We start from the raw sequence: 51,069 nt of genomic DNA, 5'->3' as shown, positions 1-51,069 counted from the left end.
GTTTTCAAGGAATCCTTAACAACTTCAACCACTTGCGCTTCAGATCTCTCATCAGCGGGAGGCGAATTCTACAGCGTTACACGCTGCTGTCAACACCTCTTTTTCAACTTCCTTTTGGCTTCGATGAACTGAAGCACCTGCTATCGAAAACTGCGTAACTCATTGTTTACCAAGGAGTTTTCCGTTTCGACTGCGCCGGAAGTGGGGCGAATTATAGGCCTCCAGAATCTGCCGTCAAGCACTGATTCCGGTTTTCCAAAGATATGTGCAAAAACACTGCTTATATATAGACGCGCCCGCAGTGAATGCGCAGTATATTGCCCAACACACATAGAAACACCCTTGATTCCTATTTTTCGGACGATGCCACGTAATGAATGATCAGCCTCGCAGCCTGGCTTCTACCCTGTTCTCGGTTGGGCTGCTGCTCATCGCCATGGCCTCGATCCAGTCCGGTGCCTCCCTGGCCAAAAGCATGTTCTCCGTTGTCGGCCCTCAGGGAACGACGACACTACGCCTGATTTTCGCCAGCGTGATCATGATGCTGATCCTGCGTCCATGGCGGGCAAAACTCACCGCAAGGTCCCTGCGCACCGTCATCGTCTACGGCATGGCGCTGGGCGGCATGAACTTCCTCTTCTATATGTCACTGCAAACCGTTCCGCTGGGCATCGCGGTGGCCCTCGAGTTCACCGGCCCATTGGCCGTGGCGATCTATGCCTCGCGCCGCGCTATCGATTTTTTGTGGATCGCCCTGGCTGCCGTCGGCCTGCTGTTATTGATACCGACTGGAGAAGCCAGCGCAGGAATCGATCTGGTAGGTGCCGGTTATGCCTTGGGCGCCGGGGTCTGCTGGGCTCTGTACATTCTGTTCGGGCAAAAGGCCGGGGCCGACAATGGCGTGCAAACCGCCGCACTGGGAGTCATGATCGCCGCGCTCTTCGTAGCCCCGATCGGTATCGTCCATGCCGGCTCCGCTCTGCTGACCCCTTCCCTGATCCCAATTGCCCTGGGCGTCGCCGTCCTGTCCACCGCCCTCCCCTACACCCTGGAGATGGTCGCCCTGACCCGCATGCCTGCCAGAACCTTCGGCACGCTGATGAGCATCGAACCGGCGATCGGTGCGCTATCGGGCTTGCTGTTCCTGCATGAATACCTCTCGCTGTCGCAGTGGATGGCAATCATGTGCATCATTCTGGCTTCTGTCGGTGCAACCATGACCATGGGCGCTGCCGCCAGGCCCGCTGTAGCGGCAGATTGATAGCAGATATGACGCGGGTCTGGTATTTGCCGCTCAATTAGGCCATGTTTAGCCCCGCACTCCAGAGTCATGCCATGGACAATTTCAGATAGGGATATCGGTACGCTTCAAGCGAAAGCGAATGCAGTCAGACTCGGGCACAAGACCCGGGGACGCTATAAGGACAGTAATGAAACGAATTTTGATACTGATCGCCGTACTTGCAATTGCGGGCTGCGCAGCGACTTCCAACACACAGACCAAGCACGGCAAGAAAGGGTTACATATCAACTGTTCGGGGCTGTCTTCGTCCTGGGACAAGTGCTACGCCAGCGCCGCCAACTCCTGTGCGCCCAAGGGGTACAAGGTCATCGCCAAGTCGGGCGACTCCGTGGAAGAGCCCGGTGATTATCCGTTTGGTCTCAATCCTGCCGGCTATACCAGCCGCAGCATGATTGTCATCTGCAAATAGGCAGGGGCCGTCGAGTCAGGTTCTCGGGCTTGCGATCTGACGGCCGATTTCGTCGTAGCTGGACTTCAGCACTGTGCGCTGGATATCCGGGCTAGCCAGCATGCGCGCAACGACCAGCGCGCCAATGCATTGCGACAGGATTGCCCACGCCAGGCTGTCGCTTTGCAGGACACCCGCCCAACTTTCCTGAAGCCGACAAATCCAGTGCTCTGCCTGTTGCCGAACCGCCAGGTCGGAACGGGCGATTTCCGCTCCCAATGCCGGTAGCGCACAACCGGTTTCCGGACTCTCGACGTGAGACATGCTCAGGTACAGTTTCAGGCAGCGCTCAAGCTTGTCCCGGTCCTGTCCTACCCCCAGCCGCGCCAGGCTTTGTCCCAGCTCACGCTCGACAATGATGGCGAACAACTCGTCCTTGGACGAAAAGTGGCTATAGAAGGCCCCGCCACTCAAGCCAATCGCTTTCATCAGGCCGTCCACCCCCACCGTTGAAAATCCGGACTTCTTGGCCGACAACGCACTGCTTTCCAGCAGCTTCTGCCTGGTTTCCAGCTTGTGACTGGCCGAGTAACGCATTGTCCTTCTCCCGTAGTTGATCACCTTGACGCCTGTTCAATCGTAGCATAACGTTCGTTTAGTTAACGATCGTTTACCAAAAAGGGATCTACCCATGAATAACAAGAAGGTCGTACTGGTCGTCGGTGCAGGGGATGCCACGGGCGGCGCCATTGCCAAGCGTTTTGCCCAGGAAGGTTTTGTCGCCTGCGTCACCCGCCGAAGCGCGGACAAACTCCAGCCATTGGTGGATGCCATCAAGGCCGATGGTGGCGAGGCCCACGGTTTTGCCTGCGATGCACGCAAGGAGGAAGACGTGATCGCGCTGGTCGAGCAAATCGAAAGCCAGATCGGCCCCATCGAAGCCTTTGTCTTCAACATCGGCGCCAACGTGCCGTGCAGCATTCTCGAAGAAACCGCCCGCAAGTATTTCAAGATCTGGGAAATGGCCTGTTTTTCGGGTTTTCTCAACGGGCGTGAAGTGGCCAAACGCATGGCTAAGCGCCAGCGCGGCACGATCCTGTTCACCGGCGCCACCGCCGGCATGCGTGGCGCTGCCGGCTTCGCTGCATTTGCCGGTGCCAAGCACGGCATTCGCGCGCTGGCGCAAAGCATGGCTCGAGAGCTTGGCCCGATGAACATTCACGTTGCCCATGTCGTCGTCGACGGCGCGATCGATACCGACTTCATCCGCGAAAGCTTCCCCGAAAAATACGCCACCAAGGAACAGGATGGCATCCTCAATCCCGAGCATATCGCCGAAAACTACTGGTACCTGCACAGCCAGCCCCGCGACGCCTGGACCTTCGAGCTGGACCTTCGCCCCTGGAGCGAACGCTGGTAATTACCCTCAGACAACAATAAGACGAGCGCCTTGAACATGAGCAAAACCGTGGAGTTCTACTTCGACCTCGGCAGCCCCGCCACCTATCTGGCCTATACCCAGCTGCCAAAGATCTGCGCACAGACTGACACCCAGTTGATCTACATACCGCTCTTGCTGGGCGGAGTGTTCAAAGCCACCGGCAATGCCTCTCCGGCGACGGTCCCGGCCAAGGGCCGCTACATGTTTCAGGACCTGGACCGCTACGCCAAACGCTACGGCGTGCCCCTGAAATTCAATCCGCACTTCCCGATCAACACATTGATGCTGATGCGCGCCGTGACAGGCATGCAGTTACGCCACCCTGAACGCTTTGCCGCCTTCATCGACTGCCTGTTCAAGGCCCTTTGGGTCGACGGTCGCAGCCTGGACGAACCGGCGACCGTCGCCGCAGTGCTCAGCGAAAACGGTTTCGATCCACAAGAGGTACTGGCCCTGACTGCCGATGAAGAAGTCAAAGCCCTGCTCAAGGACAACACCGAAAAAGCCGTACAGCGAGGCGTATTCGGAGCCCCGAGCATGTTTGTCGATAACCGGCTGTATTTCGGCCAGGACCGACTGGACTTCGTACTCGAAGCCTTGAGTTAGATCTCGACCACCAACCGCCCCTTTGCCGCTCCCGACAAGAGCAGTTGATGGGCGGCCTCTGCGGACTCCAGCGTGAACGAGTGCGGGTCAAGCAATGGCGCGAGCTTGCCCGCTTCGATCAACCGCGCCGCATCGCGCAGAATCTCGCCGTGATGCTCGCGCCCCTGCCCCGTCAGCAACGGCAGCAAAGTGAAGACCCCGGAGTAAGTCGCCCCGCGAAAGGAAAGCGGTGCCAGACTGTGCTGCCCCCATCCAAGGCAACTGAGCACATGCCCGTGATACATCCGTACCGCCTTGAATGAGGCATCCAGGGTTTCGCCCCCCACTGTGTCATAGACAATGTCGAAGCCCTCACCGCCCGTATGCTCAGCCACATAGTCCTCAACCGAAGACTTGCGGTAATCGATGAACGTCGCGCCGAACCCTTCGATGATCGCTTGTTGCCCGGCCGAGCCCGTGGCAAAAACCTCGGCGCCAAAAGCGCTGGCGATTTGCACGGCGACATGGCCGACGCCACCGGCACCGCCATGAATCAATACCTTCTGCCCGGCTCGAACGCGAGCCCGGTCCACCAGGCCTTCCCACGCCGTAATCAGCACCAGCGGCAATCCGGCAGCCTCGCGCATGCTCAGGTTGTGCGGTTTGCGAGCCAACAGTCGCGCATCGACCGCCGCATATTCGGCCAATGAACCTTGAATACCGCCAATGCCGGTGGCCATGGCGTACACCTCATCCCCCGGCAGCCAGCCACTGACGCCCTCCCCCAGCGCCTCTACGGTCCCGGCCAGATCCATTCCCACTATCGCCGGCAATGGTTGAGCAGCATGGGCCGCCTGCCCGCAGCGGATTTTTCCATCCAGCGGATTCACGCCGCTGGCCTTGATCCTGACTAATATCTGCCCGGCCTGGGGCTCCGGACGTGCAATGGATACCAAACGCAATGGCGCATTGGCAGAGTCGACCATCAGAGCGCGCATATTCAGTGAGTCAGTCATTTCGCCATGTCCCGTCAGAAGTGGATGTGGGACCCATCCTGATTCGTTCAACTCCTGCCGATAAGACGCCATATCGCTATAGTGATCATGCCTGTTTGGCATCAATGAGGAATCCCGTGGACAAACTCAACGCAATGGCGATTTTCGTGAGGGTGGTCGAACGAGGCAGTTTCTCCGCCGTTGCCCGGGAGCTGCAGACCAGCCAGCCGACCATCAGCAAAGTGCTGCAGGCGCTGGAAAGCCAACTGGGCGGAAAGCTGATTGCCCGCAGTACCCGCAAGTTATCCCTGACAGACGAAGGTCAGCGCTATTACAACGAATGCCGGACGATCCTGGCCGCCGTGGATGCCGCAGAACATAGCTTCCAGTCCGGTCGGGAAAGGGTTGCCGGGGCGCTGAAAATCGGTTCGTCGGTCAGTTTCGGCCGCCTGCAGATCGCCCCGCGGTTGCCGGACTTTCTCAAACACTACCCCGACGTACAGATAGATTTGCAATTGAGTGATCAGAACCAGGACCTGGTCAGCGAAGGGATGGACGTCACCTTCCGCATCGGCACCCTGAACGACAGCGGCCTGATCGCTCGCCTTGTCGGCACCACCCATCGGGTGACCGTCGCCTCACCTGACTACCTCAGGCAAAACGGCCAGCCGCAAACGCCAGAGGAACTGGGCAGGCACAACTGCCTGATGTTCAACCTGCTGAGCAGTCAGAACCTGTGGGCTTACACAAAAGACGCGGAACGTCACGAGGTGCGGATCAAGGGCAATGCACAGAGCAACAATTCCGAGGCGATCCGCGAACTGGTGCTGGGGGGATTGGGAATTGCGCTGTCACCGGTGTGGTTGTTCAGCGAAGACCTGATTGCTGGCCGGGTGGTCGCGATTCTGCAGGACTACAACACGCTGTCGCTGCCGATCCATGCCGTATCCCCGGCGAATCGTCGCCAATCCGCCAGGGTCAAAGCCTTTGTCGACTTTATGGCTCAGGCGCTGGATAACGCGCCTGAGTTGCAGCCGGTCAAATAGCTGCGGTGCGGGTATTGAGCCACTCCAGTGCGGCGCCCTCGACCAATGGGCTCAGGCGTTCGCGCACTTCGGCGTGGTAGGCGTTGAACCACTGTTTTTCCTCTATGGTCAGCAGCGATGTTTCCAGGCAACGCGTGTCGATCGGGCACAGGGTCAGCGTTTCGAACTGCAAAAACTCGCCGAATTCGCTTTTGCCTGCCTCACGGTTCATCGCCAGGTTTTCGATGCGCACACCCCAACGCCCCGGACGGTAGGTGCCCGGCTCGATGGACGTGATCATGCCCGTTTGCATCGCGGTTTGCGGTGCAGGTGCGGCCTGATAGGCGATGACTTGCGGACCTTCGTGGACGTTGAGGAAGTAACCGACGCCATGACCGGTGCCGTGACCATAGTCGACACTTTCCGCCCAGATGGGCGCGCGGGCGATGGCGTCGAGCAGCGGCGACAGAATGCCTTTGGGGAACTGCGCGCGGGACAAGGCAATCACGCCCTTGAGCACGCGGGTGCAATCGCGTTTCTGCTCTTCGGTCGGCGTGCCCACTGCCACCATCCGCGTGATGTCGGTGGTGCCGCCCAGGTACTGGCCACCGGAGTCGATCAACAGCAGACCGTCCCCTTCGATGACCGCGTGTTCCTCTTCAGTGGCGTGGTAGTGCGGCATCGCGCCATTGGCGTTGTACGCGGCGATGGTATTGAAGCTCAGCGACACATAATCCGGGCGGCGCTCACGGGCCGCGGTGAGTTTTTCGTCGATGGTCAGTTCGGTGATGCGCTCGCGGCCCAGCGCCGAGTCCAGCCAGGCGAAGAATTCGCACAGCGCCGCACCGTCCTGTTCCATGGCCTGGCGGATGTGTTCGGCATCGGCCAGGCTTTTTTGCGATTTGGCCAGGGTCGTCGGGTTCAGGCCTTCGATCAGTTTCACCCCGCTGTCGAGGTTGTCCAGCAACCCCGCGGTGACCCGCGCCGGGTCGACTTGCAGGCTCGCGCCACTCGGCACGGCACGCAATGCGGCAGCGACTTCGCTGTAATCGCGCAAGGTCACGCCGTCCTGTTCGAGGACTGCACGCAACTCGGCGCTGACCTTGCTCAAGGCCACGAACAGCGTGGCCTGTTGCTGATTGATCAGGGCAAAGGAAACGAATACCGGGTTGAACGACACGTCGCCGCCGCGCAGGTTGAACAGCCAGGCGATGTCATCCAGTGTGGCGATGAAATGCCAGTCGGCACCGCGCGCCTTGAGGGTGTCACGCAGTTGGGCGAGTTTTTCGCCACGACTGACCGTCGCTTGCGGTGGCAGGTGTTGATAGATCGGTTCGTTCGGCAGACCTGGGCGGTCGCTCCAGACACCGCTCAACAGGTCGATGTCGGTGCGCAGACGGGCGCCACGCTCTTCAAGTTTGCTGCCCAGGGTCCGTGCCGAAGCCACGGCCATGACCGCGCCATCGACTGCCACAACGCCACCCTCGGGAGTTTGCTCAGCTAGCCATTCCAGTGGCCCGGGTTGACCGGGTTGCAGCTTGACCAGGTCAATGCCGCTGCCCTTGAGTTCCTTGGTCGCCTGCTCCCAATAACGGCTGTCGGCCCAGACGCCGGCAAAATCCGCAGTCACGATCAGGGTACCGACCGACCCATGGAAACCCGACAACCACTGGCGCCCCTGCCAGTAACCCGGCAGGTATTCGGACAGGTGCGGGTCGGCCGACGGCACCAGCAAGGCGTGAATGCCCTCCCGGCTCATCAGTTCGCGGGTTTGCGCCAGGCGCTGGGGCACCGATCCATTGATCGAAAACTGCGTATTCATCGTGTCTCCTGCTAACCACTTGGTCATTATTGTTGAGCGCCGATCAATGTCGGCGCTTCCTCGCCCTATTGCCAGAATGCCGGGGCACTGGCGCAGGCTGCCTTGATCAGTTGAACCGCCTGGTCGATATCCTGCTCGGTGGTGAAGCGCCCGAGGCTCAAGCGAATGGTGCGGCTGGCCGAACGGGCATCATGCCCCAGGGCCAGCAGCACATGGGATGGGGCGTTGCTCGCGGAATTGCAGGCCGAGGTCGCGGAAAACGCGATCGAGGCCAGTAACGCCGCCGGGTTGAACTCGCCTTCACTGAAGGTCAGGCTCAGGGTATGGGGGATGCGCCGGGTCGGGCTGCCGTTGAGACGCACACCGGGAATGCTCTGCAATTGCTCGAGCAAGCGCTCACGCAAATGCACGATGGTGGCTTTCTCTTCATCGAAGGACGCTGCCGCCAGTGCGAATGCCGAACCCATGGCCACGATCTGATGGGTCGCCAGGGTGCCGGAGCGCAAACCGCCCTCATGCCCGCCGCCATGGATCTGCGCCTGCAATCGCTGCTGTGCACGCGGCCCGACATACAACGCACCGATACCCTTGGGGCCGTACAGTTTGTGCGCGGAAAACGACATCAGGTCCACCGGCCACTGCGCGAGGTCGATCGCCACTTTGCCCGCACCCTGTGCGGCGTCGACATGGAACAATGCCCCGCGCTCACGCACCACCTGGCCAATGGCGGGTATGTCGTTGAGGGTACCCAGTTCGTTGTTGACCAGCATCAGCGACACCAGGAAGGTGTCCTCGCGCATGGCTTCGCTGACTGCCTGCGCAGTGATCAGGCCCTCGGCGTCCGGCACCAGATACGTCACGGCCACACCGGCATCCTGCAATTGCCTGGCGGTATCGAGAATGGCTTTGTGTTCGATCTGGCTGGTGATGATATGGCCGCCGCCGGTACCGCGGGCCTGGGCCACGCCCTTGAGCGCGAGGTTGTTGGATTCGGTGGCGCCTGAGGTCCAGACAATCTGCTCGGGCATCGCACCGACCAGTTCGGCGACCTGGCGTCGCGCCTGTTCCACCGATAGCCGGGCCTGCTGGCCGAAGATATGGGAGCTGGAGGCCGGGTTGCCGAAATTGCCGGTAAAGCCCAGACACTCGACCATCACTTTGATGACCCGCTCATCCACCGGCGTGGTGGCGGCGTAATCGAAATACAACGGACGTTTATTCATAAAAGACTCGCAGAGCGTGTTCCGGGATCAGGAAGCTCGTGACTGCAAACGGCAAAGCGCAGCCTTGTGAGCTGCGCGCTGTTTTCAGAACGTACCAATACCTGATCGGATGCCGTTAAAGAAGAACTACTTCATTTAAAAGTGCGTAGGAACGCTCCTGAAAAGTCAGCTTAACAGGCATCGGGCAACCGGTTGAAGCAATGCGTCAGCCAAAGCTTTCGAGCAACAGCGGATACAGCGAGACCACGAGCAGCGCGGCCATGCCCCAATTGAACAGGCGCAGCCAGCGGCGATCCTTCAGAACGCTGCGCAACAGCGTGCCGCAAGCGGCCCAGACACCGACGCTCGGCAGGTTGATGATGGCAAAAACCGCCGCGATCACGATCACATTGGTGAAGTAACCCTGCATCGGCGTGTAGGTGCTGATGGCGCCAATGGCCATGATCCAGGCCTTGGGATTGACCCACTGGAACGCGGCGGCGCCCAGATAACTGATCGGTTTCGCCTCGCTTTGCTGACTCTCCGACATGGGGCCGGAATGGGCGATTTTCCACGCCAGATACAGCAAATACGCCGCCCCCACATAACGCAGCACGGTGTAGAGCAAAGGGTACGTCTGGAATACCGCGCCAAGGCCAAAGCCGACCGCCACCACCAGTACAAAAAAACCACAGGTGATGCCGAGCATGTGCGGAATCGTGCGATTGAAGCCGAAGTTCACCCCGGATGCCAGCAACATGGTGTTGTTCGGACCGGGTGTGATCGAGGTGACGAGGGCGAACAGGGCGAAGCCCAGCAGCAGGTCGAGTGAGAGTGTCATGGTGGGCGCAGTCCGTGAGGGTCGGTCAGGTGTTGACCCTATCGCACACCCCGGGCGAAACCCATGGACAGTTACGCGAAACTTGCAGCAGTACAGTTTTGCCTCAGCTTGGACGACCGTGCAGCTGTACAGATCGCCCGACGCTCATTTCACCCTGATTATCGAAGCCGAACGACTTGCGCGGCTCGCCGAGCAGTTCGGCTTTTTTCGCGTGGTATTCCTCGAAGGACAACCCGCGACGGTTCAGCGCTTCCAGCGCCAGTTCCTTGCTTTCTTCAGCCGTGTAAGGGCGTAGTTCGGGGGAAACATGGCTGGCGCATCCGGAGAGCAGGGAGACGGCGAGCATCAGCATCGTAGCGATCATGGGTTTCATATCTGGCGTCCTGGCGACTGGGTTCGAGGCAATGAACACAGGCTACCCGCGCCTCCCGGGCAGCAGAAATCAACGCTTTCAATAGTGGCTATCAGGAAATGGCGATCATTGTCGAGGCGATGGGAACGCGTTGGCTGGAGCCGAGTTGATGGCACTTGTATTGCGCTGCTGCTCGTCGGCCGCTCGGTAAGCGCAAAGCGGCTGGCCTATATTTATCCAGTCGTACAACGGCACGGGCCGTTTCCATTCACACAATAAAAACAGGGAGATCCATCATGAGCGTCAAACCCATTCCAGAGGGGTATCACAGCATCACTCCCTATCTGGGCATCCACAAAGCTGCCGAAGCCATCGACTTCTACAAAAAAGCCTTCGGCGCCACTGAGGTCATGCGCCTGGCCATGCCCGACGGTGGCATCGGTCACGCCGAACTGCGCATCGGCGATTGCCCGATCATGTTGGGCACGCCCTGCGATCAGGGACCGTTGAGCAATCCGGACAATTCGCCGTCCGTGGGTCTGCATTTGTACGTGGAGGATGTCGACAAGTCCTACAAACAGGCCATCGATGCCGGTGCAACGGTTGTGTCGGAGGTCAAGGATCAGTTCTACGGTGACCGCTCGGGCACCTTGAAGGATCCCTACGGCCACCTGTGGTTCCTGGCCACGCGCAAGGAAGACCTGACCCAGGAGCAGATCGAGCAACGGGCCAGGGAGATGTTTGCCCAGGGGTGAAATCTTCAGCGTTGGAGCGGGCCTCTTCGCGAACAGGCTCGCTCCACAGTGGCGTACTGGCTGCCCGTTACACACGGTTCATGAATAAACACACCACGGTTTGTACCTTGCTCTCGGCCGCCGGGGATTTCAGGATGGCGGCAACCATTACAGGGAGCCACCCATGTTTGCCGGATTCCGCAAAGACCAGCGCCACGTCAACGCTGTAGACATCGCCTATCGGATCGGCGGTAACGGGCCTGCCCTGCTGTTGCTGCACGGTCATCCACAGACTCACGTCATCTGGCACAAGGTCGCCGAGCAACTGGCTGCACACTTCACCGTGGTGGCCGCCGACCTGCGCGGTTATGGCGATAGCGGCAAGCCGCCGGCCGATGAACAGCATGCCCACTATTCAAAACGGGAAATGGCCCGGGACGCCGTCGAGTTGATGCGATCCCTGGGCTTCGAGCGGTTTTCCGTGCTGGCCCACGACCGTGGCGCGCGGGTGGCTCATCGACTGGCACTCGATCATCCCGAGAGCGTGCAGCGCATGGTCTTGCTCGATATCGCCCCGACCCTGTCGATGTATACGCAAACCAACGAAGCCTTTGCGCGTGCCTATTGGCACTGGTTCTTCCTGATCCGTCCGGCACCGCTACCGGAAACCCTGATCGAGGCCGACCCGCAGGCCTATCTGCGCAGCGTCATGGGCAGCCGCAGCGCCGGGCTCAAGCCCTTCACTGACGAAGCCTTCGGCGAATACCTGCGCGGCCTGAAACAACCGGGCGCCGCACGCGGCATCTGCGAAGACTATCGCGCCAGCGCCAGCATCGACCTGGACCACGACCGCGCCGATATCGAGGCCGGTCATCATCTGAAGCTGCCCCTGTTGGTGTTGTGGGGCGCCGAAGGTACGGTCGGGCGCTGCTTCGAACCACTCAAGGAATGGCAACAAGTGGCGTGCGACGTGCGTGGCAAAGCGTTGCCGACCGGCCATTACATTGCCGAGGAGGCGCCAGAACTGCTGCTCGCCGAGGCGCTCGACTTTCTGCGCTGATACGTCCCCCCCGCGCCGGGTTCACCGCGCGCGGGTTGGTTCTCTCGTTGTTTCTCTCCCCTCCTCTGTGCCTCGCTCGCAATCACTGCGCGGCCCCTCCAGGCACTTTGCCAGCAAGCCAACTCCAGGTTTGCGGCAATGCGAAACATTTTCTTTCATTTCCCCGTTCGGGATTTCCTTTGCTCATCCGTCTTACATAGATGCAGTCCTGTCGCGTAGGCAAAAGCCACGACTGGACGTTCAGGGCGCTCCCCCCTGCGAAGCCCGCAGACGAGCTGCCTCTCATCCAGGCAAGACCTCCAATATGTCGAAGAAGTCCCGTTCAAAAATCTGGTTCCTGGTCCATAGCTGGCTGGCGCTGCCAATCTGGTTTTTCGTGCTGATCGTCTGCGTGACCGGCACCCTGGCGGTGATCAGCCAGGAAATCGTCTGGCTGGCCAACCCGCCCATGCGCGCCAGCCAGCCCGTGGACGATGCACCGCTGCTCAGTTATCAGCAGGTCATCGAGGCCATCAACAAGGCCGAGCCGCAGACCGTGGTGCAGAGCATCAGTCGGCCCGACGAGTCGCACTTCGCGCTGGATGTCGAAGTCAGCTATCCCGACGGGCGCTCGGTGGTGATTTACGTCAATCCGTACAGTGGCGTGATCCAGGGTGTCGCGCCGGAGTTCAACTTCCGCGCGTTCACCCGCGCCCTGCACGGTTGGTGGCTGGTGCCGTTCACCAATGGCTATAGCTGGGGCTGGTACCTGGTGTCGTTTCTTGGCTTGCCGCTGCTGGCTTCGCTCGTTACCGGACTGGTTGTCTACAAACGTTTCTGGAAAGGCTTTTTCCGCCCGACCCTGCGCATTCGCCACGGCGCGCGGATTTTCTGGGGCGACTTCCACCGCTTGAGCGGCATCTGGTCGATCTGGTTCATCGCGGTGATTTCTGTCACCGGCACCTGGTTCCTGATCCAGGCACTGCTGTTCGACAACCATATTTCCATTTCCACGGAAAAGATCATCCCGGCGATGTCCCGCGAAGCGGTACCGCTGTCGTCCGATGGTTCGCCTGCGCCGCGCATCGACCTTGACCGCGCGATTGCCATTGCCTCGCAGAAGATTTCCGGACTGGAGGCCAGTTTCGTCAGCCTGCCGGGCAATGCCTACAGCCATCTGGATGTCGGTGGACGCGGCTGGTATCCGCTGATGTTCCAGACCGCGACCATCAACCCGTATAACGGCGAAGTCGCCGCCACGCGCCTGATTTCGGACCGTTCGACCCTGGAGTTCGTCACCGAGTCCATGCGCCCGCTGCACACCGGGGATTTCGGTGGCCTGTGGATCAAGCTCATCTGGGCGTTCTTCGGCCTGTTGCTGAGCATGATGGTGCTCAGCGGTTTGTTGATCTGGACCAAGCGCACGGCCCTGGCCACGGCCAATGCCTTCAAGCGCAGCAACAAAAAACCCCGTATTACCCCTGCGCAACCGGCCACGAACAATGAACCATCGGAGGTCAACCTGTGAGCAAAGTCATTGCGGCCTCACAACCTTCGCGCCTGAGCGTGTTCTGGCACAAATGGCGCTTTCACCTGAATGTCCTGTTGCTCCTGATTCCACTCGGTTTCATGCCCAAGTACTTCGCCGACGAAGCGCTGATGCGTGGCGACAGTGGCCTGGGCGAACGCGAAGTCGGTGAAGTCCAGGTCGGCCCCTGGAGCCTGCGTCTGGCGGAGCTGCGCAACGCCGCGCCCACGCTCGATGGCCCGGCCGGCTACATGAAGGGTTTCAACGCGGCGCTGTGCGAGGCCTGCATCGGACAGGTCAAGGCCACTTACCTGCGCATCGGCAAACCCCGCAGCCTGCGCGCCGCCGGAGTGATTTTCTTCGGCACGCCGTACCGCATGGGCGCTTCGCTGCCCGTCCCGGAAAAGACCACGGCCAACGCCGAGCTGTGGATCACCATGGAAGGCTGGGACGGCTCCATGCATCAGGCATCCATTCCTTTGAGCCAGGCCTCCCCCTCCACCATCGCCTGGCTGAACAAACAAGGAGGCAAACCATGATCAACCCGCTTCGTCCACTCAATGCCGTGTTGCTGCTGCTCTGCGCCGGCTTCAGCGCCAGCGCGCTGGCCCACAACCCGATGTGCGAATGCAAGGCCATCGACGCCGAGCAGATCAAATGCACCGGCGGTTTTTCCGACGGCAGCGGCGCGCCGGGCGTGACCCTCGATGTGATCGGCTACGACGAAACCATTCTGGTGCCGGGCAAACTCGGCGCCGATTCGACCCTGACCTTCAAGAAACCGGGTGCCGAGTTCTACGTGCTGTTCGACGCAGGCCCTGGCCACGTGGTGGAAATCGACCAAGCGGACATCGAGGCACCATGAGCACGCCAACGACCCAAGTCGTACGCCCGGCCGGTGCCGGCCACGAAACCCTCTACGTCCTGCTTCTGTGCCTGCTGATCCTTGCGGTCGCAGGCTCGGTGGTGCTCTGGCGCGGTGAGTCCCATGAGGTCAGCAGCGTCAACAGCCACCAACTGGATGCGCGCCGCGACCTCAGTGCTTCCGAGCAAGGCATCTACGCCGATTTGCGGGTGACGCTGGACGAAATTCATTTGCTGCGCCAGGAACAGCAGACCCTGCCGACTCCCGAGGTCCTCGCCGACGAGGGTTTTGCCCCGTTTGCCCAGGACGCCAGCTCCGTCAGCCGTGGCGGCCATGCCTGGCAATTGCTCAACGCCAAGGCCTACTTCGGCCTGAGCCAGGTACCGACGGTCGCCGGCTCATTCCTGATGCGCCTGACTGCCACCGATGACGCTCCTGACATCTGGCTCAATCGCGCCAGCACGCTCACGGCTCCGGCCGATCTCAGCGATACCGCGCTCGAAAGCTCGGGCTGGCAACAGATCGTCGCGCAATACGATGCCGGCGTGACTCGCCAGCACCGGCACTGAATCCTCGCCCCCATCCGAGAGAAGACCGCTTTCCCATGCCCATTCCATCTCAACGTTCCACCTTGCGCTTGCTGCTGGTCGGCCTGCTGGCCTGCCTGCTGCCATCCCTCGCCAGTGCCGACGACGCAGCCAAACGCCTGCGCATCGGCATCACCCTGCATCCTTATTACAGCTACGTGGCGAACATCGTCGGCGACAAGGCCGAAGTGGTACCGCTGATTCCGGCCGGCTTCAACCCGCATGCCTACGAACCCCGCGCCGAAGACATCAAGCGCATCAGCGGGCTGGACGTGGTCGTGCTCAACGGCGTGGGCCATGACGATTTCGCCGACCGCATGATCGCCGCCAGCGAAACCCCGAACGTGCCGGTGATCGAAGCCAACGAAAACGTGCCGCTGCTGGCGGCCACCGGCGTGGCCGCACGTGGTGCCGGCAAAGTGGTGAACCCGCACACCTTCCTGTCGATCAGCGCATCGATCGCCCAGGTCAACAACATTGCCCGGGAGCTGGGCAAACTCGACCCGGCCAATGCCAAGGCCTACACCGAGAACGCCCGCGCCTACGGCAAGCGCCTGCGCAAGATGCGCGCCGACGCCCTGGCCAAACTGACCCAGGCGCCGAACGCCGAGCTGCGGGTGGCCACGGTGCACGCGGCGTACGACTACCTGCTGCGCGAATTCGGCCTGGAAGTGACTGCAGTGGTCGAGCCGGCCCATGGCATCGAGCCGAGCCCGAGCCAGCTGAAAAAAACCATCGATCAACTGCGTGAACTGGACGTGAAAGTGATCTTCTCGGAGATGGACTTTCCCTCCACCTACGTCGACACCATCCAGCGTGAGTCCGGGGTGAAGCTGTATCCGCTGTCGCACATCTCCTACGGCGAATACACCGCCGACAAGTACGAAAAGGAAATGACCGGCAACCTCAACACCGTGGTGCGGGCGATTCAGGAGTCTGGCGCATGACCTCGAAAGAAATCGAGCTACCTGTGGGAGCGAGCTTGCTCGCGAAGGCGCCAGCTCAGGCAACATCATCATTGAATGGCACAGCGCAATCGCGAGCAGGCTCGCTCCTGCAGGGTTCCGGGCCGACGCTGGATTTTGCCGACATCAGCCTGACCCTCGGGCGCACGACAATCCTCGACAACGTGACCTTTCAGGTCCGCCCCGGCAGCGTGCACGCACTGGTCGGCCCCAATGGCGGCGGCAAGAGTTCACTGATCAAGACCCTGCTCGGGCAGATGCCGCATCAGGGCCGCTTGAGCCTGCAATGGCCGGGCGAGCCCGGCACCATTGGCTACGTGCCACAGGCACTGGAATTCGACCGGGGCTTGCCGATGACCGTCGACGATTTCATGGCCGCCATGTGCCAGCGTCGCCCGGCCTTTCTCGGCTTGAGCAAACATTTCGCGGCGGCGATTGGCGAGGCCCTTGAACGGGTCGGCATGCAGGACAAACGCAAGCGCCGCATGGGCGCACTGTCTGGCGGTGAGCGCCAACGGGTGTTGCTGGCCCAGGGGTTGATTCCGCCTCCGCAATTGCTGGTGCTCGACGAGCCGATGTCGGCCCTCGATGAGGCCGGCATTCAAGTGTTCGAACGCTTGCTCGGCGACTGGCGAGCGGCGGGCATCACCGTGCTGTGGATCGAGCACGACCTGGAAGCGGTCGGGCGCCTGGCTGATCACGTCACCGGGCTCAATCGCCGCGTGCTGTTCGATGCCACGCCGCGACAGGCGCTGACACCAGAGCGTCTGTTGACGCTGTTCTCGACCCACCCACGGAGCCATGCCTGATGAGTTACGAAGCTTTTCGCCTGATGGTCCAGGGTTGGGCATCGTCGGGTTATCTGCCCGAGGCGCTGGCCTATGGGTTTGTGGTCAATGCCCTGCTCGCCGGCCTGCTGATCGGCCCGGTGCTGGGCGGCCTGGGGACATTGGTGGTGGTCAAGCGCTTCGCGTTTTTCTCCGAGGCGGTCGGTCACGCCGCGCTCACCGGCGTGGCCGTCGGCATTTTGCTCGGCGAACCCTACACCGGCCCCTACGGCAGCCTGTTCGGTTACTGCCTGCTGTTCGGCATCTTGCTCAACTACCTGCGCAACCGTACCGGCCTGGCACCGGACACCTTGATCGGCGTGTTCCTCTCGGTGTCGCTCGCACTGGGCGCGAGCCTGCTGTTGATTCTGGCGGGCAAGATCAACGTGCACATTCTGGAAAACGTGCTGTTCGGCTCGGTGTTGACGGTGAACGGCAATGACCTGCTGGTGTTGGCCATCGTCGGTTCGCTGGTCATGGCCCTGGCCTTGCCGTTGTACAACCGCATCATGCTCGCCAGTTTCAATCCGCAACTGGCGGCTGTGCGCGGGGTGGCGGTGAAGACCCTGGATTATCTGTTCGTGATTCTGGTGACGCTGATCACCGTTGCCGCGGTGAAAGTCATCGGCGCGATTCTGGTCGGCGCGCTGCTGGTGATTCCGGCGGCGGCGGCACGTTTGCTCAGCCAATCGCTGAAGGGCTTTTTCTGGTGTTCGGTGTTGATCGCCACCGTCAGCACGCTGTGCGGGATTCTCGCGCCGATTGTCTTCGACCTGCCGATTCCGTCCGGCGCCGCGATCATCCTCGTGGCCGGCATCGCCTTCGCCCTGGCCGCCCTCGCGCGCGGCATTGTCCCCAGCCTGAAAGGGAACCTTGGATAAATGATTTTTTCTCTGCGCCAACTGACCCTCGCCGTGGCCCTGTGCGGGCTGGCCACCACGACCTTCGCCGCCGGCAGCGGCAAACCGCTGCGCGTGCTGGCCTCCTTGCCGATTACTTATGGCCTGGGTGAGGTACTGCTCAAAGGCACCGATGTCAGCCTTGAACGCGCCGCGCCGGCCAATCTGCCCGGCAGTCGCCAGACCGCCTACTTCACCGGACGTGGCGCCCCGGCGCTGGCCGGTCTGGCGAACGATGCCGACGCGGTGATCGGCCTGCGCTCACTGTGGCCGGATGACCCGCTGTACCCGATCTCCCGACGCAGCAATATCCGCATCGTCGAAGTCGATGCCGCCCGCCCGGTGGATGGTGCCCTGCCCGGCATTGCGGTACAGCCCGACAACAAGGTCGACGGACTGAACAGCCAGCCCTGGCTCTCCAGCAACAACATGGGACGCATGGCCGATGTGATGGCGGCGGACCTGGTGCGACTGGCTCCCGAGGCCAAGCCGACCATCGACGCCAACCTGGCCACGCTGAAACAGCGCTTGCTCAAGCTCAGCGCCGCCAGCGAGGCGCGACTGGCCGATGCGGACAACCTCAGTGTGATGAGCCTGAGCGATCATTTCGGCTACCTGATCGGTGGTCTCAACCTGGAATTGATCGGTCAGGATGCACGTCCCGATGCCGAGTGGAGCGCCGATGCGCTCAAGCAACTGGGTACAACGCTCAAGGACAACGACGTGGCGGTGGTATTGCATCACCGGCAGCCGTCGGATGTTGTGAAAGCGGTGATTGCCGGAGCGGGTAGCCGCTTGGTGGTGCTGAGTACCGATGCCGAAGATCCGGTGGCGGAGCTGGAGGGGAATGTGGATCTGGTCATCAAGGGGCTGAGTGGCGCGTAACCCCGTGTTGCACACGACATGAAAAAGCCCGCTGACTGTCACCAGTCCAGCGGGCTTTTTCATGTGTGACGAATCAGTGTGCCACAGCCGCCTCGTCCATCTTCTGGCGCAGGCTCAACGGGCGCATGTCGGTCCAGGTCTCTTCGATATAAGCCAGGCATTCCTTTTTCAGGCCGCTTTTGCCCACGGTGCGCCAGCCTTGCGGCACGGCCTTGTAGTCGGGCCAGATCGAGTATTGCTCTTCATGGTTGACCACGACCTGAAAGAGGATGTCCTCGCGGTCGAATACTGAAGTCATGCTGTCTCTCCATCGATGTTGGGCGGGCTACGCCGTGTGCGCAGCCGTTATGTAGAAGGAACGTTGCGCGCAGCGAAAAATTTATAGGTCGCGGGTGGCCGCAGCCAGGGCCCGGCCGAAAATCCCGGTCACCTGATCGATTTCCGCAGCACTGATCACCAGCGGCGGCAGGAAGCGCACCACCGCGCCATGACGGCCACCGAGCTCCAGGATCAAGCCGCGCTTGAGGCATTCACGCTGCACCAGCGGTGCCAGGCGGGCGAAGGCCGGTGGATGACCCTGGGCATCCAGCGCACCCGTCGGATCGACCAGTTCGACACCGAGCATCAAGCCACGCCCACGAATATCGCCCAGTTGCGGGAAGTCCCGCTGCAGGATGCGCAGGTGCTCGGCCAGGCGCTCGCCCATCGCGGCGGCATGCTCGCAGACCTTGTGTTCGACCAGATAACGCATCACCGCGGAACCGGCGGCCATGGCCATCTGGTTGCCACGGAACGTCCCCGCATGGGCACCCGGCAGCCAGGTGTCGAGCCAGTCGCGGTAGACCACCACCGCCAGCGGCAGGCTACCGCCGATGGCCTTGGACATCACCACGACATCGGGAATGATCCCGGCGTGCTCGAAGGCGAACATCTTGCCGGTGCGGGCGAATCCACTCTGGATCTCATCGACGATCAGCGCGACACCCGCCTTTTCGGTGATCCGCCGCACACCGCGCAGCCAGTCCAGATCCGCCGGGATCACCCCGCCCTCGCCCTGCACCACTTCCACAATCACCGCCGCCGGTAGTTGCACACCAGCCTCGGGATCGTTGAGCAGGTTTTCCAGATAACTCAGGTTGGCGTTCACCCCTTGCGCACCGCCGAGCCCGAACGGGCAGCGGTAATCGTATGGATATGGCATGAACTGCACGCCGCTGCCAAGCAAGGCGCCCAAAGGTTTTTTCGGCCCAAGGCTGCCCATCAGGCTCAACGCGCCCTGGCTCATGCCGTGATAACCGCCCTGGAACGAGATCACGGTGCTGCGGCCGGTGGCGGTACGCACCAGTTTCAGGGCAGCTTCCACGGCGTCGGTGCCGGTGGGGCCGCAGAACTGGATCTTCGCTTCAGCGGCCAGCGCAGGCGGCAGCAGACCGAACAGATCCTGAACGAACTGGTCCTTGACCGGCGTGGTCAGGTCCAGGGTGTGCAGCGGCAGTTCATCGGACAGCACTTGTTGGATGGCTTGGATCACCACCGGGTGGTTGTGCCCCAGGGCCAGCGTCCCGGCACCGGCCAGGCAGTCGATGAACGTGCGGCCTTCGACGTCTTCGACATGGATGCCCTTGGCGCGCTTGAGCGCCAGGGGAATGCGTCGCGGATAGCTGCGGGCGTTGGATTCCTGCTGACTCTGACGGGCGAGCAATGGCGATTCGTTGAACTGATAAAGCGTCTCGGCGGACGTCGCCGGCTGCTCTTCGATAAGGCTGGTAGCGACTGACATCTCTCTAACCCTCAATGAAGTTTTCCTGTTCTGGAAACGCATCAGCGCTTGAGGGATTTAGGCGGTAACACGCAAACCTCTGCTCGCGATGGACTCAAGAACACCGCGTGCATTCAGAAAGCACGCGTTTTCGTTTTCGACCATCGCGAGCAGAGCTCGCGCCTACAGTGGCATGTGGTGTTTTCAGACCGGTTGCAGTGGCATCGTCAGCTCGACCCGCAGGCCATCCGGTCGGCTATCGAATTGCAACGTGCAGCCGCAACGCTGGACGATGGCCTGGACAATCGCCAGCCCCAGGCCACAACCGGTGCTCTGGCCGTTGCGCCAGAAGCGCTGGGTCAAGTGTTGCAAATCCTCTTCGGCAATCCCCGGCCCATGGTCGCGCACCACGAACTGCACTCGATTGCCGGTGGTTTCCAGGCTCAACTCCACGGCCTTGTCGGCGGGGGTATGGCGCAGTGCGTTGTCGAGCAGGTTGCGCAGCGCGGCAATCGACAGCACGGCGGGCATTTGTACAGGTGCCGCGGAGACCTTGCCCGGCGCCTGGAACCTGATGCGCTGGCGATCACCGCTCGCCGAGTCCTGGATCGCCAGTTTCGCCACTTGCTCGGCGTTGCACTGCACACCGTCGTCAAACGACAGGCTGCCCTCGACTCGCGCCAGCAGCAGCAATTGCTCGAGGGTGCGGTGCATGCGGTCCGCCCCTTCTTCGGCGCGCGCCAGGGACTGGTCCCGGGCGTTGCCGTCGGTCATGCGCGCCACTTGCAGGTGGGTCTTGATGGCGGTCAGCGGGCTGCGCAGCTCATGGGCCGCGTCCCCGGTCAGGCGGCGCTCGCGTTCGATGGTCTTGCCGATGCGCTGCAGCAACTGGTTCTGGGTTTCCAGCAAGGGTTGCAACTCGCTGGGCAACGGCTGGATCTGCAACGGCTCGAGGGAGTCGGCACTGCGGCGCATCAAGGCGTCACGCATGCGGTTGAGCGGCGCCAGCCCCTGGCCGATGCCCAGCCAGAGCAGGCACAGGCAACCAAGCAGCGCCACGCCCACCGGTACCGAGGCGGCCAGCAGGATCGACATGTTCAACGCCTCGCGTTCGATCTGCCGGTCGGCGGTGGTGATGCGCAGATCGCCCCGGGCCAGGGTGAAACTGCGCCAGGGCGCGCCGTCGATCATCTGATCGTGAAAGCCCAGTTTCTCGGCCTCCAGGGTCTGCTGCGGATCGGTATGGCTGCGGGCAAGGATTTCACCGCGCAGCGAGCTGACCTGACAGGCCATGCCTCCCGGAATGTTCAGTTGTTCGGCGCTGAAGTGGGTGCCCTCGCCCTTGCTCGGCACAGGCGGCAGTTGCTCCATCAGGCCGGCGACCATGCGCGCCGACGCCACCAGGCGCTGGTCGAGGGAAAACATCATCTGATTGCGCAGATCGCTGAGCATCCAGGCCGCGGCCAGGGCCCAGATCAGCGCAAACGCGGCACCGAGCGTCAGGCTCAGGCGCAAACGCAGACTCATCACTTCGATTCTTCTCCGCCATCAGCCGGCCCCAGGCGATAGCCCAGGCCGCGCACGGTCTCGACAATGCCGTTGCCGAGCTTGCGCCGCAGGTGATGGATATGGACGTTGAGGGCGTTGCTCTCCAGTTCGTCGTTGAAACCGTAGACGCTGTCCTTCAATTGCTCGGTGGACAGCACCCGGCCACGGTTATGCAACAAGGCCTGCAGCAGCGACTGCTCGCGACGCGAGAGGTCCACCGGCTGGCCTGCAAGTGTGGTTTCGCGGCTGCTCGGGTCGTAGGTCAGGGCGCCGTGTTCGATCAGGTTGACGCTGCGCCCCGCCACCCGCCGCAACAGCGTGTGCAAGCGCGCAGCAAGCTCACGCAGGTCGAACGGTTTGAGCAGGTAATCATCGGCGCCGGCCTGCAGGCCATCGACACGGTCGGTGACCGAATCACGCGCGGTGAGGATCAGGACCGGCAGTTCCAGGCCTTGATGACGCAATTGCTGGAGCAGCTTGAGACCGTCTTCGTCCGGCAGGCCGAGGTCGAGCACCATGACATCGAACTCCGCGACCTTCAGCATCGCCCGGGCGGCGGACGCGGTGGCGACGTGCTCCACGGTCAGGCCCTGGGCGGTCAGACCGGCGACAATGCCGCTGGCGATCAGCTCATCGTCTTCACAAACCAGTACGTGCATGGCAGATCCCTGATTAAAAACGTGAGTCAAGCAGGTGAGGATTAAGGCTCAATTATGACAAGCCATTTGAATGAGGAGAAGCGCCAGGACCGCCCCGAGCCGTTGTATCAGCTACCACCTGCCCTTTGAACAAGCCTGAAACAACTAACATTTAACCAGGCAATTTAAACAACGAAACAAAGCTCACTGAATAGATCTTTAAAAACTGCATAAAGTCATACAACTGGCGCCCCCCTCACACTATCGCCAGACTGAATATAGATCCAAACCTACCGCTGAATAACATCGATAAACTGAAAGGAATCAGAACATGCGTACATTAAAAAACATGGTCGCCGTCGATTGGCGATCCGGAAAAGATCGTTATTACTTCTTTTTCACAGACACCGAAACCTACACCCGCTTCGATATTGGAGACAACAGCGTTCCTGACGGATACCCAGCATCAGTCACGCCAGATAATTGGGACAGCTTTCACTCGGAGGTCAAAAACCTGCGATTCGGGTTCTCAACCACCAATCTTTACAAGTTCGATGGGCAGGAAGCTTTTGACCGGGATTATCTTCTGCTCTTCTATTACGAAGGCAAAACACCCATGTGCTGCTGGTACGACCAAGATGATGACAAGGTAACTCGCCGTCGACCCGTGGCAACTACTCATTGGCGCCCTATTCTTCCGTACTTTGATAAAATTGTGGCGGGCACATGGTGGGAAACCGGCGGTGCAAACTGGATAGGCAAACCGTCACCCTTTCGATTCCTTATGAGCGACGGGCAGTGTTTCTGGTTTGATATTTATAGGTCGGATGTGCTCCTTCAGCCCATCGATGAACAGACCTGGCCTGGCTTGGCACCGTACAAGGATCGGATTCTCACCGGCGTACAAAATGACCGAACTCTGGCACAGAGTCATTTCCATATCTTCCTGACCAATAATGAGTTCATGACCTATACCATTCCTAATGGCGAACTCGTGCACGGCCCCGAGAAAGTCGATGAACAGACCTGGCCCGGTCTGCTTCGCGACTGAGCCCGGCCACGCCACCGCAGGTAAGCGGTGGTTAATCATCGGTTAATCGCCGCCATCCATTGTGCTTCTCACTTGCACAGGGACAAGGCTTACCCATGCGTCGATTGTTTTTCCTCTTTGCTCTATTGATCTCGGGCCTGGCCCAGGCCAGTACCAATCCGTTCGAAACCAAACCTGACTTTCTTCCGGTCGGCAACGCCTTCATTTTTACTTCCGAACGCCTGGAATCCGGTGAAACCCAGCTGTTCTGGCAGATTGCCGACGGCTATTACCTGTATCAGAAGCGCCTGAAATTCGATGGCCTGCCGGAACAGCACAAACCCGTGCTACCGGAGGGCGAAGCCCACAGCGACGAGTTTTTCGGCGAGCAGCAAGTCTACCGCCAGGGTCTGGAACTGAAGATACCGGCCGGTGCCAGCGGCCAGGTCAAGGTCAGTTACCAGGGTTGTGCCGATGCCGGTTTGTGTTATCCGCCGCAAACCCAAGTCGTGGACCTGGGTAACGTCAATGCGCAGAGCGCGGCCAATGAAGCACCAGACCAGGCGCTGGCCAGCAGCCTGCAACAACGGGCACTGGGCTGGAGCCTTTTGTTGTTCTTCGGCCTTGGCCTTCTGCTGGCCTTCACCCCGTGTTCATTGCCGATGCTGCCGATTCTGGCCGGGTTGATCGTCGGTAGCGGCGCCACGCCCAAACGCGGTTTCGCCCTGGCCAGCAGTTACGTGGTCAGCATGGCGCTGGTGTATGCGGCGATGGGGGTTGTGGCCGCCTCCCTCGGTGCGAACCTGCAAGCCTGGATGCAGAACCCCTGGCTGCTGGGCAGTTTCGCGGCGATATTCGTGTTGCTGGCACTGCCGATGTTCGGTTTCTTCGAACTGCAACTGCCGGTGGCCGTGCGTGATCGACTGGAAAACGTTTCGCGCAATCAGCGCGGCGGCAGCCTGATCGGCGCCGGAGTGCTGGGAGCCCTGTCCGGCCTGCTGGTCGGTCCCTGCATGACCGCACCGCTGGCCGGCGCCCTGCTCTACATCGCGCAAAGCGGTAACGCGCTGCATGGCGGATTGATCCTGTTTGTCATGGGCATCGGTATCGGCGTTCCGCTGCTGTTGCTGGTAACCGTCGGCAATCGCTTCATGCCCAAGCCCGGCGCCTGGATGAACCTGGTCAAAGGCATCTTCGGTTTCCTGTTCCTCGCCACCGCGCTGCTGATGTTGCGCCCGGTGCTGGACGAATCCCTGTGGATCGGCCTGTGCGGTGCCCTGCTGTTGATCACGGCCTACAGCGCCTGGAAGCAGTCGGAAGGTTTCGGCCGTATCGCGCACCTGTTTGGCGCCAGCTCGTTGCTGCTCGGTTTGTGGGGCAGCCTGCTGGTGATCGGGGCGGCCGGTGGCAGTGACGACCCGTTCAAACCGTTGCAGGTCTTCCGTGCCTCGAACCAGGCGGTGGCCGCCGTGCCGGTTGGCCACGATGCCTTCACCACCATCAAGGACCCGCAAGCCTTGCAACGTGAACTCGACGCGGCACAGGCTCGGGGCCAGTGGGTGCTGCTGGACTACTACGCCGACTGGTGCGTGTCGTGCAAGGTCATGGAAAAACAGGTGTTCGGCAAAACCAACGTCATGCAAGCCCTCAGCGATGTGCGCTTGCTCCGCCTGGACGTCACCGCCGACAATGCCGCCAGCCGCGAGCTGCTCGGCCGTTACAAAGTGCCGGGGCCACCGAGCCTGCTGTGGATTGGCGCTGACGGTGAAGAGCGGCGTAGCCGGCGCATCACCGGCGAGGTCGATGCGGAGACTTTCCTGCAACGCTGGACCACCACCCGAGACGCCCGTTAATGCTGACCTTCACCCTCGGCACCTTTGCCATCGCGCTCAATCACCTGCTGCTGATCAGTGCGCTGGCGCTGGCCACTTTTGTCGGCTGGCGGGTCGCCAAGCGTGGCGGCGAAAACCCCGAGTCGGCGCTGTTCAGCCTGTTTCTGCTGGGCATGCTCGCGGCCCGGATCAGTTTCGTGGTGGTGTATTGGACGCACTACCGCAACGATCCGTGGCAGGTCATCGACCTGCGCGATGGCGGCTTCCTCGCCTGGCCCGGGGTGATTGTCGTTGTGCTTGCCACGCTGTATCGAGGCTGGCGTCGCCCGGGTTTGCGCCGTCCATTGGGCTTTGGCGCGGCCAGCGGCCTGGCGTTCTGGTTATTGGCAACGTTCTCCCTGTCGATCTATGAACAAGGCACACGCCTGCCGGAAATCACCCTGCGCAATGCCGCCGGCGAAACCGTGCAGTTGGCCGACTACAAGGGCGGCCCGTTGGTGATCAATCTCTGGGCCACCTGGTGCCCGCCGTGCCGCCGGGAAATGCCGGTGCTGGAAAACGCCCAGCAACAGCGGCCGGACCTGACGTTCCTGTTCGTCAATCAGGCGGAAAGCATGCAGAGCGTGGCGACCTTTCTGGAAACCCAGGGCCTGAGTTTGTCCAACGTGCTGTTCGACGGCGGCGGACGACTGGGCCAGGCCGTCGGTTCCATGGCATTGCCGACTACGCTGTTCTACAACCCCGAAGGTCGCCTGCTGGGCAGCCATCTGGGTGAGTTGTCGGACGCCAGCCTGGCCCGCGCGCTGGAAAATTTCGACACCGTACCCGCCACTTCTTCAAGGAAACTGCCATGCCCCGCCTCCGCCACCTGCTGACCCTGAGCCTCGGTGCCGTCCTGTTGCACCTGCCATCGGTGCAGGCCGAAGAGCTGCCCGATGCCGTCAAGAAAATCGAGGCCAAGGGCGCGAAAATCGTCGGCCAGTTCGATGCCCCCGACGGTTTGCGCGGTTATGCCGCGCAGTATCAGGGCCGCGGTATGGCGCTGTACCTGACACCTGACGGCAAACACGTGTTGCTGGGCAACCTGTACGACGCCGAGGGCAATGATCTGAGCAGCGCGCCGTTGCAGAAACTGGTGTATGCGCCGATGGCCAAGGAAGTCTGGGCCAAGTTCGAAACCAGCAACTGGATCGGCGACGGTAAAAAGGATGCACCGCGCGTGGTGTACCTCTTCAGCGACCCGAATTGCCCGTACTGCAACATGTTCTGGGAACAGGCGCGGCCCTGGGTCAAGGCCGGCAAGGTGCAGTTGCGCCACATCATGGTGGGCATCATCCGCGAAGACAGCCCGGGGAAATCCGCCGCACTGCTCGCCGCCAAAGACCCGGAAAAAGCCCTGCAAGACCACGAAGCCGCCGGCAAGGGCAGTTCGCTCAAGGCCTTGAAGGAAGTGCCGCCAGCCGTTCAGGCAAAACTGGCGGCCAACATGCAATTGATGGAAGAGCTGGAGTTGCAGGCGACACCGGCGATTTTCTACATGGACGACAAGGGGGAACTGCAACAACAGCAGGGCGCGCCGTCGCCGGACAAGTTGGCGAAGATTCTCGGGCCGAAGTAAGTAGTCCGCCGTCGGATTCACGGTGATAACGCTGACGCCATCGCGGGCATGCCCGCTCCCACAGGAGTCTAGGGTGCCCACAAAATATGTGTTCACCACCTGCCCTTGTAGGAGCGGGCATGCCCGCGATGGGGCCAGGACAACCGGCTAAGTTCTCTCAGCTAAAAAATTCAGCAGTTCGGTGGTGACGAACCCGGGATTCTCCAGATTGGAAATATGCCCCGCCTCCGGCACCAATACACACGGACAACCAATCAATTCGGCCATTTCTCGAGCTTCACTCGGTGGCCGAGGCTTGTCCTGGTCGCCGCACATCACCAGTGTGTTCGCTGCGTCCAGTTCGCCCAGTCGTGATAACTGGTCATCGCGTCCAAATGTAATCCGCCCCATCGGCACGATACTTTCACGCAGGCGATCCGCCGGTAGAGCCGCGAGGGAAGCACAAAAATCCCGGTAGAGCGCCGACTGCGAACCAATGCCCGGCCGGAAGAAAATCGGCACCACGATATCCAGCAGTTCTGGCGTGATGACACCAGCCTCTTCGATCTGCTTCAACAGTGAAAAGTAATACTGGCGAGTCGGCTCCGGCTCGGCGCCCAGGTAGCTGTCCATCAGCACCAGCCCGTTGATGCGCTGCGGCGCCGACAGCGCCAGGCGCGCGCCCCACATGCCGCCCACCGACAGGCCGACCAGCGTTATCCGCTCGATGTCCAGATGGTCGAGAAGGAGCAGGGCCTGACGCGCAATGTCATCAAGTGACGTGGTACCGACAGGTATTGGCCCGGATTGGCCATGTCCCCAAAGATCGAGGGCAATCACTCGATACTGCTGCGCCAGCGCCGCAATCTGCGGCGCCCACATACCCTGGTCCCACAGGTAACTACCGGCCAGCAGCACCACCGGGCCGCTGCCTTGATCGATGTAGTGAAGGGCTTGTCCGTCTATCGTTACGAAGGGCATCGACTGTCTCCGCGAGCAAAAATGGGAGCCGGAAGACTGAGCGGCAGACAGTCCATCGTCAACCGTAGGAGTGTGTGCGCTTGTGCCACCGCCTTCGCTGACAAGCCAGCTCCCACAGGTTTTGAGGTGTTCATATCTCATGAGTCCACCACCGAACTTGCAGGAGCCCGCTTGCCCGCGATGAGGTCCCTCCAGCCGCTGGAGACTACAACCCCTCCAGCTCCGCCATCAGGTCATTCAAGCGATCCACCTTCTCCTCGGTGATATCCGTCGCCGCCAGCCCCTCGATGTACCCGGCCAGCTCCTCGACCGTGCTGCATTCGAACATCGCACGCAGCGGCACATCCCGCTGCAGGGTTTTCTGCACCCGTGAGGCGATTTGCGTGGCCAGCAGCGAATGCCCGCCCAATTCGAAGAAGTTGTCGCGAACGCCTACCCGTTCGACCTTCAACACCTCGGCCCAGATGTCAGCCAGGGTCTGCTCCAGTTCATTGCGCGGGGCCTCGTAGTCCTGACTCTGAATCTGGCCGATCTCCAGCGCCGGCAGGGCCTTGCGGTCCAGTTTGCCGTTGGCGTTGAGTGGCATCTTGTCCAGCCATAGCCAGTGCAGCGGCACCATGTATTCCGGCAGTTCGGCGCGCAAGCGTTGCTTGATGCGCTCAAGACTTTCCGCCGGACTCAGCGAGAGGCCCGCCGCGACCAAATAGCCGACAAGGTGCTTGCCATTCACGCCTTCCTGCACGCCAACCGCCGCATCACGAATCTCCGGCTGCTCATGCAGGCGCGCTTCGATCTCACCCAACTCGATGCGGTAGCCGCGAATCTTGATCTGGTGGTCGACCCGGCCAACGTATTCCAGAACACCATCACTGCGACGGCGGGCCAGGTCGCCGGTGCGATACAGGCGTTCACCGGGTGCGCCGAACGGATTTGGCACAAACACCGGGGCGGTGCGCAGCGGATCGCTGACATAGCCGCGACCGACCCCGGTCCCTGCCACGCACAGTTCACCCACCGCGCCCAACGGCACCAGCTCCAGCGCTCCGTCGAGCAGGTACAAACGGTTGTTGTCGGTCGGCGTTCCGATCGGCAGGTAGCTGCCGCGAGTCGACGCCATATCGACACGGAAGAACGCCACGTCGTCCGAGCACTCCGCCGGACCGTAGGCGTTTACCAGGCCGATGTCCGGATAGCGCTGCAACCATTGATGCGCCAGCTCCGGCGGCATCGCCTCACCGGTCGGCAGCATCCAGCGCAGACCGTCGAGGCTCATGCGCTCCTGGGCGAGCATGCCCTGGATCAGCGACGGCACGCTTTCCAGCACGGTGATGCCCTGGGTCGCGACATGCGCCAGCAAGCCCTGGGGATCATGGGCGACGGTGTTCGGCACGATGTCCACCCGTGCGCCGAACAACGGCGCGGCGAGGAACTGCCACACGGAAATGTCGAAGCTTTGCGAGGCGGTCTGGGCGATGACGTCGGCGTCGCTCAGGTTCAGGTACGGCACCTTGCTCAACTGGTTATTGAGCATGCCGCGCTGTTCGACCATCACGCCTTTGGGCAAACCGGTGGAACCGGACGTGTAGATCACGTAGGCCAGGTTGTCCGGGGTGCTGTAAATACCAGGATTGTCCGCCGACAATGCCAGGGCCTGAACCTCCTCCCAGACCAGCAGTCGTGGCCGGCTGACGCAGGCGAATTCGTCGAGCAGAGCCTGCGCCTGTTCACGGCACGCTTCGGTGCACACCAGCAATGGCGTGCGGCTCAGGTCGATGATCCGGCTCAGACGCTGAGTCGGCAGCCCCGGGTCCAGTGGCAGGTAACCCGCCCCCGCCTTGAAGCTGCCGATGATCATGCCCAGCAATTCGAGGCTGCGTTCGGCCAGCAGCGCCACCGGTTGATCGCGCCCGACTCCGGCGGCGATCAGCGCATGACCGAGACGGTTGCTGCGCTGGTTCAGCTCCAGATAACTGTACTGGCGGTCCAGACAACTGGCGGCAATCCGCTGCGGGTGCATCGCGACCTGGGTTTCGAACATCGCAACGTAGCTCTGTTCCAGCGGATAGTCGTGTTCGCTCTGGTTGCAACCATGGATGAGGAAGTCCAGCTCCTCGGTACCCAACAACGGCAGGTCGGCCATGTCGCCATGGAAGCCGTCCACCAGCGCCAGCAGCAATCGCTTGAACTCGCCGAGCATGCGTTCGACCGTGGCCTCATCGAAGTAGCGCTGGTCGTAGGACAGGTGCAAGCCCAGGTCATCCCCCGGATAACACACGGCCGTCAGCGGGAAGTTGGTGTGCGTACGGCCCGAATCCGAGGTCGCGTGGAGGCTTTGCGCTCGGTCCAGCACCGAGACTTCCACCGGGGCGTTTTCAAACACGAACAGGCTGTCGAACAGCGGTTGGCCTTTCGGTAGTTCGCTTTGTTCCTGGATATTCACCAGCGGCAGGTATTCGTATTCACGCAGTTGCATGTTGCTGTCGAGCAGCCCGCTGAGCCACTGGCGCACGCTGCAACGCTGACCGTCCTCGGGCATTTTCACTCGCAGCGCGATGCTGTTGATGAACAGGCCGACGGTGCGCTGCATCTGCGGCATGTCCACCGGACGTCCGGCCACGGTGACGCCGAACAGCACGTCGCGATCACCGCTCATGCGCCGCAGCACCAGCGCCCACGCCGCCTGGGCGAAGGTGTTGATGGTCAACTGATGGGCCTGGGCCAGTTCGCGCAATTGCGCACCGTCACGGGCATCGAGCCTTGTGTAGCAGTCGCCGACGATCATGCCGCCGCTGTCGCCGGCATGTTCGCGCAGCAATGGCCGGTCGCTCGGGATCGGCGTGGTCCGTTCGAAGCCTTGCAGGTTGGTTTTCCACCATTGCCGCGCTTCGGCCAGGCTCTGGCGTTGCAGCCAGCCGATGTAGTCGCGATAGCGCGGCGGCACCGCTAATTGCGCTTCCCGGCCTTCGCCCAGGGCGCTGTAGATTTCGAAGAAATCGTTCATCAGCAGCGAACGGCACCAGGCATCGATGAGGATGTGGTGGTTGCTCATCATGAACCAGTAGCGCGCCGCGCCGACCCGGATCAGGCGCAAGTGGAACGGCGCCTGGTTGAGCAGATCGAAACCCGCCTCGCGTTCGGTCTTGAGCAAGGTTTGCAGCTTCGGCTCTTGCTCGGCTTCGCCAATGTCGCTCCAGTCGAGGTACTCGATCGGCGTGCTGCCCGGTTTGTGGATCACTTGCAGCATGTCTTCGCCGACGTTCCAGCAGAACGACGCGCGCAACGCTTCGTGGCGGGCGATCACTGCTTGCCAGGCCTGGGCGAAACGCTGCGGATCGAGCTCGCTGTTGATGCGATAGCGGTCCTGCATGTAGTACAGGCCGGTGCCCGGCTCCAGCAAGGTGTGCAACAGCATGCCTTCCTGCATCGGGGTCAACGGGTAGACGTCTTCGATGACAGCGGCCGGCACCGGCAGTGCATCCAGTTGCGCCTGATCGAGCTGCGCCAGAGGGAAATCCGACGGCGTCAGGCCGCCCGCGTCATCGCGCAGGCAATGCTCGATCAGGCTGCTCAACTCGCAGAGGTAGGCATCGGCCAACTCGCCGATGGTTGTCGGATCGAAGCGTTCGGCACTGAACGTCCAGCGCAACACCAGTTCACCGCCATACACCTGACTGTCGACGCTCAGCTCGTTGGGCAACGGCGCATTGGCATCGTGGGCCGCGCCGATGGCTTCATCCAAAGGATGGAACAACGCGTCGGACCCGAAGCTCTGGTCGAACTGGCCAAGGTAGTTGAAGGTGATCGGTGCCTGCGGCAACGCCGCCATGCTGTGGCGACTCGGTTCATCGGCGAGGTAGCGCAGCACGCCATGACCGAGGCCTTTGTGCGGCACGGCGCGCAATTGCTCCTTGATCGCCTTGATCGACGCGCCCTGCCCGGCGGCCTCTTCGACGTTCGACGGCGTCAGGCGCAGCGGATAGGCGCTGGTGAACCAGCCGACGGTGCGGGTCAGGTCGATCTCGTCGAACAGCGCTTCGCGGCCGTGGCCTTCCAGTTGAATCAGCGCCGATGGCTGACCGCTCCAGCGGCACAGCACCCGGGCCAATGCGGTCAACAACAAGTCGTTGACCTGGGTGCGATAAGCACTCGGTGCCTGTTGCAGCAACTGCCGCGTACGCTCGCTGTCGAGACGCACGCTGACAGTTTGCGCGTGGCGGTTCTGCCGTCCGCCATCAGGGTGATCGCAGGGCAAACCGGCTGTTGGCCCGGCCAGTTGCGCCTGCCACCAACCCAGTTCTTCACGCAGGGACTCACTGCCGGCGTAGGCCTGCAAGCGAGCAGCCCAGTCCTTGAAAGCGCTGGTTTTCGCCGGCAGTTTCACCGCCTGCTGCGCATCCTGTTGGCGGTACACCGTTTGCAGATCATCCAGCAGCACCCGCCACGACACTCCGTCCACCACCAAGTGGTGAATGGCGATAAACAAACGCTGCTGGCTTTCAGGTCCATCGACCAGCAATACGCGCAGCAACGGCCCCTCTTCCAGGTCAAGACTGCGTTGAGCATCGGCGAACAGGGCGGCGCACTTGTCCATCGACGAAACCCGCACTTGCCACAGCACCGGCGCATCGCAGATCGGCTGGTGCATGGCCTGCCATTGACCGGCGACCTTGCTGAAGCGCAGGCGCAAGGCGTCGTGCTGTTCGATCAGCGCCAGCAGCGCTTGCTCCAGACGATGAGGCTCCAGGACCGCCGCCGGCTGCAGCAGCAACGCCTGGTTCCAGTGCTGGCGTTGCGCGATGTCGGTGTCGAAGAACCAGTGCTGGATAGGCGTCAGGTGCGACTCGCCCATGATCAGGCCCTGCTCGGCGCTGATCTGCTCGCTGCGAGTGGCGACGGCGGCGAGGGTCTGCACCGTCTGGTGCTGGAACAGGTCGCGAGGGCTGAAGTGGATGCCCTGCTGCCGCGCCCGGCTGACCACCTGGATCGACAGGATCGAGTCGCCGCCCAGTTCGAAGAAGTTGTCGTTCAGACCCACCTGAGCGACGTTCAGCACGTCGCACCAGATCTGCGCGAGCGTGACTTCGAGCTCGTTGCTCGGCGCCACGTAATCCTGGCGATTCGACTCCGGGTCCGGCGCCGGGAGCGCGCGGCGGTCGAGTTTGCCGTTGGCGGTCAGTGGCATGCTCGCCAGCAGGATCAGGTGCGCGGGCACCATGTAATCGGGCAATTGCGATTTCAAATGGGTCTTGAGCGACTCACGCAATGCGCTTTGTTGTGCTTCGTCCTGTTCGGCAACATCGGTCACCAGGTAACCGGCCAGTTGCTTGCCGCTCGGGGCATCCAGCGCCAACACCACGGCTTCACGGATCGACTCGTGCTCCAGCAGACGGGTTTCGATTTCACCGAGTTCGATGCGGAATCCGCGAATCTTCACTTGATGGTCAATACGACCCAGGTACTCCACCAGGCCATCGGCACACTGACGCACCAGGTCGCCGGTGCGGTAAATACGCCCGCCGTCTTCTGCGAACGGATCCGCCACAAAACGTTCAGCCGTCATCCCCGGTCGCTGGTGATAACCCTGCGCCAGCCCCGCGCCACCGACGTACAACTCCCCCGTCGCGCCTTGCGGCACCAACGCCAGATCGGCATCGAGAATGTAGGCCACGCGGTCGCCGATCACGCTGCCGATCGGCACGCTGCCGACGCCATCCTGCAGCACTTCGGGCGCCAGGCTGGCCAGCGGCATGACCACGGTCTCGGTCGGGCCGTAGGCGTTGAAGAACTGGCTCGGCGTGAACGCTGCGCGAATGCGCGACAGGTGTTCACCGGTCAGCGCTTCGCCGCCGGTGATGATCATGCGCACCGGCAGGGTCTGGTCCCGGGTCGCCAGCCATTGCGCCAATTGGCTGCCATAGCTCGGCGTGAAACCGAGCACATTGATCCGGTGACGACGGATCAGGTCACAGATTTCTTCCGCGTCCCACTGTCCTTGAGCCCGCAGCACCACTTGCGCGCCGCTGAGCAGCGGCACCAGCAAACGCTCGGTGGCGGCGTCGAAGTTGATCGAATAGAAGTGCAGTTCGCAGTCGTCGGCGCGCATGCCGAAACGCTCGATCACCGCGCGGCAATGCATGGCGATTTCACCGTGGGACACCACCACGCCCTTGGGTTTCCCGGTCGAGCCCGAGGTGTAGATCAGGTAGGCCTGATGCTGCGGCAAGCTGATCAGCGGCAGCTCGGTGACCGGGTAACGGGCGAGCGCGGCCGCGTCTTCTTCCACGCACCAGCGGCCAACCGTTGGCGGTAGCTCGCCGAGCGCCTTGAACATCGCCGCATCGCTGAGCAGCAAACCGACGCCGCTGTCTTCGATCATGTAATGCAAGCGGTCCAGCGGGTATTCCGGGTCCAGCGGCACATACGCACCGCCGGCCTTGAGGATCGCCAGCAAGCCGATGACCATCTCCAGCGAACGTTCCAGCGCCAGCCCCACACGCACCTGCGGTCCGACGCCACGCTCACGCAGCATCCAGGCCAGGCGATTGGCGCGGCTGTCGAGTTCGGCGTAGCTCAGGGTCTGCCCGGCGAAAGTCAGGGCCGGCGCGTCCTGGCGCATCAGGGCTTGCTCGGCGAACAGATGGTGGATGCATTGATCCAGCCGATGTTCGCCCGCCTCGACGCCGAGGCTGTCGAGCAGACGTTGTTGTTCGCCGGATGCCAGCAGCGGCAACTCGCTCAGGCGCTGTTGCGGATCGGCGATCAGCGCCTCCAGCAGATTGCGCCAATGCCCCGCCATGCGGGCGATGCGCGGTTCGTCGAACAGGTCGGTGCTGTAGGTCAGGCAGCAACCGAGGCGATGGTCGAGGTCGGTGACTTCCAGGTTGAGGTCGAACTTGGTCGCGCGGGCATCGTTGGCCAGGTACTCGACCGTCATGCCGGCCAGGGTCCGGCTTTGCTGGAACTCCCAGCGTTGCACGTTGCACATCACCTGGAAGAGTGGGTTGTAGGCCGCGCTGCGCGGTGGCTGCAAGGCTTCCACCAGATGGTCGAACGGCAGATCCTGATGGGACTGGCCCTCGATCACCGTATGGCGCACCTGCTCGAACAGTTCGCCGACAGACATCTGCCCGTCGAGCTGGCAGCGCAGCACCTGGGTGTTGAGGAATGCGCCGATCAGCCCTTCGCTTTCCGGCCGGATGCGGTTGGCCACCGGCGCGCCGATGCGCAGATCGGTCTGGCCGCTGTAGCGGTACAGCAGCGTCGCCAGGGCGGCGGTCATGGTCATGAACAGGGTCAGGCCGTGTTGCGCATTGAAGGCGCGGACCCGTGCCGCAAGATCATCGCTCAGGTCGAAGCGGTACAACTCACCCTGATGGCTTTGCACCGGCGGGCGCGGACGGTCGGCCGGCAACTCCAGCAGCGGGTGTTCGCGGCCCAGTTGCGTGGTCCAGTAGTCGAGCTGGCGCTGACGTTCGCCGGACTCCAGCCACTGCCGCTGCCACACGCTGTAGTCCAGGTACTGCACCGGCAACGGCGCGAGCGGCGACTCACGTTCATCGACATAGGCTTCGTACAGCGCGCTCAGCTCCCGGGCAAAGATGTCCATCGCCCAGCCTTCGGTGACGATGTGGTGCAACGTCAGCACGAGGTAGTGTTCCTGCTCGGCGGTCTTGACCAGGCACGCGCGCAGCAAGGGGCCGGTTTCCAGATCGAACGGCTGGTGCGCTTCATCGTCGGCCAGTTGCTGGACCTGCCACTCGCGGCCGTCGGCATCCAGCGCAGTGAAATCCTTCCACGCCATGCGCACTCCGGTTTGCGTGTGCACCTGCTGGCGGGCGACGCCGTCGATGCTCGGGAAGGTGGTGCGCAAGGTTTCGTGACGCATGATCAAGGCTTGCAGCGCCGCTTCGAAACGCGCGACATCCAGCACGCCGCGCAGCCGCGCCATGCCGCCGACGTTGTAGGCCGGGCTGTCCGGCTCCATCTGCCAGAGGAACCACATGCGCTGCTGAGAATACGACAGCGGCACCGCCTGACTGCGGTCGACTTTTTCAATCGGCGGCTGTTTGTTGGTGCTGCCGCTGGCCTGGATCAAGCGAACCTGTTCGGCAAATGCACCCAGTTCGCTGTGCTCGAACAGCGCTCGCAGTGGCAACTCGACGTCGCAGGCCTGACGGGTACGGGAGATGATTTGCGTGGCCAGCAGCGAGTGGCCGCCGAGTGCAAAGAAATCATCGCGCAGACCGACTTGTGCCAGGCCCAGCACCTGGCGCCAGATAGCGGCGATCTGTCGTTCCAGTTCGCTCACCGGCTCGACGTGTTCGCGCACCTGCCATTGCGGCTCCGGCAAGGCGCGGCGGTCGAGTTTGCCGCTTGGGCCCAGGGGCATTTCTTCCAGGCGCATCAGCTGTGCCGGGACCATGTACTCCGGTAGCTCTGCCGCCAGCGCCGCTTTCAGGCGAGCCGTCTGCGCATCGATGGCTTCGCTGGTGTCGGTGGCGGTGAAGTAACCGATCAGTTGCCCGCCCGCCGACGTTTCGCGCACCAGCACCACCGCTTGGGCGACACCCTCCTGCGCCAGCAGGCGTGCTTCGATTTCTTGCGGCTCGACGCGGAAGCCGCGCAGTTTGACCTGCTGATCGAGGCGTCCGAGATATTCAATCACGCCATCGCCCATCCAGCGTGCACGGTCACCGGTGCGGTACAGGCGTGCGCCATGCTCGCCCAACGGATCGACGACAAAGCGTTCGGCGGTCAGGCCCGGACGGCCCAGATAGCCGCGGGCCAGGCCCACGCCGCTGATGCACAACTCACCCGGCACGCCGGCCGGCACCGGATTGAGCTCGCTGTCGAGCACGCGGCAGATCACATTGCCCAGCGGCCGGCCAATCGGCGAGCGTTCGCCGTCAGCGCCGGAGCACTGCCAGTGCGTGACGTTGATCGCGGTTTCGGTCGGGCCGTAGCGGTTGTGCAGCTGTACCGCCGGCAGTTGCGCCAGCACGCGGTTGCGCAGCTGCGCAGGCAAGGCTTCGCCGCCGGAGAACACCCGGCGCAGGCTGGAACATTGGGCACTGAGCGGTTCGTCGATGAGCAGCGAAAGCAGTGGCGGCACGAAGTGCAACGTGGTCACGCCATGCGCTTGCACAAGCTGTGCGATGCGCTGCGGATCGCGGTGTTCGCCAGGGCCGGCGATCACCAGTCGTGCACCTGTGATCAGCGGCCAGAAGCACTCCCACACCGACACGTCGAAGCTGATCGGCGCCTTTTGCATCAGCACATCGGTTTCGTTCAGTTGATAGGTCTGCTGCATCCATTGCAGGCGCTCGGCCAGCGCCGCGTGGGTGTTGCCGACGCCTTTTGGCTGGCCGGTGGAGCCGGAGGTGTAGATCACATAGGCGAGGTTGTCACCGTGCAGGTGCAGGCCCGGCGACTGGCTCGGCCAGCTCTCCAGGTGCAAGGCATCCATGGCGATCACGCTGACGCCGTCGCTGGCCGGCAACCGGTCGAGCAGTTCAGTCTGGGTCAGCAGCAGTTCAACGCCGCTGTCGTTGAGCATGTAGGCCAGGCGGTCGGCCGGGTAGTCCGGATCCAGCGGTACATAGGCACCACCGGCCTTGATGATCGCCAGCAGGCCGATCAGCAGTTGCGGCGAACGTTCGCAGGCGATGGCCACGCAGACATCCGGGCCGACGCCCTTGTCGCGCAGGTAATGGGCCAGGCGGTTGGCGCGGGTGTGCAGTTCGGCGAAGTCCAATTGACCGCCGTCCCACAAAAGTGCGGTGCGCTGCGGGGTCAATCGGGCTTGTTCGTTGAGCAGCTCCGGCAGCCATTGGCTGGCAGGTGCGCACGGCGCAACGGACCAGTTGGCTTGCTGATCGTGCTCGGGTTCAGTCAGCAGTTGCAGATCGCCGAGGGCCGTTTGTGGGCGCTCGCAGACTTCACCCAACAGGTTGGCGTAATGCTCGGCCAGACGCTCGATGGTCGTCGCATCGAACAACTCGCTGGCGTAGTCGAAGGACAGGCTCAAGCGACCGTTGCGATCTTCTTCACTGTGCAACTGCAGATCGAACTTGGCTTCGCGGCTGTGCCACGGCAGCTCTTCGGCCAGTAACCCCGGCAGGCGTTTCAAGGCACTGAGGTCGCGCTGCTGGTGGTTGAACATGACCTGGAACAGACCCTGCTCGCGAGCCTGCGGGAAGGCTTCAAGCAATTGCTCGAACGGCAGGTCCTGATGCGCTTGCGCACCCAATGCCGCCTGACGGGTTTGCCCCAGCAGTTCAACGAATGGCTGGCGTGAATCCACCTCGGCGCGCAGCACCTGGGTGTTGATGAAAAAGCCGATCAAGCCCTGGGTTTCCAGGCGTGGCCGGTTGGCGTTCGGTACGCCGATGCGGATGTCACGCTGGCCGCTGTAGCGATGCAACAACGTCTGGAACGCGGCGAGCAACAGCATGAAGGAAGTTGATTCATGAGCCTGGGCGGTCTGGCGAATCGCATTGCTCAGGGCCGCGCCCAGACGCACCGTGTGGCGGGCGGCGCTGTGCTGTTGTTGTGCCGAGCGCGGATGGTCGGTGGCCAGGTTCAGGGTCGGATGTTCATCGCCCAAGCGGTCTTTCCAGTAGGCCAGTTGCCGCTCACCCTCCCCTTGCGCCAGCCATTGGCGCTGCCAGCTGCCGTAATCGGCGTACTGCGTCGGCAATGGCGCCAGCAGCGCTTGCTGGCCCTGGGAAGCCGCCGCATACAGGCGCGAGAACTCGTCGATCAGCACATTCAGCGACCAGCCGTCGGCGATGATGTGGTGCAGGGTCACCAGCAACTGATGATCCTCATCGTCGAGGCGTACGAGCGTCACCCACAGCAGCGGCCCCTGTTGCAGATCGAACTGGGTACGGGCTTCGTCCTCGCGGATTTGCACTGCGCGGGCTTCACGCTCGGCAGCCGGCAGGTCACTGATGTCGATCATTTGCAGGTTGAATTCAGTGGCCGGATCGACCTGTTGCAACGCCACGCCATCACGCTCGAAGAATCGCGTGCGCAGGGATTCGTGGCGCTCGATCAACTGCTGGAAACTGCCGCGCAACGCGTCCTCATCCAGCTCGCCACGCAAGCGCAAGGCACCCGGAATGTTGTAGGCGCTGCTGTGCGGGTCGAGTTGCCAGGTGATCCACAAACGGTTTTGTGCCAGCGATTGCGGCATTGGTTGCTGGCGCGACAGCGCAGTGATCGCGCCCTGGGCCAGGCCACCGTCCTGCTGCTGACGGGCCACGACATCAGCGAATGCGCCGAGGGTCGGCGCTTCGAACAGCAGGCGCAGGTTCAACTCCAGCCCCAGCTCCTCACGCAGGCGCGCCACCACTTGCGTCGCGGCGATGGAGTTGCCGCCGAGCAGGAAGAAATGATCGTCGGCGCCCACCTGCCCAACCTGCAACTGTTCGCACCAGATGCGACCGATGAGATCTTGCAGCTCGGAGCCCGACTCGACCAGCCCTGCACTTTCGGCGCTGGCCGACGGGAATACCGCATAGCTGTCGAGGCTGCCATCCGCCAGGCGACTGCGGCACGCCGAGCGCTGCAATTTGCCGCTGGAGGTCTTGGGCAGCGCACCCGGGTTGAGCAGCACCACCACGCTCGGTGCCTCCTGATACGCCTCGGCGACGGCCTGGCGAATGGCTTTGATCAGGGATTCGGGCGGCAGGATTTTCTGCACGCTGCGGCTGATTTCGGCGGCGATGCCGATGCCTTCCTGACCATCGACAGTGACGGCAAAGGCGGCAACGCGGCCCTTGCGCACCACTTCCACTTCACGTTCGACGGTCTGCTCGATGTCCTGCGGATACAGGTTGTGCCCGCGCACGATCAGCATGTCTTTCAGGCGGCCGGTGATGAACAGTTCACCGTCGCGCATGAAACCCAGGTCGCCGGTGCGCAGCCAGGTCTGGCCAGCGTGCTGGACGAAGGTCTTGGCGGATGCCTCGGGGTTGCGCCAGTAACCGAGGGCGATGCTCGGCCCGCTGGCCCAGACTTCGCCGACGACGTTGTCGGCCTGTTCGCTGAGCGAGACCGGGTCGATGATCAGCACGGCGTGAGCCGGCTGGCTGCTACCACAGCTCATGATCGGGCTGCCCTCGCCCGCTTCGACCCGGTTCTGCGCCAGGGCCTGATCGTCCACCCGCAGGTTGCCGATGCCTTCGCCGCGCGGCGTGCCGGCCACGAACAGCGTGGCCTCAGCCAGGCCATAGGAGGCCATGAAGCTGTCCGCGCTGAAGCCGCAGGTCGCGAACTTCCCGGCGAAGCGTTCCAGGGTGTCGAGGCGAATCGGTTCGGAACCGGAATACGCCACGCGCCAGCCGCTCAGGTCGAGCCGTGCCAGGGCCGACTCGCTGACCCGCTCACTGCACAGGCGATAGGCAAAATCCGGCCCGCCGCTGATGGTGCCGCCGTATTCGCTGATCGCCTCCAGCCAGCGCAATGGCCGGCCGAGGAAGTACGCAGGCGACATCAACACACAAGGCACGCCGCTGAAAATCGGCTGCAGCAGGCCGCCGATCAGGCCCATGTCGTGGTACAGCGGCAGCCAGCTGACGATCACGTCGTCAGGGTTGAGGTCGATGCCGAAACCGTGACGAATCAGCAACTCGTTGGCCACCAGGTTGCCGTGGCTGACTTGCACGCCCTTGGGCAGCGCGGTGGAGCCGGAGGTGTATTGCAGGAACGCGATGTGGTCGTCCTGCAAATCCGCTGCGACCCAGCGTTCGGCCAGCGCCTCGTCGAGGGTATCGACACACAGCAACGGCGGCGCCCCTTCGATTTGCTGCAACGCATCGCGCAGGCCGGCGCTGGTCAGCAGCAGGCGCGGCTGGGCATCGCTGATGATCGACAGCAGGCGTTCCTGGTGATGACGGCGCGCCGATTCCGGCGGGTAGGCCGGCACCGCGATCACTCCGGCGTACAGGCAACCAAAGAACGCCGCGACGTAATCCGGACCGCTGGGGAACAGCAACACGGCGCGATCGCCGAAATCCGCCTGAGCCTGCAATGCGCCGGCAATCATCCGCGCCCGTTGATCCAGCTCGCGATAACTGAGCACCACAGCGTGTTCCGGGGTCTCGGCGAGAAAACGCAGGGCCACCCGATCCGGCGTCAGGGCCGCGCGGCGCTGAAGGGCTTGGACCATTGTGCTGGGGAGTTCGAACGCGTCGGTCATGAGGTTTCCTGCCTGATTTCGGCTTGCAATTGGAATCGGTTTTCTGACGTCGCACCCTGATCGAGGGCGCGCGGGACGCGGTCTTCGCCGACCGCGCAAGGCATTGGCAATGCGCTTGTGACCGGGGCTGCTGCCCGGTGCCATTCACCAATGAGAACGGATGACGTCTTGGAATAATTAGTCGTCGGGCTGCAACACCAGGCGTGTTGAGGGGGCGTCAACGTGTCGCAGTTCGCACTCTGCGCCTTTGTAGTGCATTAGTTCTTTTTCTCATTTGACAATCATTATCATTAAGCCTAATTTGTCGCTCGATTGTGCAGGACGGCCCCCCCGGTTTCTCCCCCGTCCCACTAACCTTTTGGCAGCAGGGTGATTTCCATGATGGAACCAGTGTCCACAAGCAGGTGCGATACACCGCTACTTCAGGCATTCGTCGATAATCGACTGATTCTGGTGAAGATCGCAGCCCGTATTACCGGTTGCCGCTCGCGAGCCGAGGATGTGGTGCAGGACGCGTTTTTCCGGTTGCAATCGGCACCGCCGATCACCAGTTCGATCAAGGCCCAGCTCAGCTACCTGTTCCAGATCGTGCGCAACCTGGCGATCGATCACTACCGCAAGCAGGCGCTGGAGCTGAAGTATTCCGGACCTGAAGAGGAAGGGCTGAACGTGGTGATCCAGGGTGCGTCACCGGAAACTTCGCATATCAACTTCTCGACGCTGGAGCACATTGCCGATGCGTTGACCGAGCTGCCGAGCCGCACCCGCTACGCCTTCGAGATGTATCGCCTGCACGGCGTACCGCAAAAAGACATCGCCAAGGAACTCGGCGTCTCGCCGACCCTGGTGAACTTCATGATTCGCGATGCACTGGTGCACTGCCGCAAGGTGTCGGGCACGCGTGGTGATATGGCTGCTCGCCAGTAAAATCCGGGATCTGCATCGCGCCCATCGCGAGCAAGCTCGCTCCCACAGGTTCAGCGCACACCCTGTGGGAGCGAGCTTGCTCGCGATGGGGCACTCAAGAACACCAAAGATCTTGAGTATCAAGCCAGCCTGCACCGGTCAAAAAACCGCTCCCGCCCCAACACCATCAAGGCCGCACGCTTGTGCGGGAAGTCGAACTCTTTCTCGCAGTGAAAACACTGGTTCTGCATATACCCGATCATCTTCGCGTTATCGGCGCGCGGTTCGGCAACCACCCGCTGCGTGCGCGGATCATCGAGAAACAGGTAATGCACCAGCGCCGATAACCAGCTCGCCACCTTGTGCGGACCGCGATGGTTTTCTTCGCCCACCAGCATGTGAATGCCACGGTCGTAATCGCCGGCATCGTAGAAAGGTGCGATGCGATCTTCCTTGGCCCAATAGGCTTCGAAGTAAGCGAACGGCTGATCGTCGAAACACCCGATCAGCGTCAGGGTGTGCGGATCGGCCGCGAGTTTGCCCAGGCATTGGCGATGCTGTTCGAGGCTGCCCTCCTCCTGCCAGAAACTGGCGACGCGCGGGCTGTTCTGCCAGCGATTGAAACGCGCCAGGTCTTGCTCGATTTCCAGCGTGCGCAGGGAAACCCAGGCGCCCAGCCGGGCATCGAAGCGTCGATACACCTCACCCCGGGGTTTCACCGCTCGCAGCGGATGACGCTTGCCACCGGTGATGACCATTTGCTGCGGGTAACTGCCGGTCAACGAATGGCCCAGCCATGGCTGCGGCAACTGCCAGAACAAGGTGCGCTCGCAGAAATACTGGCCACTCACGGGCGTCGAAATCAGCAAACCGCTCAGCAGCGCTTCGCTCGGTACCTCTTGCAGTTGCCAAATCAGGCGCTGACAGTCGGGGTCGCGAGCGAACAGCCAATAGCAGGCCGCCCATATCGCTTGTCCTTCGGGGCGACTGAAACGCTCGAGCAATTGCACCTGCAACTCGGGGCCAGGGCTCAGCTGCAGGGTGAGCAACGGTTGCCCTTCCAGGCTGAGGCTCAGGCGGCCTTGCGTTTCATCGGCGGCAAGACGGCTGCCGGTCGGCAGACACAGGTCAGTCAGGTCATTCAGATTGGACATGGGGCGGGCTCACGATAGTCGTCGACAGTTCAACGAGGTGACGTCAGCCACGGCGGGAAATTTAGGGGGAAACCGTCAATTGGCGACTTGAGCTGCCGGTTCGTCGTGCGGCACCGGCACCACCGCAATCTTGTACGGATCGAAAATCCTCAGCATCTGGCCATTGTCCCGCAAGCCTTGCAACAACTTGCCGAAGGCCTCGCCGCTGATGGGCGCGGCCGGGCGCAGGATGGCGTAGTGGTGATAGACCTGATCGATGCGATCGGACACCAGCAGCTCTTTGGCGACATTCAGATTGCGCAAAAAATAGTCATTGAGGTAGGAGCGCGTGACCAGGGCGATGTCGGCGCGACCGCGTAATACCATCAGCAGATTGCTGTCATGGGAATAGGTCAGCGTGGCGTTGTAGTTTTGCGCCAGGTACCGGGGCTCGGCATTGAAGTTGGCGAACTCGTAGTGATAGCCGCTGAACAGTGCCAGGCGCTTGCCGCTCAGGTCGGCAAAATAGCTTTGCTGCCGATCGGGCAGGCGTTGCGCGACAAAAATCTCGGCGTCTTCGAGCCCCATGTCGACGGCGCTATGGGGAATGTCTTCCCAACCCCAGGCCGGATTTTCAAAGATGGCCATGTCGATCCGGCCCTGCTTGAAGTCACCGAAGCGCCGTGGAATGGAGGTGGGCACCAGGACAAACTGATAGTCGTTTTGCGCTGCGTTGAGGGCCTCGACCAGTTGCGGCAACAACCCGGTATCGGCCCCGGATTCCGGGCGCACGGTATAGGGCGGAAAGTGCGCGGCACCAATGCGCACCAGTTGCGCAGCCTGGGATGGCAGCACCGTTAATGCCGCAAGCGTCGCCAGCAAAAGCCGCGAGGCTGTCCGAATTGGCGAACCCATCAAAACAAGTCCACTCCCCAATAAAACGGCATCAATGCCTTCAAGCCAGGCGTTTTCGTCCAGTTAGCCAGTTTAATGCTGCCCAGCACAAGCCTATTGCTGGTCTTTCAACACCAGAATCAACGCTTCTTCGGCCAACTGATCGAGGCTCATGCTGCCGCCGGCGCGAAACCAGGTGGTGGTCCAGGACAACGCGCCGGTCAGGAAGCGTCGGGTGATGAACACATCGCCGCGAATGAACCCGGCGGTCCTGGCTTCGCCCAGTACTTGCAGCCAGATGTCTTCGTAGATGTCGCGCAACTCCAGGACCTTGGCCTGGCCCTCTTCGGACAGTGAGCGCCATTCGTAGACCAGCACCGCCATGGCCTCGCCGCTGCCGCCCATGATCGACTGCAATTCACAGCGGATCAGCGCCAGCACCCGCTCGCGCACATTGCCGGCGTCGGCGATGGCCGCACGCATCAACGCGGTATTGTAGCGTATGGTTTCTTCCATCACGGCGCGCAGGATTTCGTCCTTGCTCTTGAAGTGATGAAAAATACTCCCGGACTGAATGCCCACGGCACCGGCCAGGTCGCGCACGGTCGTGCGTTCATAGCCTTTATTGCGGAACAGGTGGGCGGCCACTTGCAGCAGCTTGCCACGGGCGCTGTCCGGGTCGGTCAACTGGCCGTCGTCGACCAATTCACGCATGACCCTCAGGGCTTTTTGCTCGTCCACCCGTTCTCTCCTACAGTCGATCAATCAATAACGCCGAGCCCCCCGAAAACACCGGGGTTGCGCGGGCAATTTAAGCTGACGGATGGAACCAAGCAAGCGCTTGGGCAGAAGAAAATCAAGTCATTTACAAACCAAGCGCTTGCTTGGTAATGTCGATACACTTCGGTTGGAGGTGGCTATGGAAAGGACTGCGCCCAAAACAATTCGCATCGGTTGCGCCAGCGCCTTCTGGGGCGATACCTCGACCGCTGCCGCGCAACTCGTGGAACACGGGCATCTGGACTATCTGGTCTTCGATTACCTGGCCGAAATCACCCTGTCGATCATGGCCGGTGCGCGGATGAAAGATCTCCGGGCCGGGTATGCGGGCGACTTCATCGAAGTCCTCGCGCCCTTGCTGCCGCAGCTCGCGCAGCACAACATCCGGGTCATCAGCAATGCCGGCGGGGTCAATCCCCAAGCCTGCGCCGCCGCCCTGCAAGCGGCCTGCGACAAGGCCGGGGTGGCGCTGAAGATCGCCGTGCTGCTGGGTGATGACCTGCAACCGCAATTCAAACAGCTGGGCAGCCAGGGCATTCACGAAATGTTCAGCGGCGCGCCCCTGCCATCGATGTGCGTGTCGACCAATGCCTACCTCGGCGCCCCCGGCATTGTCGAAGCCCTGCGGCTGGGCGCGGACATCGTGATCACCGGGCGCGTGGTCGACAGCGCGGTGGTCAGCGCCGCGCTGGTGCATGAGTTCGGCTGGTCGTGGCACGACTACGACAAGCTCGCCCAGGCGGCATTGGCCGGGCACATCATCGAATGCGGCGCCCAGTGCACGGGCGGCAACTTCACCGATTGGCGCGACGTGCCCGACTACGAACACATCGGCTTTCCCATCGTCGAAGTCAGCGCCGACAGCCAGTTCATCGTCAGCAAACCGCAAGGCACCGGCGGGCTGGTCACGCCACTGACGGTGGGCGAGCAGATGCTCTACGAAATCGGAGACCCGCGGGCGTATCTGCTGCCCGATGTGGTGTGCGACTTCACTCAGGTCAAACTGCTGCAACAAGGCAAGAACGCGGTGCAGGTGCACGGTGCCAAGGGCCTGGCGCCGACGGCTCAATACAAGGTCAGCGCCACGTACCCCGATGGTTTTCGCTGTACCGCCAGTTGCCTGATTGCCGGCATCGATGCCGTCGACAAGGCACGGCGCGTTGGCGATGCGATCATCAACAAGACCTCGGAAATGTTCCGCCAGCGCGGCTGGGTGCCGTACAGCGACGTGAGTATCGAGTTGCTGGGCAGCGAGGCCACCTACGGTCCCCACGGCCAGCGCCAGGACAGCCGCGAAGTGGTGATCAAGCTTGCCGTGCGCCATCCCGACAAGCAGGCATTGATCGTGTTCTCCCGGGAAATCGCCCAGGCCGCCACCGGCATGGCGCCGGGGCTGACCGGCATTGTCGGTGGCCGGCCGACGGTGTATCCGCTGATCCGGCTGTTCTCCTTCCTGATCGACAAAACCGCCTGCACGCTGGAGATTGATTTCATGGGCCAGCGCCACGGGTGCGCCCTGCCCGCCCTCGATGTGCTCGACCCGCTGGACCTGCCAGCCGCGCTCGCGCCGCCGAAACCGACTGGCCTGGCCGACGCCAGCGTGGCCCTGGTCAAACTGGCGGTCGCCCGCTCCGGCGACAAGGGCAACCACAGCAACATCGGTGTCATGGCCCGCGAGCCCGAATTCCTGCCCTGGATCGCCGAAGCCCTGACCCCGGAAGTGATCGTCGACTGGATGGGCCACGTCCTCGACCCGATCCACGGGCGGGTCGAACGCTGGTACTTGCCTGCCAGCCACAGCCTGAACTTCCTGCTGGAAAATGCCCTCGGCGGCGGCGGTGTCGCCAGCCTGCGCATCGATCCGCAAGGCAAGGCCTTCGCCCAGCAACTGCTGGACATCCAGATCCCGGTGCCACAGCGCATCGCCGACCAGTTCAACTAGAGGATTGCCGCCATGGCCTACGATTCGATTTTCAAAGCCGATCTGTTTGCCGGCCAAAACATCATCGTCACCGGTGGCGGCAGTGGCATCGGCCGCTGCACCGCCCACGAACTGGCGGCCCTCGGCGCCCATGTGCTGCTGGTCGGGCGCAAGGCCGACAAGCTGAAAAACGTTGCGGCGGAGATTGTCGGCGACGGCGGCAAGGCCGATTGGGCGGTTTGCGACATCCGCGAGGAAGAAGCGGTGACGCACCTGGTCAGCGAATTGATCCGCAAGCATGGCCCCATTCATGGCCTGGTCAACAATGCGGGCGGGCAGTACCCGTCGCCCCTGGCCTCGATCAATCAGAAGGGTTTCGAAACCGTGATGCGCACCAATCTGGTGGGCGGTTTCCTGATGGGCCGGGAAGTCTTCAACCAGTCCATGAGCAAGCACGGCGGCGCCATCGTCAACATGCTCGCCGACATGTGGGGCGGCATGCCCGGCATGGGTCACTCCGGCGCGGCACGTTCGGGCATGGACAACCTGACCAAGACCGCCGCGTACGAATGGGGGCATGCCGGGGTACGGGTCAATGCCGTGGCGCCGGGCTGGATTGCCTCCAGCGGCATGGACACCTACGAAGGCGCCTTCAAGGCGGTGATCCCGACCTTGCGCGAACACGTGCCGCTCAAGCGCATCGGCACCGAATCGGAGGTCAGCGCGGCGATTGTTTTCCTGCTCAGCCCGGCCGCGGCGTTCGTCAGCGGCAGCACCTTGCGCATCGACGGCGCCGCCAGCCTCGGCGGACGCGCCTGGCCGATCCACAAGGCGACCAACAGCGAGTCGTACAACGGTTTCCACCGCGCCTACATACCCGACGTATTGAAGGACAAGGAATAACCCATGCCGGTGATTCAGTCGTTACTCGATCCCCACAGCGAGCCGTTCGCCCGCAACCGTGTGGCGATGCTGAGCGCCATCGAACAAGTCCGCGCGCTCGAACAGAACTTGCTGAACAAGGCGGCCGAAGCCCAATCGAAATTCGAAAAGCGCGGTCAGTTGCTGCCCCGCGAACGCCTCAATCTGCTGCTGGACCCCGGCGCGCCGTTTCTCGAACTGGCCAGCCTGGCCGGCTACAAGCTGCACGACGACAAGGACGGCAGCTCCGCCGGTGGCGGCCTGATCGCCGGCATTGGCTACGTGTCCGGCGTGCGCGTGCTGGTGGTGGCGAACAACAGCGCGATCAAGGGCGGGACCATTTCCCCCAGCGGTCTGAAAAAGTCCCTGCGCCTGCAACAGATCGCCATGGAAAACAAACTGCCGGTGATCACCCTCGCCGAAAGCGGCGGCGCCAACCTCAATTACGCGGCGGAGATTTTCGTCGAGGGCGCGCGCAGCTTTGCCAATCAGGCGCGGATGTCGGCCATGGGCTTGCCGCAGATCACCGTGGTGCATGGCTCTGCCACGGCGGGCGGTGCCTATCAACCGGGGCTGTCGGATTACGTGGTGGTGGTGCGCGGCAAGGCCAAGCTGTTTCTCGCAGGTCCGCCACTTCTCAAGGCCGCCACCGGCGAAGTCGCCACCGATGAAGAGTTGGGCGGCGCCGAGATGCACGCACAAACCGCCGGTACCGCCGAATACCTGGCTGAAAACGACGCCGACGGTGTGCGTCAGGTACGCGAGATCGTCGCTTTGTTGCCGTGGAACGAACAGTTGCCGCCGCGCCCCGAACGTCGCTGGGATGACCCGCTATACCCCATCGACGAACTGCTGGGCCTGATCCCGGATGACCCGAAAAAGCCCTACGACGTGCGCGAAATCATCGCCCGCCTCGCCGACGCTTCGAACTTCCTTGAGTTCAAAGGCGAGTTCGATCAGCAGACCGTCTGCGGCCATCTGAAAATTCAGGGCCGCGCCTGTGGCTTCATCGGCAACAACGGCCCGATCACGCCAAAAGGCGCGAGCAAGGCCGCCCAGTTCATCCAGCTGTGCGACCAGAGCCAGACGCCGCTGCTGTTTTTCCACAACACCACCGGGTTCATGGTCGGCACCGAATCGGAACAGCAAGGCGTGATCAAACACGGCGCGAAAATGATTCAAGCGGTGGCCAACGCCCGCGTTCCGAAGCTGACCATCGTCGTCGGCGGCTCCTATGGCGCCGGCAACTATGCGATGTGCGGACGCGGCCTCGACCCGCGCTTCATCTTCGCCTGGCCCAACAGCCGCACCGCCGTGATGGGCGGCGCGCAAGCGGGCAAGGTGCTGCGCATCGTCACCGAGGCCAAACAGGCCAAGGACGGCCTGGTGCCCGATCCGAAAATGCTCGACATGCTCGAACAGGCCACCGCGCAGAAACTCGACAGCCAGTCCACGGCGCTCTACGGCAGCGCCAACCTGTGGGACGACGGCTTGATCGACCCGCGCGATACCCGGACCTTGCTCGGTTACTTGCTGGACATCTGTCACGAGGCCCAGGTGCGGCCATTGCAAGCCAACAGTTTTGGCGTAGCCCGGCTCTAAACCGGCTCAAGGAGAACAATAAAAATGATCTTCACCCAGGAACACGAAGCCCTACGCCGCACCGTGCGCCAGTTCGTCGAGCACGAAATCAACCCGCACGTCGAGGAATGGGAAAAGGCCGGGCGCTTCCCCATCCACGACATCTTCCGCAAGGCCGGCGACCTCGGCTTGCTGGGGATTTCCAAGCCGGAAAAATTCGGCGGCATGGGGCTCGACTACAGCTATTCGATCGTCGCCGCCGAAGAGTTCGGCACCATTCATTGTGGCGGCATCCCGATGTCCATCGGCGTGCAGACCGACATGTGCACCCCGGCGCTGGCCCGGTTTGGCTCCGATGAGTTGCGCGAGGAATTCCTGCGCCCGGCCATCAGCGGTGAGCAGGTCGGCTGCATCGGTGTCTCCGAAGTCGGCGCCGGCTCCGACGTCGCCGGGCTGAAAACCAGCGCACGCAAGGACGGTGACGACTACGTGATCAACGGCAGCAAGATGTGGATCACCAACTCGCCGAGCGCCGACTTCATCTGCCTGCTGGCCAACACCTCGGACGACAAACCGCACATCAACAAGTCGCTGATCATGGTGCCGATGAACACGCCGGGCATCAGCTTGAGCTCGCACCTGGACAAGCTCGGCATGCGCAGCTCGGAAACCGCTCAGGTGTTTTTCGACAACGTACGCGTGCCGCAACGCAACCGCATCGGCCATGAAGGCGCGGGGTTCATGATGCAGATGCTGCAGTTCCAGGAGGAGCGTCTGTTTGGCGCGGCCAACATGATCAAGGGCCTGGAATACTGCGTCGACAGCACCATCGAGTACTGCAAGGAGCGCAAGACCTTCGGCAACGCGCTGATCGACAATCAGGTTATCCACTTCCGCCTGGCGGAACTGCAAACCGAAATCGAATGCCTGCGTGCGCTGGTCTATCAGGCCACCGAGCAATACATCAAAGGCCAGGACGTCACGCGCCTGGCCTCGATGGCCAAGCTCAAGGCCGGGCGGCTGGGGCGCGAAGTCAGTGACAGTTGCCTGCAATACTGGGGCGGCATGGGCTTCATGTGGGACAACCCGGTGGCCCGGGCTTACCGCGATGTGCGGCTGGTGTCGATTGGCGGTGGCGCCGACGAAATCATGCTGGGGATCATCTGCAAACTCATGGGCATCCTGCCGGGGAAAAAGAAATGAACAACCTGCCGGTTTGCCAGACGCTGTTGCTGGAACTGCACAACGGCGTGTTGCACGTCACCCTCAACCGCCCGGAATGCCGCAATGCGATGAGCCTGCAGATGGTCGCCGAGTTGCGCTCGGTGCTGGCCGCGGTTCGCGATAAACCAGGGGTTCGCGCACTGGTGATCGGCGGCGTCGGTGGGCACTTCTGTGCCGGCGGCGACCTCAAGGACATGGCCAACGCCCGCGCTCAAGGCCCAACGGCACACCGGGATATGAACCGGGTGTTCGGCGCGCTATTGCAAGAAGTGCAAAACGCACCGCAAGTGGTGATCACGGTGCTGCAGGGTGCAGTGCTCGGCGGCGGTCTCGGCCTGGCCTGTGTCAGCGATGTCGCCCTGGCCGATCACCAGGCACAATTCGGCCTGCCGGAAACCAGCCTCGGTCTGTTGCCGGCGCAGATCGCGCCGTTCGTGGTGCAGCGCATCGGCCTGACCGAGACCCGGCGTCTGGCCCTGACGGCCGCGCGTTTTGACGGCACTCACGCGCGGCGCATGGGGCTGGTGCATTTTGTCGAGCATGATCCGCAAGCCCTGGCCGAGCGTCTCGATGAGGTGTTGGCCCATGTGTTGTGCTGTGCGCCGGGGGCGAATGCGGCGACCAAGAAACTCTTGCTGGCGAGTGCCGGGCAGCCCTCGGATGCCCTGCTGGATCAAGCAGCTGAATGGTTCAGCGAAGCGGTGATCGGAGCCGAAGGCGTCGAGGGAACCATGGCCTTCGTGCAAAAGCGCAAACCGGGGTGGGCCTCTTAAAAGCTTCGCGAGCAGGCTCGCTCCCACATTTGCAATGTATTCCCCTGTGGGAGCGAGCCTGCTC

Annotated in this window: 40 protein-coding genes; 25 read left to right on the top strand and 15 right to left on the bottom strand. The window is 62.2% G+C overall.

The window, feature by feature from the left end:
• The first annotated feature begins 373 nt into the window (after nucleotides 1–373).
• Together rhtA and EI969_RS18000 are read left to right on the top strand one after the other, a co-directional pair.
• Complete coding sequence (gene rhtA, locus EI969_RS18005; RefSeq protein ID WP_160388981.1) at nucleotides 374–1,261, top strand: threonine/homoserine exporter RhtA; 888 nt, start codon at nucleotides 374–376, stop codon at nucleotides 1,259–1,261.
• A 169-nt stretch (nucleotides 1,262–1,430) separates the two neighbouring features.
• Nucleotides 1,431–1,712 carry a hypothetical protein gene (locus tag EI969_RS18000; protein WP_160388980.1) on the top strand — a complete coding sequence of 94 codons (282 nt, stop codon included), beginning with the start codon at nucleotides 1,431–1,433 and terminating at the stop codon, nucleotides 1,710–1,712.
• Nucleotides 1,713–1,727: 15 nt separating this feature from the next.
• On the opposite strand, the gene EI969_RS17995 is transcribed toward EI969_RS18000, so the two are convergent.
• Entirely contained in the window at nucleotides 1,728–2,288 is a 561-nt protein-coding gene (locus tag EI969_RS17995) for a TetR/AcrR family transcriptional regulator (protein ID WP_160388979.1), read from the bottom strand.
• 94 nt (nucleotides 2,289–2,382) lie between these two features.
• On the opposite strand from EI969_RS17995, the gene EI969_RS17990 reads away from it, so the two are divergent.
• Nucleotides 2,383–3,111, top strand: coding sequence for an SDR family oxidoreductase (locus EI969_RS17990; RefSeq protein ID WP_160388978.1), 729 nt, complete (start codon nucleotides 2,383–2,385; stop codon nucleotides 3,109–3,111).
• Between the two features lie 36 nt (nucleotides 3,112–3,147).
• Nucleotides 3,148–3,738: a 2-hydroxychromene-2-carboxylate isomerase gene (locus tag EI969_RS17985; RefSeq protein WP_160388977.1), complete on the top strand. Its 591-nt coding sequence runs from the start codon at nucleotides 3,148–3,150 to the stop codon at nucleotides 3,736–3,738.
• Here EI969_RS17985 and EI969_RS17980 read toward each other — a convergent pair.
• Nucleotides 3,735–4,733: a zinc-dependent alcohol dehydrogenase family protein gene (locus tag EI969_RS17980; protein ID WP_160388976.1), complete on the bottom strand. Its 999-nt coding sequence runs from the start codon at nucleotides 4,731–4,733 to the stop codon at nucleotides 3,735–3,737. The genes EI969_RS17985 and EI969_RS17980 overlap by 4 nt on opposite strands.
• 104 nt (nucleotides 4,734–4,837) lie before the next feature.
• Between EI969_RS17980 and EI969_RS17975 the strand changes: the two genes are divergently transcribed.
• Entirely contained in the window at nucleotides 4,838–5,758 is a 921-nt protein-coding gene (locus EI969_RS17975; RefSeq protein ID WP_178120722.1) for a LysR family transcriptional regulator, read from the top strand.
• Here EI969_RS17975 and EI969_RS17970 read toward each other — a convergent pair.
• The 4 genes from EI969_RS17970 to EI969_RS17955 form a co-directional block, all read right to left on the bottom strand.
• Entirely contained in the window at nucleotides 5,751–7,559 is a 1,809-nt protein-coding gene (locus EI969_RS17970; RefSeq protein ID WP_160388974.1) for an aminopeptidase P family protein, read from the bottom strand. The genes EI969_RS17975 and EI969_RS17970 overlap by 8 nt on opposite strands.
• A gap of 65 nt (nucleotides 7,560–7,624) precedes the next feature.
• On the bottom strand, nucleotides 7,625–8,782 hold the full coding sequence (locus tag EI969_RS17965) for a cysteine desulfurase family protein (protein ID WP_160388973.1): 1,158 nt from the start codon (nucleotides 8,780–8,782) through the stop codon (nucleotides 7,625–7,627).
• A gap of 205 nt (nucleotides 8,783–8,987) precedes the next feature.
• Entirely contained in the window at nucleotides 8,988–9,602 is a 615-nt protein-coding gene (locus EI969_RS17960) for a LysE family translocator (protein ID WP_160388972.1), read from the bottom strand.
• A 103-nt stretch (nucleotides 9,603–9,705) separates the two neighbouring features.
• Nucleotides 9,706–9,975, bottom strand: a complete 270-nt coding sequence (locus tag EI969_RS17955; RefSeq protein ID WP_160388971.1) for a hypothetical protein — start codon at nucleotides 9,973–9,975, stop codon at nucleotides 9,706–9,708.
• A 275-nt stretch (nucleotides 9,976–10,250) separates the two neighbouring features.
• On the opposite strand from EI969_RS17955, the gene EI969_RS17950 reads away from it, so the two are divergent.
• The 10 genes from EI969_RS17950 to EI969_RS17905 all read left to right on the top strand — a co-directional run bounded on the left by EI969_RS17950 (nucleotide 10,251) and on the right by EI969_RS17905 (nucleotide 18,283).
• A complete protein-coding gene (locus EI969_RS17950) occupies nucleotides 10,251–10,709 on the top strand; it encodes a VOC family protein (protein WP_160388970.1) in 459 nt (152 codons plus the stop codon).
• A gap of 163 nt (nucleotides 10,710–10,872) precedes the next feature.
• Nucleotides 10,873–11,748 (top strand): alpha/beta fold hydrolase, encoded by an 876-nt coding sequence (locus EI969_RS17945; protein WP_160388969.1) that lies wholly within the window; start codon nucleotides 10,873–10,875, stop codon nucleotides 11,746–11,748.
• A 304-nt stretch (nucleotides 11,749–12,052) separates the two neighbouring features.
• On the top strand, nucleotides 12,053–13,255 hold the full coding sequence (locus tag EI969_RS17940) for a PepSY domain-containing protein (protein WP_160388968.1): 1,203 nt from the start codon (nucleotides 12,053–12,055) through the stop codon (nucleotides 13,253–13,255).
• Nucleotides 13,252–13,794, top strand: a complete 543-nt coding sequence (locus tag EI969_RS17935) for a thiamine pyrophosphate-binding protein (RefSeq protein WP_160388967.1) — start codon at nucleotides 13,252–13,254, stop codon at nucleotides 13,792–13,794. The genes EI969_RS17940 and EI969_RS17935 overlap by 4 nt, the downstream gene beginning before the upstream one ends.
• Nucleotides 13,791–14,120 (top strand): hypothetical protein, encoded by a 330-nt coding sequence (locus EI969_RS17930; protein WP_160388966.1) that lies wholly within the window; start codon nucleotides 13,791–13,793, stop codon nucleotides 14,118–14,120. The genes EI969_RS17935 and EI969_RS17930 overlap by 4 nt, the downstream gene beginning before the upstream one ends.
• Entirely contained in the window at nucleotides 14,117–14,689 is a 573-nt protein-coding gene (locus tag EI969_RS17925) for a DUF6162 family protein (protein WP_160388965.1), read from the top strand. Before EI969_RS17930 ends, EI969_RS17925 begins: the two co-directional genes overlap by 4 nt.
• A 35-nt stretch (nucleotides 14,690–14,724) precedes the next feature.
• Nucleotides 14,725–15,654: a metal ABC transporter substrate-binding protein gene (locus EI969_RS17920; RefSeq protein WP_160388964.1), complete on the top strand. Its 930-nt coding sequence runs from the start codon at nucleotides 14,725–14,727 to the stop codon at nucleotides 15,652–15,654.
• Nucleotides 15,651–16,481 carry a metal ABC transporter ATP-binding protein gene (locus EI969_RS17915; RefSeq protein WP_256678331.1) on the top strand — a complete coding sequence of 277 codons (831 nt, stop codon included), beginning with the start codon at nucleotides 15,651–15,653 and terminating at the stop codon, nucleotides 16,479–16,481. The genes EI969_RS17920 and EI969_RS17915 overlap by 4 nt, the downstream gene beginning before the upstream one ends.
• Nucleotides 16,481–17,380, top strand: a complete 900-nt coding sequence (locus EI969_RS17910; RefSeq protein ID WP_160388963.1) for a metal ABC transporter permease — start codon at nucleotides 16,481–16,483, stop codon at nucleotides 17,378–17,380. Before EI969_RS17915 ends, EI969_RS17910 begins: the two co-directional genes overlap by 1 nt.
• Complete coding sequence (locus EI969_RS17905; protein ID WP_160388962.1) at nucleotides 17,381–18,283, top strand: metal ABC transporter solute-binding protein, Zn/Mn family; 903 nt, start codon at nucleotides 17,381–17,383, stop codon at nucleotides 18,281–18,283.
• Nucleotides 18,284–18,356: 73 nt separating this feature from the next.
• Here the strand turns inward: EI969_RS17905 and EI969_RS17900 are convergent, their stop codons facing one another.
• The 4 genes from EI969_RS17900 to EI969_RS17885 all read right to left on the bottom strand — a co-directional run bounded on the left by EI969_RS17900 (nucleotide 18,357) and on the right by EI969_RS17885 (nucleotide 22,249).
• Nucleotides 18,357–18,581, bottom strand: coding sequence for an MbtH family protein (locus tag EI969_RS17900; protein WP_150718166.1), 225 nt, complete (start codon nucleotides 18,579–18,581; stop codon nucleotides 18,357–18,359).
• Between the two features lie 81 nt (nucleotides 18,582–18,662).
• Nucleotides 18,663–20,063, bottom strand: a complete 1,401-nt coding sequence (locus tag EI969_RS17895; RefSeq protein WP_160388961.1) for an aspartate aminotransferase family protein — start codon at nucleotides 20,061–20,063, stop codon at nucleotides 18,663–18,665.
• 183 nt (nucleotides 20,064–20,246) lie between these two features.
• A complete protein-coding gene (locus tag EI969_RS17890) occupies nucleotides 20,247–21,572 on the bottom strand; it encodes an ATP-binding protein (RefSeq protein WP_160388960.1) in 1,326 nt (441 codons plus the stop codon).
• Complete coding sequence (locus EI969_RS17885; protein ID WP_008020398.1) at nucleotides 21,569–22,249, bottom strand: response regulator; 681 nt, start codon at nucleotides 22,247–22,249, stop codon at nucleotides 21,569–21,571. Before EI969_RS17885 ends, EI969_RS17890 begins: the two co-directional genes overlap by 4 nt.
• Before the next feature lie 310 nt (nucleotides 22,250–22,559).
• On the opposite strand from EI969_RS17885, the gene EI969_RS17880 reads away from it, so the two are divergent.
• From EI969_RS17880 to dsbG, 4 genes are all read left to right on the top strand, one after another.
• Complete coding sequence (locus EI969_RS17880) at nucleotides 22,560–23,279, top strand: hypothetical protein (protein ID WP_160388959.1); 720 nt, start codon at nucleotides 22,560–22,562, stop codon at nucleotides 23,277–23,279.
• 95 nt (nucleotides 23,280–23,374) lie between these two features.
• Nucleotides 23,375–25,111: a protein-disulfide reductase DsbD gene (gene dsbD, locus EI969_RS17875; RefSeq protein ID WP_160388958.1), complete on the top strand. Its 1,737-nt coding sequence runs from the start codon at nucleotides 23,375–23,377 to the stop codon at nucleotides 25,109–25,111.
• Complete coding sequence (locus tag EI969_RS17870; RefSeq protein WP_160388957.1) at nucleotides 25,111–25,965, top strand: TlpA disulfide reductase family protein; 855 nt, start codon at nucleotides 25,111–25,113, stop codon at nucleotides 25,963–25,965. Before dsbD ends, EI969_RS17870 begins: the two co-directional genes overlap by 1 nt.
• Nucleotides 25,941–26,708, top strand: coding sequence for a thiol:disulfide interchange protein DsbG (gene dsbG, locus EI969_RS17865; protein WP_160388956.1), 768 nt, complete (start codon nucleotides 25,941–25,943; stop codon nucleotides 26,706–26,708). The genes EI969_RS17870 and dsbG overlap by 25 nt, the downstream gene beginning before the upstream one ends.
• Nucleotides 26,709–26,855: 147 nt before the next feature.
• Here dsbG and EI969_RS17860 read toward each other — a convergent pair whose 3' ends face one another.
• Nucleotides 26,856–27,668 carry an alpha/beta fold hydrolase gene (locus EI969_RS17860; protein WP_160388955.1) on the bottom strand — a complete coding sequence of 271 codons (813 nt, stop codon included), beginning with the start codon at nucleotides 27,666–27,668 and terminating at the stop codon, nucleotides 26,856–26,858.
• 205 nt (nucleotides 27,669–27,873) lie between these two features.
• On the bottom strand, nucleotides 27,874–40,872 hold the full coding sequence (locus EI969_RS17855) for a non-ribosomal peptide synthetase (RefSeq protein WP_160388954.1): 12,999 nt from the start codon (nucleotides 40,870–40,872) through the stop codon (nucleotides 27,874–27,876).
• Nucleotides 40,873–41,250: 378 nt separating this feature from the next.
• On the opposite strand from EI969_RS17855, the gene EI969_RS17850 reads away from it, so the two are divergent.
• The gene (locus EI969_RS17850) at nucleotides 41,251–41,799 is read left to right on the top strand and encodes an RNA polymerase factor sigma-70 (protein ID WP_160388953.1); all 549 of its coding nucleotides are present in this window, start codon (nucleotides 41,251–41,253) and stop codon (nucleotides 41,797–41,799) included.
• 119 nt (nucleotides 41,800–41,918) lie between these two features.
• On the opposite strand, the gene EI969_RS17845 is transcribed toward EI969_RS17850, so the two are convergent.
• From EI969_RS17845 to EI969_RS17835, 3 genes are all read right to left on the bottom strand, one after another.
• On the bottom strand, nucleotides 41,919–42,932 hold the full coding sequence (locus EI969_RS17845; protein ID WP_160388952.1) for a GNAT family N-acetyltransferase: 1,014 nt from the start codon (nucleotides 42,930–42,932) through the stop codon (nucleotides 41,919–41,921).
• 75 nt (nucleotides 42,933–43,007) lie between these two features.
• Nucleotides 43,008–43,826 (bottom strand): ABC transporter substrate-binding protein, encoded by an 819-nt coding sequence (locus tag EI969_RS17840; RefSeq protein WP_160388951.1) that lies wholly within the window; start codon nucleotides 43,824–43,826, stop codon nucleotides 43,008–43,010.
• 93 nt (nucleotides 43,827–43,919) lie between these two features.
• The gene (locus tag EI969_RS17835; protein WP_371925994.1) at nucleotides 43,920–44,546 is read right to left on the bottom strand and encodes a TetR/AcrR family transcriptional regulator; all 627 of its coding nucleotides are present in this window, start codon (nucleotides 44,544–44,546) and stop codon (nucleotides 43,920–43,922) included.
• Nucleotides 44,547–44,724: 178 nt separating this feature from the next.
• Between EI969_RS17835 and EI969_RS17830 the strand changes: the two genes are divergently transcribed.
• The 5 genes from EI969_RS17830 to EI969_RS17810 are packed head-to-tail and all read left to right on the top strand — an operon-like array spanning nucleotide 44,725 to nucleotide 51,005.
• Nucleotides 44,725–46,527 carry an acyclic terpene utilization AtuA family protein gene (locus EI969_RS17830; protein WP_160388950.1) on the top strand — a complete coding sequence of 601 codons (1,803 nt, stop codon included), beginning with the start codon at nucleotides 44,725–44,727 and terminating at the stop codon, nucleotides 46,525–46,527.
• A 12-nt stretch (nucleotides 46,528–46,539) separates the two neighbouring features.
• Nucleotides 46,540–47,409, top strand: coding sequence for an SDR family oxidoreductase (locus EI969_RS17825; RefSeq protein ID WP_160388949.1), 870 nt, complete (start codon nucleotides 46,540–46,542; stop codon nucleotides 47,407–47,409).
• Nucleotides 47,410–47,412: 3 nt separating this feature from the next.
• Nucleotides 47,413–49,029, top strand: a complete 1,617-nt coding sequence (atuC, locus tag EI969_RS17820) for a geranyl-CoA carboxylase subunit beta (RefSeq protein WP_160388948.1) — start codon at nucleotides 47,413–47,415, stop codon at nucleotides 49,027–49,029.
• Between the two features lie 24 nt (nucleotides 49,030–49,053).
• Nucleotides 49,054–50,211, top strand: coding sequence for a citronellyl-CoA dehydrogenase (gene atuD / locus EI969_RS17815; protein WP_160388947.1), 1,158 nt, complete (start codon nucleotides 49,054–49,056; stop codon nucleotides 50,209–50,211).
• On the top strand, nucleotides 50,208–51,005 hold the full coding sequence (locus EI969_RS17810; protein WP_160388946.1) for an enoyl-CoA hydratase-related protein: 798 nt from the start codon (nucleotides 50,208–50,210) through the stop codon (nucleotides 51,003–51,005). Before atuD ends, EI969_RS17810 begins: the two co-directional genes overlap by 4 nt.
• Nucleotides 51,006–51,069 lie beyond the last annotated feature (64 nt).

Source organism: Pseudomonas sp. PB101 (genome assembly GCF_009764265.1).
Lineage (GTDB): Bacteria > Pseudomonadota > Gammaproteobacteria > Pseudomonadales > Pseudomonadaceae > Aquipseudomonas.
This window is presented reverse-complemented; position numbering and strand designations above follow the sequence as displayed.

Bases quoted from the DNA above. Each gene is read 5' to 3' on its own strand.
- EI969_RS17950 (WP_160388970.1), top strand. From the start codon at position 10,251: ATGAGCGTCAAACCCATTCCAGAGGGGTATCACAGCATCACTCCCTAT.
- EI969_RS17840 (WP_160388951.1), bottom strand. From the start codon at position 43,826: ATGGGTTCGCCAATTCGGACAGCCTCGCGGCTTTTGCTGGCGACGCTT.
- dsbD (WP_160388958.1), top strand. From the start codon at position 23,375: ATGCGTCGATTGTTTTTCCTCTTTGCTCTATTGATCTCGGGCCTGGCC.
- EI969_RS17850 (WP_160388953.1), top strand. From the start codon at position 41,251: ATGATGGAACCAGTGTCCACAAGCAGGTGCGATACACCGCTACTTCAG.
- dsbG (WP_160388956.1), top strand. From the start codon at position 25,941: ATGCCCCGCCTCCGCCACCTGCTGACCCTGAGCCTCGGTGCCGTCCTG.
- EI969_RS17915 (WP_256678331.1), top strand. From the start codon at position 15,651: ATGACCTCGAAAGAAATCGAGCTACCTGTGGGAGCGAGCTTGCTCGCG.
- EI969_RS17975 (WP_178120722.1), top strand. From the start codon at position 4,838: ATGAGGAATCCCGTGGACAAACTCAACGCAATGGCGATTTTCGTGAGG.
- EI969_RS17990 (WP_160388978.1), top strand. From the start codon at position 2,383: ATGAATAACAAGAAGGTCGTACTGGTCGTCGGTGCAGGGGATGCCACG.
- EI969_RS17985 (WP_160388977.1), top strand. From the start codon at position 3,148: ATGAGCAAAACCGTGGAGTTCTACTTCGACCTCGGCAGCCCCGCCACC.
- EI969_RS17965 (WP_160388973.1), bottom strand. From the start codon at position 8,782: ATGAATAAACGTCCGTTGTATTTCGATTACGCCGCCACCACGCCGGTG.
- EI969_RS17920 (WP_160388964.1), top strand. From the start codon at position 14,725: ATGCCCATTCCATCTCAACGTTCCACCTTGCGCTTGCTGCTGGTCGGC.
- EI969_RS17970 (WP_160388974.1), bottom strand. From the start codon at position 7,559: ATGAATACGCAGTTTTCGATCAATGGATCGGTGCCCCAGCGCCTGGCG.
- EI969_RS17825 (WP_160388949.1), top strand. From the start codon at position 46,540: ATGGCCTACGATTCGATTTTCAAAGCCGATCTGTTTGCCGGCCAAAAC.
- atuD (WP_160388947.1), top strand. From the start codon at position 49,054: ATGATCTTCACCCAGGAACACGAAGCCCTACGCCGCACCGTGCGCCAG.
- EI969_RS17905 (WP_160388962.1), top strand. From the start codon at position 17,381: ATGATTTTTTCTCTGCGCCAACTGACCCTCGCCGTGGCCCTGTGCGGG.
- EI969_RS17810 (WP_160388946.1), top strand. From the start codon at position 50,208: ATGAACAACCTGCCGGTTTGCCAGACGCTGTTGCTGGAACTGCACAAC.
- EI969_RS17870 (WP_160388957.1), top strand. From the start codon at position 25,111: ATGCTGACCTTCACCCTCGGCACCTTTGCCATCGCGCTCAATCACCTG.
- EI969_RS17880 (WP_160388959.1), top strand. From the start codon at position 22,560: ATGCGTACATTAAAAAACATGGTCGCCGTCGATTGGCGATCCGGAAAA.
- EI969_RS17860 (WP_160388955.1), bottom strand. From the start codon at position 27,668: ATGCCCTTCGTAACGATAGACGGACAAGCCCTTCACTACATCGATCAA.
- EI969_RS17885 (WP_008020398.1), bottom strand. From the start codon at position 22,249: ATGCACGTACTGGTTTGTGAAGACGATGAGCTGATCGCCAGCGGCATT.
- EI969_RS17855 (WP_160388954.1), bottom strand. From the start codon at position 40,872: ATGACCGACGCGTTCGAACTCCCCAGCACAATGGTCCAAGCCCTTCAG.
- EI969_RS17980 (WP_160388976.1), bottom strand. From the start codon at position 4,733: ATGACTGACTCACTGAATATGCGCGCTCTGATGGTCGACTCTGCCAAT.
- EI969_RS17895 (WP_160388961.1), bottom strand. From the start codon at position 20,063: ATGTCAGTCGCTACCAGCCTTATCGAAGAGCAGCCGGCGACGTCCGCC.
- EI969_RS17995 (WP_160388979.1), bottom strand. From the start codon at position 2,288: ATGCGTTACTCGGCCAGTCACAAGCTGGAAACCAGGCAGAAGCTGCTG.
- EI969_RS17955 (WP_160388971.1), bottom strand. From the start codon at position 9,975: ATGAAACCCATGATCGCTACGATGCTGATGCTCGCCGTCTCCCTGCTC.
- rhtA (WP_160388981.1), top strand. From the start codon at position 374: ATGAATGATCAGCCTCGCAGCCTGGCTTCTACCCTGTTCTCGGTTGGG.
- EI969_RS17845 (WP_160388952.1), bottom strand. From the start codon at position 42,932: ATGTCCAATCTGAATGACCTGACTGACCTGTGTCTGCCGACCGGCAGC.
- EI969_RS17925 (WP_160388965.1), top strand. From the start codon at position 14,117: ATGAGCACGCCAACGACCCAAGTCGTACGCCCGGCCGGTGCCGGCCAC.
- EI969_RS17910 (WP_160388963.1), top strand. From the start codon at position 16,481: ATGAGTTACGAAGCTTTTCGCCTGATGGTCCAGGGTTGGGCATCGTCG.
- EI969_RS17945 (WP_160388969.1), top strand. From the start codon at position 10,873: ATGTTTGCCGGATTCCGCAAAGACCAGCGCCACGTCAACGCTGTAGAC.
- atuC (WP_160388948.1), top strand. From the start codon at position 47,413: ATGCCGGTGATTCAGTCGTTACTCGATCCCCACAGCGAGCCGTTCGCC.
- EI969_RS17960 (WP_160388972.1), bottom strand. From the start codon at position 9,602: ATGACACTCTCACTCGACCTGCTGCTGGGCTTCGCCCTGTTCGCCCTC.
- EI969_RS17900 (WP_150718166.1), bottom strand. From the start codon at position 18,581: ATGACTTCAGTATTCGACCGCGAGGACATCCTCTTTCAGGTCGTGGTC.
- EI969_RS17940 (WP_160388968.1), top strand. From the start codon at position 12,053: ATGTCGAAGAAGTCCCGTTCAAAAATCTGGTTCCTGGTCCATAGCTGG.
- EI969_RS17830 (WP_160388950.1), top strand. From the start codon at position 44,725: ATGGAAAGGACTGCGCCCAAAACAATTCGCATCGGTTGCGCCAGCGCC.
- EI969_RS18000 (WP_160388980.1), top strand. From the start codon at position 1,431: ATGAAACGAATTTTGATACTGATCGCCGTACTTGCAATTGCGGGCTGC.
- EI969_RS17930 (WP_160388966.1), top strand. From the start codon at position 13,791: ATGATCAACCCGCTTCGTCCACTCAATGCCGTGTTGCTGCTGCTCTGC.